We start from the raw sequence: 56,578 nt of genomic DNA, 5'->3' as shown, positions 1-56,578 counted from the left end.
CCCAGGGCTCGCCCTCAGGCTGGCCCTGTTGATCAAGAGGTTCGCGTCAAATTCCGCCCGATCGGTGACGCGAACCTCTTGATCACCGGGCTGGTCGGGGACCGGCGGGGGCTGGTCGGGGTGGGGGTGGGGGTGGGGTTAGGGGGTGGGGGTGGGGTTAGGGGGTGGGGGTGGGGGTGGGGGGTGGGCAGCGGTCGGGGAGGGTCACCTCGCCCGGGTGGTGGTCGAAGGTGTCGAGCGTGAACCACTCGTCCAGCTCGGGGTCGAAGAGGTTCTGCAGGCCGAACTGGAGCACCTGCCACCACCGGCTCGGGTCGCGCTGGTCGACGTAGATGTCGCCGAGCGCCAGCGGGAACCGGAAGAACTCCCCCGGCACGGTCGAGCCGCCGACCACTCCCACCCGCCAGTGGTCCACGTGCCGGTCGTCCGCACCCTGCAGGATCTCCGGCCCGACATAGCGGGACGTCTTCAGCTTGTCGTTGAAGATCTGCCGGTTGAAGAACCCGGGCACCTTGCTACACGGGCGCGGCGGAAACAGCGGGATGTTGGGCCACTTGTAGGTGAGCGTGTAGAGCGTGTTCTCGTATATCAGGTTCGTGAACCAGATCGGGTGCTCCGGGCCGCCGGCGATCATCTGGCTGTTGCCGTCGCGGCCCTGCCAGCTGAACGGCACGTCGATGCCGAGGTCCCGCACGACGTACCGGCCGGTGCCCCGGAAGTCGGCCGGGAGCAGCGGTGGGCGCGGCTCGCGCGGCACGGGGACCACGTCACCGTCCGCCCGGGCCGCGCGCGGCGGCGCGGCGGCCGGGCCGGGCGCGACCACGCCGAGGGCCAACAGCGCGCCGGCCACCGCCGCAACCACAACCCGAGGTGTACGCCTCGACGCCATCAGCCCTCCGTCAGTGTCGACAGTGGCCGACGCCCCGCCCGCGCCCGCCTCGGGCGAAGCGTAGGGGCAGGGCAAACGTGAGAACGGGCGGAACGGATGGCCTCCACCGGACGGGTGACGCACCCTGCGGCCCTGATCGGGACGCTGGCGAACCAGCTCCGCCGGCTCCGACCCGACGTCAGCGAGAACTGCTCCTCCCGGTGAGCGAGGCGCCCCGGGCCTTGGTCAACTCGTGTTGCAGGAAGGCGGGGTGTCGGGGCGCTCGGGACACCCCGGCTTCCAGGAAGCTGAGTCGATCACCGCACAGCGCACCGGCCCGGGACCAGCAATCGGTCCCGGGCCGGCGTTCACGCGAACCCTGCCTACTTGATCAGCTTCCAGGGGCCGTTCGGGTCGCCCGGCTCCTGGCCGCGCGTCCACCACTTCGCCTCGTAGACGTGGCCCTTGAAGGACACCCGGTCGCCGGCGTTGTACACCTTGGTCAGCGTCCAGGCGGCCGGGCTGTTGTCCGGCGGGGTCGGGGCGATCTCCTCCCAGGACCCGTTGCGGTCACCCGGCTTCTGGTTGCGGGTGTACCACTGGGCCCGCCACTTCCTACCGTCGTACATGGCGAACTCGCCCGAGTTGAAGATCCGAGACGCGGTCCAGATCGCGGTGCCGTCCTCGGTCATGGCGATTTCCTGCCACGCGCCGTTGGCGTCGGCGCCCGGCTTCTGGTTCTTCGTGTACCAGGAGGCCCGGAAGACCCGACCCTGGTAGGTCACCCGGTCGCCGTCGTTGTAGACCGTCGACGAACTCCACTGCGCCGGCAGGTTCACCGTCAGGGTGGCGGTGGCCTCGACCGCGGTCAGGTGGTCGTCACCCGGGTACGACGCGGTCAGCGCGTGCTGGCCGCCGGCCAGGCCCACCGGCAGGGTGAACGTCGCCGTGCCGTTGGTCAGCGTGGCCGAGCCGCGCACGGTCGTACCCTCGCGCAACTCCACCGCGCCGGTGACCGGCGTGCTGCCGGCCGCGACCTTGACGGTCACCGTCGCCGCCGTGCCCCAGGCGGTCGGGGTGGCGGTGACGGTCATCGTCGGGACCCGCTTGGCGGTCGTGAACACCGCCGGCTGGGCCACCGCCTCGCCGCCGTCGGCGCTCTTCGCCGACACGATCCAGCCGTACGAGGTTCCCGGCAGGAGCCTGTCCCACGTCGTCGTGGCCACGTCGTTCGAGGTCACCTCGTCGGTGCCGATCGTGCCGGCCGGCACGTACGCGGCGAGCGAGTCGGTGGTGAACGACGTCTTGCGGGTGGTGAGGTCCACCGGCAGGGTCAGGTTGTCCTCCGCGCCGTTGTAGCGCGGCTTGGGCTGGCTGCCGTCCTGGCGGATGTCGTACTCGGTCGCCCCGAAGTTCTTCAGGAACGGCGAGTACGTGTCGATGTGCATCTCGGCCCGGTCCACGTCGAACTGGAGCAGCCGCAGGAAGCTCGCCCCGAACTGCAACCGGTCGGTGGCCTTGTGGTCCGGCTTGCCGTCGCCGTTGACATCGATCGTGCCGTCGGCGGCGACCTGGTTCGGCCACAGCTCGGCGGCGGCGACCGTGTAGAACTGGTAGTCGGCCAGCAGCTCGACGACGTCGTGGCTGACCGTCACCCCGATCTTCGACTTCAGGTTGGTGCCGACGCCGTGCTCATGCCCGGCGAGCACCAGGAACACGTTCGGGTTGGCCTCGACGACCTGCTTGAACAGCGGCGAGCCGTCCGGGGCGGAGAAGTCCGCGCCGCGACCGTCGGGGTTGGCCGACGGCTTCAGGTAGTCGTGCGAGAGCAGGATCCCGTTGCGGTCCTTGTACCGCTTGAAGATCGAGTCAGCCCACTTGGCCTCGGCCGGCGTGACGCCGTACGACAGGCCGACCACCACGAAGTCCAGGCCACCGGCGGAGAACAGCAGGTAGTTGTTCTGGTTGTCCTTACCCGGCGTGACCGAGCCGTCGGCGTTCGTCCGCTCGTCCCAGGCGTGGTACTCGGTGCCCTTCGGCCAGGCCTTCGCCGTCCCGTAGTACCGGTCGGCGCTGAAGGTGCGGCTGAACCGGGAGTCGGGGCCGGTCTCGGCGCCCAACTGGTCGTCGTGGTTGCCCGCGATGACCTGGTTGACGACGCCGTTGTCGTCGAGGATCTTCTGGAAACCCGAGGCGGTCGCGAGTTCCTTCTGCACCTGCTCGTGCAGACCGGGCCGCTTCAGCGAGCCGTCCGGGTTCTTCGCCAGCGGGTCGTAGTAGTCGTTCTCGATGACGTCACCGGTGTGCGCCGCGTACGCGATCTTGCGGCTGTCCGCGTTGTCGGCGATCCACTGCATCTGGTCGCGGTACGCGGCCGACCAGATCGCCTGCTCCTCGGCGGTCTCGACGTCCGAGGGCTCGGCGTTGCCGTCGAAGTCGTCGTACGTGCCGCCGGCCGCGCCCTCGGTGACGTACTGGGTATCGGTGAAGTGCGCCAACGAGAAGTCGTACGACGCGGGGTCTTCGAAGCGGTCCTTGTCGTTCTGCGCCGTCGCGTCGCGCGGCGACAGGTCGTCGGCGAACGGGTCCTCGCCGGTGACCAGCACGTGCACGACACCGCCGTCGCGGTAGCCCGCCTCGACCGGCGCGGTCAGGACGGTGTCCTGCCCGGCCTTCCCCCGCGAACTGGTGAGCACGACCCACTTTCCGGTGGCCGGGTTCCAGGCCCGCAGCGCCACGATCCGCGCCGGGTCGATGCTGCCCGACCAGCGCAGCGTCGGCTCCTGCTTGGTGGCGCCCAGCGGCAGGTCGTACCGCTGGAAGACCACCCCACGGCTGGACGGGCTGTCGATGGTCGAACCGTCGAGCGGACGCAGCGAGGCGACGTCCACGCTCCGGTCATGCTGGACGTCGAGCGTGGTCGGCACGTCGGCCGCCTCGCCCTGGTAACCCTTGGTCGGCAGGACGACGTCGGCCTTGGTGAAGGTCGCGGTCAGCCCGACACCCTCGGTGCCGGGAATCCGGGCGGACAGCTCCGCCGAGAGCGGGTCGGTGTTCTTGATCGTGGCGTTCAGCTCGGTCGGGACGTCCGGGATGCTCGCGCTGCTGAAGCGCACCTCGCGGGTCGCGGTGTTGCCGAGCGCGTCGGTCGCCGTCATCGCGATGGTGTGTTCGCCGGCCGGCAGGCCGTGACCGATCTGGTCGCCCTGCTTGACGGCCGCGCCGTCGAGCGTGATGGCGGGCGTGCCGACCACGCCGCTGGCGTCCTTCACCGTGAGGTCGAGCGCCACCGTCGACGTCAGCCGCTGGCCGGCCGCCGGGACGCTGCTGGCGATCTCCGGAGCGGTGTTGTCGGTGGTGAACCGCCGCGTGGAGGTCTTGTCGCCGACGACCGCCTTGATGGTGTGGGCGCCGTCCGCGATCGTCGTAGTGTCCACGTCGGCGCGCTTGCCCAGCGCCGGCAGCGCCGAGCCGTCCTGGGCGGTGACGTCGAACAGGACCATCGTGGTGAGGACGCCGTTGAAGCTGCTGCCGCAGGTGCCATCACCGAGGTACGTGGTCACGGGCGAGCCGGCCGGGTAGGTGGCCGAGCCGATGGTGACCGTGGTCTGCGCGACCGAGCGGGTCAGCTGAGTGGCCTTCGCGCCGCTGGGCAGGAGTTCGAAGTCCCGCAGGGTGAAGTCGTCGTAGTTGTCGCAGCCGGCCGGCTTGGCGCTGCCGTGGTCGCTGCCCGCCACGAACTCCAGGGCGTTGACGCCCGGCACCAGCCACTCGTTCGGGAAGGCGAGGTCGGCGACCTCCTTCTCCCACATCCCGATCTCCAGCGGGATGCCGTTGACCAGCACCTTGTTGTCGTACCCGTTGTCGCTGCCGTTGCCACCGACGAACATCTTCAGGTGCGCGTCGCCGGCGGCGGCGAGGGTGTCGACGGTGCGCGTGGTCGGCGCGCCCGCGACGGTGAAGTGGAACTCGGCGTCCTTGTTCGCGCCGCAGGTGCCGTCGCCGAGCGCCAGGGACGCGGCGGTCGTCTCCGCCTTCGTCACGGTCGTGCCGCTGGTGGTGACCAGGTACGTGGTGCCGGCAGTCACCGTGCCCGCCGTGCTCAGCGTGAGACTGGTGGCCTCCCGGGTGAGCTTGAAGTCGTCGTGGTTGGCGCAGGTAGCACCGTTGAGCGTGCCGTTGTAGTCGCCGGTGCGCACCTGTACGACGTTGTCGCCGAGGTGCAGGAACCGGTTCGGGAACGCCAGCTTCACGGCCTCTGCGCCGAGCGCGCCGTAGTCGCCGCCGAGGTCGACGCGGTGGCCGTTGACCAGCGCGTAGTTCTGGTAGCGGGCCTCGATCGAGTTGCCGGCCTCGACCGAGAGGCCGAGGGTGGCGGTGCCGGCGGCCAGCATCTCCGCGTTCTCGGCCGGCTTGTCGTCGATCGCGAGCGACTCGACGCTGTCCTTGCCGGCGGACGCGAGCGCGGCGATGACCGGCTGGGTTCCGCGTACGCGGGCACCGTCACCGGGGGTGACCACCGCCGCGCCGGCCGGGGCGTTGTTGACGTCGACCGTGACGCTCGTCTTCGCGCCCGACAGGCTTGTCGCGCTGACGGTGTGCGTACCGTTGGTCAGCTTCGTGGTGTCCAGGTCGGTACGCAGGCCGGACGTGCTGCCCGGTTCTCCGGAGATGACGAAGGTGAGGTCCTGGTTGAGCAGCTTCGCCGAGCTGCCGCAGGTGCCGTCGCCGAAGTTGTAGCTGAACAGGTTCTGCTCGCCGTCGGCGACCACGCCGAGCAGGCTGAGGCTGATGCTGCTCAGCGCGTAGTCGTCGTAGTTGGGGCAGCGGCCACCCTCACCGTTCGGCAGCTCCTGGTAGCCGACGGCGGTCTTCGTGGTGGTGTCGACCCAGTTCGCTCCGGCGTGGACCGAAACGGTGTTAGCGCCCGGCTTGAGCCAGTCGCCCGGGAAGTCGAGGGTGCCGACCCTCCCGCCCGGGACGTCCGGGAAGTAGACCCGGTCGGCCTCGGCCGTGTGTCCGTTGACGGTCAGGTAGTTGCGGTAGCGGGCCTCGGTGCCGTTGCCGCCCATCTCGAACGCGAAGTGGGCGGTGCCCGCGGTCTTCTCGGCGCTGATCTTGTCGCCGTCGACGGCGAGCATGGTCACCGAGTCGTTCTCGGTGACCGGCTCGACGACGACGGGCACCTTGCCCTCGACGTTCTGCCCGTCGCTCAGGTTGATCAGCGGCGTGGTGGCGCTGGCCGGCACGGCCTCCGCTCCGGCCAACGCCGGATGCAGGGTCGTCGCCGGTCCGGCGATGAGGACGAGCGCCATCGCGGACAGCAGTCCGCGTGTTCGCTTCCGGCGCGCACGTTGTTCGTGCGTCATGGCGGTGTTTCTCCTTTGTTGGGTGCGAAGAACCGCCGACGCCGTGGGTGCCGACTGCGGCGGGCAGAGGGGCCGCCCTGGTGGCGGCCGGTCTCAGGACGACGGTCGGACGCGGGTGGCCCGTCGACGACGTACCTGGCGTCGCAGCAACGACCCGACGGCCCCGAGCAGCAACAGCGGACCGACGCTCATGACGAGCCGCCGGGTGGTGCTCTGGGCGTGGCCCGTCCCGCCGGTGGCAGCCGCTGGCGGGGGCACGTCGCCGAGCAGCCAGTCGTGGGAGTACTCGTCGGTGCCGTACACCTGGCGTTTGCCCTTGGGGCCGGTCGCGACCGTGCGGTACGCGGGGTCGAGGTCGCTCAGCATCCGGATCTCGATGCGGGCGACGCCGAGCGGGCCGGGGCAGGTGTAGTTGACGTCCACACCAGAGTCGCTCGCCTTTCCGACGGCTCCGGCGCACACATGCCCGTCGCTACTGACGGTCATCTGCTTGAGCAGGTAGTTCGCGAACAGCGGTGAGGAGGCGAGGATTGTCGCGTCCGTGTCCCGGGTGTCGACCGCGCCGTCGAGCAGGACGCGGTCCTGCGGCAACAGGCCGAGGTGGACGCCGAGCACTGTCAGCTCGTCGACGCCGCCGGGCTTCCACGTCAGGTGCACCACGTCGGGGCGGGCCGCGTCCGCCGCAACGGTGACGGTCTGCGGATAGCCGTACGGGTGGGCATCAGCGGGGACCGCCAGGGCGAGCAGGGTGAGGGTGAACGCCGCCGAGATCACGACACGGCGGGGCCACCGAGCGGTTGCGGGCATGCCAGCGCTCCGGTCTACAGGTGCTGTGGCACGCCGGTGGGCGCGGCCGTTCAGTGACCCTGCCGGCCGTTGGCGAACTCACCAGGCGAGCTTGATGAGAAACGGGCGCAGCGGGGGTGAACAGTTAGTTGATCAACTGCGCTCTGCTCAGGCGGCGCTGAGCTTCCGCAGGACGTACTGGTTGAGGCTCATGCCGTCCTCGGCGGCGTGGATGGCCAGCTCGGGGTGCAGGCTCTCGCCGACGCGCAGGTTGAACTTGCCCGAGTAGCTGCGCTCGGCGAACGGCTGCGGCACCGGCTCGCCCTGCTCCTCCATGTCCACGATCACCTCACGCAGCAGGTCCTGGAGCCCCTGTAGAGCCTCGATCTGGGAACGTGCCAGCCAGGAGAGGGACGGGAACTCAGCGCACGTGGCGACGAATTGCCGCCCGCCTGCCTCATCGCCAGGCTCGGCTACGAGGACGGCCGGGCGGTCCGACGAGGCGAGGGCAGCCTGTGCGGTTGCTGTCGGCCTTGGTGTCAACAGCGTTCTGCCAACACTCCCTACGAGTTGACCCTCATCCGGGGACGCGGACGCGCCAGGCACCGAAGTCAGCAAGTTCCCAAGAGGTTGATCTACCCGCCAACATGTGCTGCTGTTAACCTGCACTACTTGCACCACCGGCAGCAGAGGGTTGCTTCGCTCGATCGTCGTGGCTGTCTCCTCGACAAGGGTGGTCGTACGCAGACTTTGGCCAACACATGGCGGGGAGACCGGGTGACGGGTACCAGAGCCGGTCAGCTCACACACCAGCCGGCCCTGCCAAACCTGAAGATCCCTTCGGCATCCGGACCGAAGGGATCTCCGAAGCGGCCACGCGAGGAGACCGCTGGCTTGGCGGATGTTTTCCCCTACTATGCGGGGTTCTCGTTCGAATGGGCCCGGGATCAACTGAGCGTCATCGCGCCTAACGACGACGACGTGGTCCTTGATCCCTGGAACGGCAGTGGCACAACTACGCTGGCAGCGACTTCAAATGCACTTCGATCCGTAGGCATAGACCTCAACCCGATCGCCAACTTAGTGGCAAGCCTGCGTGGAGGTGTCCACGCCGTTACCGAAGCATCGGACCCACCCCCTAACCCAGCGGGGTCATTTTCGACGGCAACGGATCCGCTCCTCTCCTGGTTGTCCCCCCAGACCGTGTTTCGCGTTCGCCAGTGGACGAATCATCTGCAATCCCAAGCAAAGCCCGTATCGGCGCTGGGTCACGTCTCACTGTTCCGGGTCGTGCGCAGCCTGACAGAACGCTTCGAGGGCAGCAACCCAACATGGGTTAAGCGGGCAGCGTCGCCCGAACAATTGGTGCATGTAGAAAGCGATCAACTAGATGTGCTGTTAGTTGCGGATCAGCAGTACATCCTCGATCGCCTTCGCAGCAGTGATGAACTCAGCGGAGTACAAGCCACCTTAATTACAGCTTCGGCGAACAGCTTACCACTGGCAAATCGCTCAGTTGACGTCGTACTTACATCTCCTCCCTACCTAACTCGAATCGATTACGCGGTCGCGTATGCTCGGGAGCTTGCGGTTGTGGGAGTCGACATCGCCAAGGATCGCTCGCTTAGATCGAGCCTGATGGGAACAACCCTAATCAGGCCTGGGCAGACAACGAATGCTCCCAGGTACCGGACACTTGCTAGCAGCCTCGTCAATGACGTCTCTAAGCATAAGAGCAAGGCGTCGGCAGGCTACTATCTGAAGCAGGTTCGGCAGTATCTCGACGACTTATCCTCAAGCTTTGACGAGATTACGCGCGTGACCAAAGATGAGGCAACCTTAACCCTAGTCGTTCAGGATTCTTATTATAAAGACATCCATATCAGACTAGCGGAGATCTGCATCGAAGAAGCAGAGGCGCGTGGGTGGAAGCTCCATACGGCGAACCCAAAGGAGGTCACCCGCCTTCTTACTGCTGTGAATACAGCCGCTCGCAAGTACCCCAAGGGCAAAGTCAACGAAACGGTAGTCACTCTGAAGAAGGGCTGATTATGGCGAGGCGCAAGGCTAATCAAACCATGCTTCTGGACCCAGACCAGCTAATCACTTCGGTTGACTCAAAAGTCAACGCCGTTCGTACGCAAAGCATCGACTTTTCTTTTAACGAACTCGCGGACATGTACAACGACCAGGAACTGATTATTGATCCTGAATTTCAGCGCATGTTTCGGTGGCCAGAGGGTTCACAGGCAAGATTCATCGAATCCCTCCTACTGGAACTGCCTGTGCCTCCAATCTTCCTCATTGAGCGCGAAGACCGGGTCTATGAACTAATCGACGGACTCCAACGGATATCGTCGTACCTCAACTTCCGCGGACAACTGAAGATCGATGGCAAGTTGCAGCCTCCCCTCGTACTTGCCGACTGTGACATCGTCAAAGAGTTGAACGGCTTAACGTATCAAGACTTGCCACGAGCCATGGAAATCAAGCTGAAGCGCAGCTACATCCGGGCAGAGATTCTCCGGAAAGAAAGCGATCCTCGCTTACGCTACTACATGTTCAAGAGACTTAATACCGGCGGCGAGACTTTGGAAGCACAAGAGGTGAGAAATGCAACGATTCGCCTCCTGTCCAATGACTTCAACAGTTTCATTTCGCAACTAAGCAAGGAAAGCAACTTTGCTCACTGCATTGACATTATTTCGTACAACCAGAAGAAGCAGAAGTTCGATCAAGAACTCGTTCTGAGGTTTTTCTCATACAAGAATGATGGCGCTCGTTATCGCCACGACGTCGCGAACTTCCTTACCGACTACATGGAAGCGGTCTCGGATCCGGTCGACCCGACTGAATTTGCCTACAATCAAGAGCGAGCAGTATTCGAGAAGACCTTTCGGATCCTCCGGGTTGTATCCGATCATCTCGGCATCGACTCGAAGATTTTCGGCACAGTGGACCAACGTTATCCTGAACCCAGAAGTCAATTCTCGGTCTACCACTACGAGGGCATCGTACTCGGCCTGCAGCAAGTTCTTGACAAGGCCGATCCTGAGGACGCGGCCCAAGTCGAACGCCTTGGCCAAGCCGTGATGCGGGGGAAGTTTGACCGGAAGTTTCTCGATCACTGTGGAGGAGGAAAGAATTCGCGAAACGAGTTGAATGCCAGGGTCAAATACTTTTCCGACGCCTTCAGGGCGGCGATCAGTTGAAACTCTCGGATCTCAGACTAGAACTGGAAGAGGACCTGTCTTGGCGACTCGACGAGCTGCGACACCTCCGGAATGAACTCTTGGCGGAAGCGGACCCCGAATCATGGCCCGTTTCCGCCCTAAGAGCCATTCTCGTGATGCAATACGCACATCTAGAAGGGTTCGCCAGGCACGCCTTCAGCTTGTACATCGACGCTATAAATGCGAAAGGCCTGAAGGCCATTGAGCTTAAACCTCATCTCTTTGCGGCTGCGTGTATCGCCGAATTCGAGGCGTTACGAACAGGCGCCGGCCAAAGCGACGATGGATCTGCGGAAGATGGCATCTTGACGCGGCGTGCTGTACGACAGGTCAATTTTGTTCAGCGCGTGAGAGAGCTCAACGAAGCAACGATTACCATCGATCCACAGGTGGCGGCCTCCATGGAGATGAACTTCGGAACCGACGTCTTACGTCGAACGCTGTACCGATTGGGAATCCCAGAGTCGGAAGTCAGCCGTAGCTACTTCCACTCGCTGGAATTCGTAAGACGCACCCGGAACGACATCGCGCACGGCAGTCGCAAGTCACGCATCGATGTTCGGCTTTTCAGCGTTCATAGACGAAAGTGCGAGCAGTTCATGAACGACTTAGCGAGACTAATCACCTCGGCCGTCAGCCGTGAATGGTATCGCCCTTTTCCCATGCCGGGGATTCCGGAGCCTAGAACTCCGGTGGAGGCCTGAACGAGCGTTAAACCCTGCTGCTCAGAGGGGTCAAGCCCCGTCGATAGTGTTTCTTACCTCGAGGGGAGAGTCAGCCGCAACTGACATGACGATTGGGGACGCATAGGCTGCTGGAGGGCCGAGGCTGCATCAGCAGCGCCTACAGGCGGTCACGGGCAAGCCCACCTTCGGCAACGCCGGCCCGCGGGATCGCAAAGGCTCCGGGGTCAAGGGCGGCCCGTAGGAACGTCCCGCAGCGACCCGAAGCACCCTTTAGAGCGGAGGGCGACCCCGCATCCTCTGCGCCGCGTCGTGGCCGGCTGCCGGCTCACGAACTTCAACCACACTTGGCGCTGCCGTCTGCGGCGGCCGGCTTCCCCCTATCTGCGCCAGCCGGTGGCGTGGGCGTGCTCCGCAGCTTTGGGCTGTCCGCTGCGCAGCGCGACGCCCAATCTACGGCTCGTGCGCCTCTCAGGGCCGCCTTGAGACATGCACAGAAGCCTTGGGCCATCGCCGGCGCGCTTCCCCACTGAACAACCACGACTGTTCAGCTCCGAGCGGACTCGGCAACGAAGACGCCGCGACCCGGACGGCCAACCAACACGCCCTGCCCACGCAAGACCGCCACCGCCCGGTGGATCGTCGACACCGACACGTCGTAGTGATCGGACAGCTGTTGAGTAGACGGAATCTTTGACCCGGGCTGGAACTCACCCACCTCAATCCGCCTCAGCAGATCGTTGATCAACTCGTCCATGGTCGGCGGAATCGGCACGTGAAGGCCCCTTGCAGTCGGTTGGCCCTCCCAGTATCGAGCAACAGGTGAAAGAGCGGCAATAACTGACGCAGGAGAAGCAGGTGAGCAGTGGCAGCTAGATTCGACAGGTAAGAGAGCGTTGACAGAGGTGACAGGTATCGGTAGCGTCACCCTCGGTGATGCGGTGCTGCTGCGGTCGGTTGGCGCCTCTCGTACCGGTCTCGCATCGCCGCCGAGACCCCACCCTCCGCGCTCCCCCGGCGCGGCCCTGCTGCCGTACCGCCGATCGAGGCTGCGGTCGCAGGGTGGGGCGGTCTCCGCCGCCCGCAACCGGCGGAGGCCGCCCCCTCCACTTCGACGCGACCCGACGAAGGGCGGTCCCCCGTGCGCGACCTGATCCGCCGGCTGCTGAACCGACGCGAAGAAAGACCACCGACGGCAGCAAGCCAAGACCGATGACCGAGCGCTGGGTGATCCACCTGCCGGTGACCGCGCCCGACCTGTTCCGGGCCCGGATTTTCGCCCGTACCGCCGCCCGCGTGCTGGCCCGGCTCAGCGCCCACGTCGAGCCGGGCGGGGTGACCGTGTCGGCCGAGGACCAGCAGTGCGTACGCCACTGGGTCTTCTGCGACCAGCGACTACCCGCCGGCGGCCGTTGCACCCTGCCGCCCGACCACACCGCGCCCTGCTCCCGGCGAGTCCTCTCCCGGAGATGACCAAGAGGTTTGCGTCACCGATCAGCTTTCCGGTGACGCAAACCTCTTGATCAACACGCTCAACTTGATCAACCCGCTCAAGCTGACCGGCAGCCCCGACAGGTCAGCCGGCGCGGAAGGCTAGCCAGGCGTCGCTCATTCGGTCGGCCTGGCCGGGGGTGAACATGTCCATGCAGGAGTCCTGCGTGTAGTCCATGAAGTTGTGGATCGGGTCCAGGCCGGGCGCGGTGCAGGAGTCCGCGCCGACCGGGCAGTCGAACTGCGGGGCGGCCTCGCGGGGGGTGTCCGCGACGAAGTCGCCGGACGCCGAGCAGCCGTGCGCGAAGGTGTGCTCCAGCATCAGCCAGTGCCCGACCTCGTGGGTCAGCGTGTCACCGAGGGCGTACTTGCCGGCCGTGCCGCCCGGCATCGACTCGTCGAGCATCACCACGCCGTCGATGTAGTCGCGGCCGTTGTTGTAGCCCTTCGGGAAGTACGCCCAGCCGAGGAGCCCGCCACCGATGTTGGCCGCGTACACGTTGAGGGTCTCCGAGTCGCCGGTGTAGAGCGCCTTCTTCATGTCGCGCTCGTTCTTGCCCGGCTCGACCGTGTACCAGGCGCTGTTCACCGTCCACGTCGTGTCGACGAGCGAGAACCGGAACGGCGTGTCCGAGGCGTCCGCCGACGTGCGCCCGGCGTACGAGTCGTTGAGGACCGTCATCTGCGCCGCGATGAGGGTCTTCCAGCGGGCCGTCTCGGCGGCGGTGAAGGGGTGGTCGGAGACCATGTGGAAGACCGTCGGCACGGTGACGCTGCCGTTGGGCAGACGCGGCGCATCCTTGATCACGCCGTAGGCGTTGGCCTCGTTCTTCGAGTACAGCTCCGGCTCTTTGGCCGTTGCGCCCTCGGTGACCCGGGCGGCGCTCTGCTCGCCGGCGCAGGCCGCGACGCCCGGGGACGCGGTCGCGGGAGCGGCGGTGGCCAGCGCCCCGGACGCGCCGCCGGACGCCAAAAACGTGGCGGCGCTGGCGGCGAGAACCGCCAGTCGGAAGGGGGATCTGCTCTGCATCGGTGCACCTTTCGGTGAGGGAGCGGTGCGGGTTCGACGATGCCGTCGCATCGGTATGAGAACACGTCGACGACATCGACAAAAGCCCCTCTGAGCAGGGAATATGCCGATGTAACGGAACCTGATCCGCCAGCGCTGATTGGGTCGCTCCGCGCGACTGCGGGCATGCCCGCGCCACCCGTCGCTGACCATCCACACAGTGCGGGCCTCGACCACTAGGCTGCTGATCCGGCACGCAGTGGCGATGCCAGGACGGGGGCGGCGAATGAACGCCGAAGATCGCATCGAACGGGCCCAAAAGCTCTACGAACAGGCCGTGTACAGCGGCGATGCCCGCGTACTGGCCGACGCCGAACGCGACCTGGACGCGGTGGAGGCCGACGCCGCGCTGGCCCGTGGGCGGATCCTGCACGCCCGGTATCTCGACGAACGCGCCCGGGGCGACACGTCGCCCGTCGAGGACCCGGCGGAACTGCCGTTGTTCGAGCGTGCGAACGAGCTGTACCAGGCCCTCGCCGACACCCGCGGCCAGGCCGAGGCGCTGTTCTGGATCGGCTGCCTGCACCAGGTCATCCGGCGCGACAACGAGACCGCCGTCCCGCACCTGGAAAGGTCCCGCCAACTGGCGGCGCAGGCCGGCGACAGGTCGACCGAAGCCGAGGCACTGCGCCACCTGGGCATCGCGGCACACGTGGCCGGGCGTCTCGATGAGGCGCGCGAGCGGCTGGAGGAGTCGTCTCGGCTGCGCCAAGAGATCGGAGCGCTGCCGGGTGTGGCCGCCAACATGGTCGGGCTGGCCTACGTCGCCGCCGCCCAGGACCGCCACGCGGACGCGCTCGCGACCCTCGACGAGGCGGACGCCATCGCGCAGGCGCACGGCGCCCATGCCGTCGTGCGCCAGATCGAAGAAGCGAGAACGCAGATCTAGATCAGAGGATTCGGGTGACGTGCTCGGCGGCGACGACCGCGTCCCGTCGGGCCGGGTCGAGGTTGGCGCTGATGACCACTGACGCGCCGGCCGAGAGCGGCGCGAGCAGCCACTTCAGCGGCTGCTCGTGCTCGGCGGCATCCACCAGCAGCCGGTCGCCGGCGCGCAGGTCGAGCATGCCGGCGACCTCCCGGGCGAGCGCGCCCCACTGCCCGTAGGTCGTGCCGTCCGCGCTCGCCGGGTCCGTCGGGTGGATGGCGGTGTGGTCGGGCGTGACGTCCGGGTGGCGAAGCACCTCGGCGGACCAGTCCAACCAGCCCAGCGGCACGTCGGCGAGCCGGCCCGGCCCGGTGCCGACCAGGTAGCGGTGCGGCGCGTCCGGCACGTCCTCCAACCAGTCGTCCTGGCGTTCCGGCGTCACGAAGACCGCGTCGAACGGCCGGTCGCCGCCGGGCTCCAGCACCGGCAGGCCCGCCGTGGCACGCGGCCGGAACGACACCGCCAGGCCGCACGCCCACGCCCCCAACAACACCGCGGCGGTACGCCAGTGCGGCGGCAGTAACACCGCTACGCGGCTGCCGGGGCCGAGCCCGCAGCCGTCCCGCAGCAGGCTCGCGCTGCGCGCGGACCAGGCGCCGACCTGCTGGGCGGTGAGGTCGACGCGCTCGCCGGTCGCCTCGTCCCGGTAGCTGAGCAGCGGGCTCTCGATGGCGGTGGGCGGGACCGTCAGGTCGGCCGTGGCGTGTGGCTGCATCCGCGTGCTCCCGGTGGTGACGACGTCCGCACCACCCTACGCAACGACTTTGGTCGCCGTGGCCATCGGCCGATGGCCGTAGCGGCTAGCCGGCTGGCTCGCGCACGGTGACCGGCGACCCCCGACCGAGCCGCCGAGGAGCATCCGTGCCGACCGAACCCGACCGTGCCGACCGTCCGCCGCTGCGCCGCCGGCTCGTGCCGGTGGTGGCGTTGCTGCTGCTCGCGCCCTGGGCGGCCGAGTGCTCGTGGGGCGGCTTCGCCATCGACGACTTCCTCCCGGTGATCATCGCCCTGGGCCCGATGTACGGCGGGGCGGCGATCCTGATCCGGGAGGCCGCCCGACGCCTAGGCGCGGGATGGCCGGCGATCGTGCTGCTCGCCGCCGCGTTCGGCGTCCTGCAGGCCGGTCTGGTGGACCAGTCGCTGTTCAACCCCGGCTACCTCGACGACACCCAGTACGCCGACACCCGCGCCGCCGCCGAGGCGTCGCTGGTGCCGGGGCTCGGGTTCAGCCTCCGGCAGGCGTACGACTACGTCGGCAACCACATCCTGCTGACCATCTGCGCGCCGATCGTGTTCGTCGAGTCGTTCCTCGGCGCGAAGCGGCGGCATCGGCCGTGGCTCGGGCGACCCGGGCTCGCGGTGGTCGGCGTGCTCTACCTGCTCGGCAGCCTGCTGGTCTTCACCTCGCCCGAGGGCCGCAAGAACTTCCTGGCCAGCCCGCTGCAACTGAGCTTCGCCACGGCGGTCGTCCTCGCCCTGGTCGCGGTGGCCCTGCTGCCCCGCTGGCGTCGTACCCGTCCGCGTCGCGCCCGGCGGGTGCCGCACCCGCTCTGGGTCGGCCTACTGGTCGTCGTCGCCCACCTCTTCACCGACCCGACGCCCGGCTGGCCGGGGGTGGCCGTCGCGCTGGCGCTCACCGCCGCGCTGGGAGCAGTCGTCGTGTACTGGTCGGGGAGCGAACGCTGGGATCAGCGGCACGTGCTCGCCGCCGCCTCAGCGAACGTGGTCAGCGCCGCCGCGTTCGCGTACCTGGTGCCGCCGTACTCCCCGGCGAGCCCGGCAGCGGCCCTGGCCGGCGACGTCGCGGTGAGTGTCGTGACCCTGGCCCTGGTCGTGGGCGCGTGGTGGCGACTGCGCCCTGCCCCGTCCGGCCCGGCGTCCACCAGTGTGGACGCCGGGCCACCCGCTGCTACCTGGAGACCATGACGACGTCGGTCGGGCGTTCGACCTTCACCTCGACGCCGTAGTCGAACAGCGCGAGGGTCGAGGTGACCGTCCCCCGGTCCAGCCGGCCCTTCGCCGTCGACTCCCAGGTGACGGTGAGCGCCACCGTCGCGATCCGGCCGTCGCCGTCCAGCGTGACGTCACCGGCCGTGCTGCTCGACCAGTCCCGGGCCGCCGTCGTGTACGTGAAGTGCAGGGTGCCGTCCGGGTTCTCGGTGACCGTCGCGTTCGCGCTGCTCAACGCGGCGAACAGGGCGGCCGGGTCGGGTTGGGCAGCACCCAACACGGCGTTCCCGTCGCCCTGCAAGGAGAGGCGGTCGTACCTACCGGGGTACTGCCCATAGCGGCCGTACGTCTCGCCCGGTCCCTTGTCGGGCGGCAGCTCGCCCTGCGGCCGTTCCGCGCCCTCGTACCGGGTGCCGTCAATCAGCAGTTCGGTCTGGATCGAGTCGTCGTGCGGCACGCGCACGTACCCCGTGGCGGTCCTCGGGTCGAACGCGCCCTCGTACGTCAGCCCGTGCGGACCCGAGTTGGTGAGTCGCATCCGGTAGCTGATGTTCTCGCTGGCGGTGGCCGCCGAGACCAGGCGCAGCGCCGGCGAGACCTGCTCCGGACGCGCGGCCCGGGCGGTGACGCCGGGACGCTCGGGTGGGGCGTTCGTCGTCACCGTGACGGCGGTGCCGACGCCCAACGCCAGCAGGGCGCAGGTCGTACCGGCCAGGGCGGTGGCCCGGCGGCGGCGACCCCGCCGACCGCGTTCGATCAGCGCCGGCACGTCCGGGGCGGAATCCGGTTCGCCGTCCACGAGGTCGTGTAGTCCGCGTACGAGACGGTCGTCGATGTCGTTCATGACTGTCACCTGCTCACCGAGTCGAAGGATCTGTTCAGGAGGTGTCGCAACGCGCCCAACGCCCGGGCGTTCTGGCTCTTGACGGTGCCCAGCGAGCAACCCAGGATCTGAGCGACCTCGCGCTCGCTCAGGTCCTCGTAGTGGCGCAGCACTACGACCGCGCGTTGCTTCGCCGGCAGCGCCAGCAGCGCCCGGCGCAGGACGTCGGCGTCGGGGTCGCTGCCGCCACCCGGGGCGGCCCGGTCGGGAACGTCCGCGACGAGGCTCTCGCGGCGGCGGCGCCGCCAGATCGAGGTGTGGTTGTTGACCAGCGCCCGGCGAAGGTAGGCGTGCGGGTCGTCGAGTCGGGACAGCCGCCGCCACCGCTCGTAGACCCGGACCAGGCTGTCCTGGAGCAACTCCTCGGCCCGCCAGCGGTCGCCGCAGAGCAGCATGGCCAGCCGGATATGTCGCTCCCACGCCACCTCGACGAACGCGACGTAGGACCGGTCCGTCGCGGACAGAGGATTCTGTTGGTCGGTCACGCCCCTACCACGCAGCGGGCCCGCAGAAGGTTGTCGCGGCGGCCACCCTTCGCAGGCCGGACGGTGCTCAGAACTGGTCGCGGGCCCGGGCGCCGGCCTGGATGAGCCGGTCCAGAACCGCGCGAGCACCGGCGAGCTGGTCGATGGACGTGGTGATCCGATCGCGCTCCACCGCGAGAGCGTCGAGGAGCTCGGGGCAGGTGGGAGCCAGCACGGTGGCGTCATCCGGGATGCAGGGAAGGATCTCGGCGATCGCTGCGGTGTTCAAGCCGGCGGACAACAACAGTTGGATGTGCCGCACCGCCCGCAGCGCCTGGGAGTCGTAGTGGCGGTAACCGCTGGCGAGACGGGCCGGCTGCAGGAGGCCCTGCTCCTCGTAGTACCGCAGGGCGCGGGGGGTGGTGCCCGCCTCCCGCGCCAGTTCGCTGATCCGCACCCCGACAGCAGATCAGGGCTTGACCTTCACGTCAACGTCAAGGTTTAGCGTCGTCGCCGTGACACACCGCAACCTGGACAATCAATCCGGCACCGTCGCCGTGCTGGGGCTCGGCCCGATGGGCCGGGCGCTGGCCGCCGCGTCGCTCGCCGCCGGCCACCCCACCGTGCTCTGGAACCGCTCACCCGCCAAGGCGAGCGCGCTGGTGGCCCAGGGTGCGGTGCTCGCTCCGACGGTGGCCGACGCGGCACAACGGGCATCGGTCGTCATCGCCTGCGTCATGAACTACCGAGCGGTCCGCGCCATCCTGTCGGGGCTCGAACGCCCGCCGAGCGGACCATTCGTCAACCTCAGCAGCGGGCACGCCGCCGAGGCACGGGACATGGCGGACTGGGCCGCGCAGCGGGGCGTCAGCTACCTCGACGGCGCCATCCTGACGCCCGCGCCGACCATCGGCACACCGGCCGCGACGATTCTCTACAGCGGTCCGCGAACCCTCTTCGACGAGAGCCTTCCCCGGTTGGAGAGCTTCGGTGGATCCAGCGCCTACCTCGGGGCGGACGTCGGCACGGCGGCGGCGTACGAGATGGCGCTGCTCGACCTGTTCGCCATGTCCGTCGGCGGGCTCGCGCACGCCTTCGCCCTGGCCAGCACCGAAGGTATCGCCCCGACCGCGTTCGCTCGCTTCGCCAGAGGAATCGGTGGCCTGTTGCCCGACATGGCCGACCGGTTCGCCGACCAACTCACGTCCGGGGCCTTCGCCGCCGACATCTCCACCATCGCGTCGGCCGGCTCGGCGATCGGCCACGTCCGGGACGCCGCGGCCGCACGCGGTGTCGACCCCACGCCGCTACAGGCCGTGCAATCGATCATCGAACAGGCCATCGCGGCGGGCCACGGAGGCGACAGCTACGCCCGGCTGGCCCAGTCGCTCGTACCAGCCGATCCGGCGGAGGCGGCACGATGATCACGGTCAGCGGCGACTAAACGCCGTCGCAGCGGCTGACGTCGCTTCAGCGCTTCGCCCGCTGTTCACGTCGCGGCAAGCTGACGCTCCCCGGCGAGTGCCAGCCTCCGAGCGGGTACGAACCGACGGAGGAAGTCCTTGACACTCAGAAGAACACTCACCGCGCTGACCGCGGCCGGTGTGGCTGCCGCCAGCCTGACCGGGGCCACCCCCGCCACGGCCGGCGTACACCACCACCCGGGACCGGCACTCGCCTTTGACCGGGTCGCCACGTACCCGGTCTTCCAGAACCGCCCGGCCGGCGAGGACCCCGCGACCGCGACGGTCGCCGAGATCTCGACGGTCAGCGAGGACGGCCGCACCCTGATCTACACCGATGCGCTGGCCCGGCGCATCGGCTTCCTGGACATCTCCCGGTCGGACCGGCCACAGGGCCTCGGCACGCTCTCGCTGGCGCAGCTCGGCGACGCCGAGGACGAGCCCACCTCGGTGACCGTGGTCGGCCGGTACGTGCTGGTGGTGGTGAACACCAGCAGCAGCTACACCGAGCCGTCCGGCCGACTCGACGTGATCGAGCTGGCAACTCGCCAGCGGGTGACGAGCTTCGACCTCGGCGGTCAGCCCGACTCGATCGCGGTCAGCAAGGACAAGCGGTACGCCGCGATCGCCATCGAGAACGAGCGCGACGAGGAGGCCACCCCGCCGGGCGGCGAGGAGGGCGACCTTCCCCAGGCGCCCGCCGGCTTCGTGCAGGTCGTCGACCTGACCGGGAAGTCCCCGGCCGGGTGGCGGCTGCGACCGGTCGCGCTCACCGGCGCCGACGGCAGCGCGCTGCCCGCGCTTGTCCACGCCGGGCTGGCCGCGCCGACCGACCCGGAGCCGGAGTACGTCTCGATCAACGGCCGGAACGAGCTGGCCGTGACGCTTCAGGAGAACAACGGCGTCGCCCTGATCGACCTGCCCACCGGCCGGATCACCAAGGTGTTCAGCGCGGGCACCGCCACGATCAGCGGGGTCGACACCACTAAGGACGGTGTCATCGACCTGACCGGCAGCATCACCGACGTCCCGCGCGAGCCGGACGCGGTGGCCTGGGTCGACGACCGCTACCTGGCCACGGCCAACGAGGGTGACTGGCACGGCGGCACGCGTGGCTGGTCGGTCTTCGACAGCCGGACCGGGCGGGTCGCCTGGGACGCCGGCAACACCTTCGAGCGGCTCGCCGTCACGTACGGGCTGCACAACGAGGACCGGGCCGGCAAGAAGGGCACCGAGCCGGAGGGCGTGGCCGTCGCCGAGTACGACGGCGTGCGGTACGCCTTCGTCGGCTCGGAGCGCAGCAACTTCGTCGCCGTGTACGAACTGGGCGACCCCACCCGGCCGGTGTTCCGGCAGATCCTGCCGACCACGAACGGACCGGAGGGCCTGCTGCCCATCCCGTCGCGCGGCCTGCTCGCCGTCTCCAGCGAGACGGACGACGCGTCGGTCAACGTCCGGGCATCGGTGTCTCTCTTCCGGATCGGCAGGGGCACCACGGCCTTCCCGAGCATCGTCTCCGCGTCGGAGGAGTCAGGCGCTCCGATCGGGTGGGGCGCACTCGGCGCGTTGAGCGCGGTGCCGGGTAAGCGGGACGAGCTCTACAGCGTCACCGACGCTGCGTACAGCCAGACCCGGATCCTCACCATCGACGCGAAGCGCACGCCCGCCGTGATCACCGGCGCGCTGCCGGTGCGGGACGCGGCCGGCACGCCGGTCGGGTACGACGCGGAGGGCATCTTCGCCCGCCCGCAGGGCGGCTTCTGGCTCGCCGTCGAGGGTGCCAAGGGCACGGAGAACAGGCTGGTCCGGCTCGACGCTGCCGGGGTGACCCGGCAGAGCGTCGCGCTGCCCGCCGAGGTCGCTGCCGGCCTGGGCAAGCAGGGCCTGGAGGGCGTCACGGCGACGACCGACCGGCAGGGCCGGGAGATCGTCTGGGTGGCCGTGCAGCGGGAGCTGAGCACCGACCCGGCCGGCATCGTGCGTCTCGGCCGGTACGACGTCACGGCGGGCACCTGGAGCTGGTTCGGCTACCAGTTGGAGAGCACCACCGTGCCGGGCGACTGGATGGGGCTCTCCGAGATCACCGTGGTCGGCGACCGGTTGGCGGTCATCGAGCGGGACAAGCTCAACGGCCCGGCCGCCACGGTGAAGCGGATCTACACCGTGCCGCTGCCGGTCGCGGCGGCGACCGGCCCGTTGACCGTGCTCCCGAAGAAACTCGCCGTCGACGTGCTGCCCGCGCTCCGGGCCACCAACGGTTGGACCCAGGAGAAGCTGGAGGGTCTGACCGTGTCCGGCAACGGCGAGGTGTACGCGATCACCGACAACGACGGGGTCAAGGACGCCACCGGCGAGACGGTGCTCCTGCGCCTCGGCGCGAGCCGGAAGGTCTTCGGCCAAAAGTGACCGCCGACCGCCCGGCGCCCCTCGATCAGGCGGGCGCCGGGCGGCGCGGTGTTGTCACGAGCACGCGGCGAACGGCCGGTCGAAGCCCTCGTTATCGTTGACCACATCCCGACGGCCATGTTCATCCGCACTCTCTTCGGGATGGGCCCGTGGCAGAAGCGAGATGCTCCATGATCCGTCCCGACGTGTCGAAACTCCGCGCAGATTCGCGGCGGCGAGCCGCAAACCGTCCCCCAGGTCCCGCGTTGACCAAGGTCGAAGATCTCCGTGGACCGAACGGGATCGTTCTGCGCCACTACCGGCCCTCCGAGCGGGCGCGGCCGCTGGTTGTCTTTGCCCACGGTGGCGCCTTCGTCCTGGGTGACCTGGACACCCATGACCGAACCTGTCGCCGCATCGCGGACGCGTGCGACGTCGAGGTGTTGGCCGTCGACTACCGGCGTGCGCCGGAGCATCCCTACCCTGCGGCCATCGAGGACGTGGTGTCGGTGCTCCGTTGGGCGCGCCCGGCAGCGGTTGCCGGGGACAGTGCCGGCGGCTACCTGGCGACCATGGCCTGCCTGCGGCTGCGCGACGCGGGCAATCCCCTGCCCGCCCTTCAGGTCCTGATCTGCCCGAACACCGACCTGACGCTTTCACAGGCCAGCATCGTGGAAATGGGCAACGGTCACGCGCTTGATGCCGACTTCCTCGCCTGGGCCATTACGCAGTGGACGCCCGACCCTGTCGATCGCGCGCCCGCCAGCCCCTTGCTGGCAGCAGACCTGCACGGCATGCCCGATGCGCTCATCGTGACCGCCGAGCACGACGCGCTGCGTGATGAAGGCGATGCCTACGCCCACCGGTTGGCGCAGGCCGGGGCACGGGTGGTGCACTGGCAGGAGGCCGGCCTGGAGCACGGCTTCATCCAGAACACGGACCCGGCATTGGCAGAGGCGGCCGCCCAGGCACGGTTGTTCGACGAACTCGCCGCGCTGATCCGCGGAGAGCCCGACCCGCCGCACGGGAACTGAACTGCCGATGTTGACCTGCCACAAGCGGACGTCCTGAAGGGCTGGTCTCAGTCGGGCAGTTCCGGGCCGCCGTCGAGCAGCGCGGCCAGCAGGTCGCCGTACTCCTCGACCCGGTCCAGGACCTCGGCGGCGGTGAACTGGCGGACGGCCGGCTTCCGGCCGCGCGCGCCGGCCTCGACCTCGTCCCAGGTCAGCGGCGTCGATACCGACGGCACCGACTGCGCCCGCAGGGAGTACGGCGCGACGGTGGTCTTCGCCGCGTTGTTCTGGCTCCAGTCGATGAACACCTTGCCCGGACGCAGGTTCTTCGCCATCTTCGAGACGATCAGCTTCGGGTGCGCCTTCTCCAACTCCTGCGCGATCCGACGCGCGTAGGCGGAGACGTCGTCGGCGGACTGGGTGCCGGCGATCGGGCAGCAGAGCTGCATGCCCTTCTTGCCGGACGTCTTCGGGTACGAGTCGATGCCGTCGTCGGCGAGCCGGTCGCGCATCAGCACCGCCACCGGGCAGCACTCGGCGAGGCCGGCCGGCGGTCCCGGGTCCAGGTCGACCACCATCATGTCCGGGTGCTCGCCGACCTTCCACTGCGGCGTGTGCAGTTCCAGCGCGGCGAGGTTGGCCAGCCAGACCAGGGTGGGCAGGTCGTCGGCGACGACGTAGTCGATGGTCTCCCGACCCTTCGTCGACCCGGGCGCGGGCAGCGTCTCGACGCGTACCCAGTCGGGGGTCGCGGCCGGTTTGTTCTTCTCGAAGAAGGACTTGTCGTCCACCCCGTTCGGAAAGCGGATGCGGGTGACCGGCCGGTCGGCCAGGTGCGGCAGCAGCACCGGCGAGATCCGGGTGTAGTAGTCGATCACCTCGCCCTTGGTGAAGCCGACCGCCGGATAGAGGACCTTGTCCAGGTTGGACAGCTCCAACGCGCGGCCCTCGACGTCCACCCGCAGCTTCTCAGCCGGCATCGTCGACCTCCTCCGGCGGCTTGTCCGGGCGCAACCGCAGCACCCGGGGGAAGCGCAGCCGGCCGTCGGGGGTGCGCTGGCCGTACTTCACCTCCACCACCACCCGGGGTGCTACCCAGATGGCCCCCCGGGCATCCTCGCGCGGCACGCCCGCCGCGAACGGTGACGCGCCGGTACGCAGCGGCTCCAGCTCGGCGAGCAGCTGCCGTTCGATGGCCGCGCCGATCCCGCCGCCGACCCGACCACGGTAGGTCAGCCGGCCGTCCGGGCCGGGCACCCCGACCAGCAGCCCGCCGATGCGACGCGCGCCCGGCCGCCAGCCCCCGACGACGAAGTCGCCGGTCACCTCCAGTTTGACCTTCACCCAGTCCGGCGAGCGAACCCCGGGGCGGTAGACGGCGCCGACCCGCTTGGCCATCACGCCCTCCAGACCGTGCTCCCCGGCGGCCTCGTAGGTGGCCGGGCCGTCGGCGAACACCGGCGGCACCGCCCACCGCGCGCCGCCGAGCGCGAGCGCGTCCAGGGCCTCCCGGCGACGCTCGTACGACCAGCCGGTCAGATCGTCGCCTTTCAGGCGCAGCAGATCGAAGATCATGTACGTCACCGGCATCACCGCCGCCAGCCGGGCGGCCTTGGCGTGGTCCCGGACGTGCATCCGCTCGGCCAACGCGGTGAACGACGGCTGCCCACCCTCGCCCAGCAGCACCACCTCGCCGTCGAGCAGCGCGTCGTCGACCTGCGAGGACAGGGTGGCCAGTTCGGGGTACGCGGCGGTGATCTCCACGCCGGAGCGGGCATACAGGTGTTGGGCACCGCCGGAGATGTTGGCGAGCGCCCGGACCCCGTCCCACTTGAACTCGTACGCCCAGCCGTCACCCGCCGGGAGCGGCCCGGTCATCGCGAGCATCGGCTTGAGCGGCGCGCCGGGCACGACCCGACTGTAGTAGCAGGCCGAACACCTCGCGTGGAGTTCCTGCGGATGCGAGCATGGTCGATATCGGGGAAGGGAGCGCAGGATGCGTGCCATCTGGAAGGGAGCCGTGTCGTTCGGGCTCGTCTCGATCGGGGTGAAGCTCTACTCGGCGACCGAGGAGAAGGACATTCGGTTCCACCAGGTGCACCGCGAGGACGGCGGTCGCATCCGCTACAAGCGCACCTGCTCGGTCTGCGGCGAGGAGGTCACCTACGACGACATCGCCAAGGGCTACGACATCGGCGGCGGCGAGATGGTGATCCTCACCGACGAGGACTTCGCCGACCTGCCGCTGACCAGCTCCCGGGCGATCGACGTGCTGGAGTTCGTCCCCGCCGAGCAGGTCGACCCGATCCTCTACAACAAGGCCTACTACCTGGAGCCGGAGGGCACGGCCACCAAGCCGTACGTGCTGCTGCGGGACGCGCTTCTCGACTCGGAGCGGGTGGCCATCGTCAAGGTCGCGCTGCGCCAGCGGGAGCAGTTGGCGACCCTGCGGGTCCGCGAAGGTGTGCTGCTGCTCAACACGATGCTCTGGCCGGACGAGATCCGTACCCCCGAGTTCGGATTCCTCGACGAGGACCTCAAGGTGCGTCCGCCGGAGCTGGCGATGGCCAGCTCCCTGATCGACTCGATGACCGGGGAGTTCGAGCCGGACGTCTTCACCGACGACTACCGGGCCGCGTTGCAGGAGGTCATCGACGCCAAGGTGGAGGGTCGGGAGGTCGTCCAGCCGGAGGAGGTCGAGGAGGCGCCGGCCGCGGCGGTGGACCTGATGGCCGCGCTGAAGGCCTCGGTGGACCGGGCCCGGGCGGCGCGCGGCGAGCAGCCCGCGCGGGGTGGCGGCGGCGAGCCGACGCCCATCTCGTCGGCCCGGTCGGCGCAGAAGGCGGCCGAGAAGAAGGCCGCCCAGGCGCCCGCGAAGAAGACCGCGACGAAGAAGACCGCCGAGAAGAAGGCGGCCGAGCCGGCGAAGAAGACCGCCGCCAAGAAGACCACAGCGAAGAAGGCCGAGCCCGCGAAGAAGACCGCCGCGCGCAAGACCGCACCCCGCAAGAGCGCCTGAGGTACGCGGCACCGACGGTGTCCGCCGGACCGGGTACGCTCCGCCGGCCGTCGGCCACCGGAGGAGCCCCCATGCCGCACACCCCTGACCTGGACCGGTTGTTGACGCCCGGGGCGCGTTTCACCGACGAACACGGCGCGTACCTCGTCGAGGCCCATCCGCTGGGCGACGTCGTACTGCCGACCGGCCGGGTCGTCGGGTGCGATCCGCTGGTCGTACCGGAGGCCGAGCCGTACACGGTGACCGTCGCGCCGGGGCGGTATCCCGGCCGCGCCTGGGTGGCCGTGGTTTTGCGGGAGGACGCCGAGGTGGACCGGCGGGTGGCCGCGCTGGAACTGGTGATCCGCGCCGAGCCGACGACCCGCTGGGAGCAGGCCGTGGTGGGCGACCAGGACGTCGCCGCGCTCGGCGCCGACGACTACTTCGGGTACGGCGTGGACGCCGGTGCCGGCACGCTCGCCGACCCGACCGCGCTCGCCGCCCTGGAGAGCTGGGACGAGGAGCGGATCGAGGATGTCTTCATCCCCGCCGGGCTGCCCTCGTCGCCGGTTCCGGGGCTGATCACGGCGGTGCTGGACGAGGCCACCGGCGCGAACATCGTCACGGTCGCCACGGGCTGGGGCGACGGCTGCTACGGCACCTGGATCGGGCGGACCGCCGACGGGAGGGTCACCTCGTTCGTGACCGACTTCATGGTGGTCCCGGAGTAACGTCCCGCAGACGGCGTTTCTGGGCAATCCGAGTCGTCCGGGGCGGGCACAGCGGGCCGCCGGGCGGGTACCGTGTGCGTCGGCTTTCCCCCCGGCACCGGGTGCCGGCCACACCTTCGCAGCAGGGAGTCGACGACGTGAGCGAGCGCACGCAGGAGAACCGGTCGGAGGGCCAGAGCCCGGCGACGAAGGCGGGGCGGCGGCTGGCCGCCCAGTTGGCGGCGCAGAAGGCGGCCGAGGCGAAGCGCCGCCGCCAGGCCTGGGCCGGCGGGATCGTCGGTGTCGCCGTGATGGCGCTGCTCATCGGCGGTTTCGTCTGGATCGACAAGAACCGGGACGACAAGCCCAGCAACGCCTCCGGCGCCAACCCGTCCGCCTCCGCCGCGGCGCCGGACGCCCCCACCGCGCCGCCCGCGCCGCCCGCGCCGCAGCTTCCCGAGGGCGCGGACCCGGCGTTGGGCAGCAAGCCGACGGTGAAGGCGGGCACGGGCGAGCTGAAGAAGCTCACGGTCACCCCGATGATCAAGGGCACCGGCCCGGCGGTCAAGAAGGGGCAGAACATCACCACCAACTACGTGGGCGTCTTCTACAAGGACGGCAAGGAGTTCGACTCGTCCTGGAACGCCGGCCAGCCGGCCACCTTCCCGATCGGCGTGGGCCAGGTCATCCCCGGCTGGGACCAGGGTCTGGTCGGTGTGACCGTGGGCAGCCGGGTGCAGCTCGACATCCCGGGCGAGCTGGCGTACGGCAACGACGAGGCCAAAGCAGGCGGTCGGCCGACCGGTCCGCTGCGCTTCGTGGTGGACGTGCTCGCCGCCCAGTGACCCGTCCGGATCGCCCCGGTTGTCACCCCGGCGCGATGGCTTTGTTCACATGGGGCTTCCTGCCCGTCACCCTCCGGCAGTAGGTTCGGCGTCACCCCGGGCGGCCGCAGTCCGGGGTGACGACGCGGACGCGGGACGGTGGAGGTACCTGTGACGGCGCTGGAGGATCTCGGGCGTACCACCCGGGTGATGTGGACGTACTTCGAGCCGGTGCATGCGGTCACCTACTTCCACCCTCGGGCCCGCGCCGCGTACGAGGCGGTCGGGCTGCGCGGCTACTGGCGGGGCTACTTCGCCGGCCGGGCCGCGCCGCTGGGCGCCGCCGAGGCCCCTCCGGTCGTCGCCGCCTTCTTCAGCTTCGCACCGCCGATGGTGAGCCGGGCCCTGCCGGCGGTGTGGCGGCTGGCCACCCCGCCGGAGGCGCTGCGCGCCCGGCTGACCGGCGCGGTGCAGGCCCTCGCGGAGCTGACCTACGAGCTGCCCGAGGGGCACCTGGCCGAGGCCGCCGACCTGCTGGAGCGGGCCGCCTCGGCGGCGCAGACCGCCGGTCGGGTGCTCGGGGCGGCCAACGCGGCGCTGCCGGTCGGGGAGTACCCCCTGGCCCGGCTCTGGCAGGCCGCCACCACGCTGCGGGAGCTGCGCGGCGACGGACACACCGCCGCCCTGGTGGCTGCCGGCCTGGACCCGGTGGAGGTGCTGGCCTGGCGCGTCGCGGTGGACATGTCGGCCCAGAGCCTGCTCGGCCGGGGCTGGTCCGAGGAGCAGTGGCGGGCCGCCCGCGAGCGGCTGACGCGGCGCGGCTGGCTGGCCGGGGACGGCACCCCCACCGACGCCGGCCATGCCGAATTCCAGGCGATCGAGGACGCCACCGACCGGTCCGCCGGGCATCCGTGGCAGACGCTCGGCGCGGGCGACACCGACCGCCTTCGGGAGCTGCTGGAACCCTTGGCCCGGTCCTGCCACACGGTGATCCCGCCCGACAGCCCGATCGGGCTGCCCGCGCTGGCCGGCTGACCGTGGGTCCCGCCGTCGGGCAGGATGGGTCCGTGGTGGATGCGGTGGTCTTCGACCTGGACGGCGTGATCGTGGATTCCGAACCGGTGTGGGAGGAGGTCCGGCGGGCGTACGTGGCGGCACACGGTGGCGCCTGGCAGCCCGACACCCAGCGCCGGCTGATGGGCATGAGCACCGGCGAGTGGGCCCACTACCTCAGCGGTGAGCTGGGGGTGCGGCGCACCGCCGCGCAGGTGGCCGACGAGGTGGTGCGGGAGATGGCGCAGCGCTACCGCGAGCACGTGCCGTTGATCGACGGCGCGGTCGACGTGGTACGCCGGTTGGCCGCGCGGTGGCCGCTCGGGTTGGCCAGCTCGTCGCCGACCCGGCTGATCGCCGCGGCACTGGAGGCCACCGGCCTGACCGACGCGTTCGGCGCGACCCTGTCCACCGAGGAGACCGAGCGGGGCAAACCGGCGCCGGACGTGTACCTGAGCGTCGCGCAGCGCCTGGGCGTCGACCCGGCCCGCTGCGCGGCCGTGGAGGACTCGTCCAACGGCGTACGGTCGGCCGCGGCGGCGGGGATGCGGGTGGTGGCGGTGCCCCACGCGTCGTACCCCCTCGATCCGGACGCCGCCGCGCTCGCGGCCGTGACGCTCGGGTCGGTCGGTGAGTTGACCCCGCAGCTGATCGACGGTTTGGCATGACGGGGTCGGTGCGGGGTACCGCAGCAGACGGCACGCCGGCGGCGTGCCACGCCGGCCAGCGAGGGGATCACTGATGAAGGCCATCGTTTACGAGCGCACCGGCGACCCGTCGGTGCTGGAACTGGTGGACCGGCCGGTGCCCGAGCCGGGGCCGGGCGAGGTGCTGGTCCGGATGGCGGTCTCGGGGGTGAACCCGACGGACTGGAAGTCGCGCCGGGCGTTCGCGCCGGACGGGTGGCAGATTCCGGGGCAGGACGGCGCGGGTGTCGTCGAGGCGGTCGGCGAAGGAGTCGGCGGCGAGCTGATCGGCGAGCGGGTCTGGATCTGGGAGGCGGCCTGGCAGCGGCCGTGGGGCACCAGCGCGGAGTACACGCTGGTGCCGGTGCGGCAGGCGGTGCCGCTGGGCGACGCCTCGTTCGAGCTGGGGGCGAGCCTGGGCATTCCGTTCCTCACCGCGCACCGCTGTCTGACGGCCGGCGAGTTCATGCCGGACGCGCTGCGCGCCGGCGCGCTGGCCGACCACATCGTGCTGGTGCAGGGCGGGGCGGGCGCGGTGGGCAACGCGGCGATCCAGCTCGCGCGCTGGGCCGACGCCACGGTGATCGCCACGGTGAGCAGTGCCGAGAAGGCGCAGCTCGCGGCGTCGGCCGGCGCGTCGTACGTGATCAACTATCGCGAGCAGGACGTGGTCGAGGAGGTCGGCAAGATCGCCCCCGACGGGGTCCACACGATCGTGGAGGTCGCGCCCGCCCAGAACGCGGCGATGGACGCGCAACTGATCCGCAACGGCGGGGCGGTCTGCGTGTACGCCGACAACGGCGGCACCGAGATGACGCTCCCGATCCGCCCGCTGTACGTGGTGAACGCCCGGTGGCAGTTCGTGCTGGTCTACACGGAGCCGAAGGCGGCCAAGGCGCAGGGAGTCGTCGACGTGGCGGCGGCCGCCAACCAGGGCGGCATCCGGGTGGGCGCGGACGCCGGTCTGCCGCTGCACCGCTATCCGCTCGCCGACACGGCCGCGGCACACCAGGCGGTCGAGGACTCGGCGGTCGGCAAGGTGCTGATCACCACCAGCGACGCCTGAACGGGTCGTCGGGGACCGGATTTCCCCGTCATCGGGACAGAGGCGAACAATTTTCGCAACAATGACGGTGCGGGGTCACCCGCGTGGAGCGGGCGGCCCCGGCGCGGTGCGAACGCCGGGGCCGCCCTCTGGGGAGGAATGTCAGGAGTACTCCTCTGCCCATAGGCGACGGTGCCCGGTCAAACGTTACGGTGCTGTCAGCTCCCGGACAGTCAGGTCACCTTCGGCGTACCGCGAACGGACGACTTTCTTGTCGAACTTGCCCACGCTGGTCTTCGGCACCGTGTCGATGAACGCCCACCGCTCGGGCAGCTGCCAGCGGGCCACCGAGCCGGCCAGGAAGTCCCGCAGCTCCTCGGCGGTCACCGAGGCGCCCGCACGGACCACCACGGTCGCCAGCGGCCGCTCGTCCCACCGCTCGTCCGGGACACCCACCACGCACGCCTCCAGCACGGCAGGATGGGCCATCAGCGCGTTCTCCAGCTCGACCGACGAAATCCACTCGCCGCCGGACTTGATCACGTCCTTCGCGCGGTCGGTCAGCGTGATGTACCCGTCCGGGGAGAGCGTGCCGACGTCGCCGGTCCGTAGCCAACCGTCGCGGAACTTCTCCGGATCAGGGGCGTCGTCACCGACGTACCGTGCGGTCACCCACGGCCCACGGACCTCCAGCTCGCCCACGGCCGTGCCGTCGGCGGGCAGCGGCTCGCCCGACGGGCCGACGATCCGCGCCTGCACGCCCGCGGGCACGCGACCCTGCGTGTAGCGGTAGCGCCACGCCTCGTCCCCGGCCACCCCGGCGGGCGGACGCGAGACCGACCCCAGCGGCGACATCTCGGTCATCCCCCAGGCGTGGATGACGTCGATCCCGTGCCGCTCGTCGAACGCGTGCATCAGCGCCGGTGGGCAGGCCGAACCGCCGACGATCACCTCGGTGAGCGACGAGCTGTCCACGTCGTGGTCGTCCAGGTAGGCCAGCAGGTCGGTCCAGATGGTCGGCACCGCGCCGGCCAGGGTGGGCCGTTCAGCGGCGATCATCTCGGCGATCGGCGCGGCCTGGAGGAACCGGTCCGGCATGATCAGTGACGCGCCGGAGAGGAACGCCGCGTACGGCAGACCCCACGACATGGCGTGGAACATCGGGACGATGGCCAGCTCCCGGTCGGTCGGTCCGAGACCGAAGCCCTCCGGCATGCAGACCTGCAACGAGTGCAGGTAGATGGACCGGTGCGAGTAGGCGACGCCCTTCGGGTTGCCGGTGGTGCCGGACGTGTAGCAGAGCGCCGCGGCGTCGCGTTCGTCCACCTCCGGCCAGTCGTACACGTCCGGACGGTCGGCGAGCAGCGCGTCCCAGTGGTGCACGGTGATCCGGTTGCCGGCCGCCGCCACCAGCGGGGCCGGGTCGCCGCCGCCGACCACCACGACGTGCCGCACCGTGGTCAGCTCGCCGATCACCCGGGCGAGCAGCGGAATGAGCGTGCTGTCGACCAGCACCACCCGGTCCTGCGCGTGGTTGGCGATGTAGACGACCTGGTCGGGAAAGAGCCGGATGTTGAGCGTGTGCAGCACCGCGCCCATGCTGGGCACCGCGAAGTAGGCCACCAGGTGCTCGTTGTTGTTCCACATGAAGGTGGCGACCCGCTCGTCGCCGGTCACCCCGCACTCGTCGCGCAACGCGTGGGCCAGGCGGGCCGCCGTGCGGCCCACCTCGGCGTACGTCATCCGACGGGGTTCGGCGCCCGTCCAGGTGACCACCTCGGCCGTGCCGTGCACCCCCGCGCCGTGGTCGAGGATGCGGGAGACCTGCAGGGGAGCGTCCATCATCGTGCTACGCATGGGTAACAAGCTAGTGTCGGCGGTCACACGTTGGGAACCCCCGTAAATTGTCGCGGGTGAGCATCTCTTGGGCCGACTCGTACGTGGGGCAGTTACGCGCGCTCGCCGGGGACCGGACGCTGATGTTCGTCGGCGCCCGCGCCGTCGTCAGCGACAACGCGGGCCGCATCCTGCTGATCCAACGCTCCGACAACGGCCAGTGGGCCATGCCCGCCGGGGCCATGGAGCTGGGCGAATCCATCGCCGACTGCGCGGTACGCGAGGTCCGCGAGGAGACCGGCCTGCGGGCGCTACGGGTCTGCGCGTTCGCGCTCTACACCGGCCCGGACCGGACCAGCACCAACATGTACGGGCACACCTACCAGGTCTTCACCACGGCGTTCAAGGTGGAGGAGTGGGACGGGCAACTGACCCGGGTCACCGACGAGACCACCGACGCGGGCTTCTTCGCCCGTGACCGCTTCCCGTCCCCACTCTCCGCGTCGGTCCTGGAGACCCTGGCCGACCTGGACGTCTTCGAGCAGACGAACCGACTGATCCTCAAGTAGGTCCTACTGCGGGTGGCGCATCCCGGCGAAGAACCCCTCCTGGATCCAGTTCGGGTACGAGACCGGCAGCTTGGTGGCCTCGTCCAGCTCGGCGAGATCCTGCTCGCTCAGCGTGAGGTCGGTGGCGGCGATGTTGTCCACCAACTGCTCGTGCTTGCGGGCACCGACGATCACGCTGGTGACCGCCGGCCGGGACAGCAGCCAGGCGATGGCCACCCGGGCCGGGCTGACGTCGTGCCGCTGGGCGACGGCCTTGAGCACGTCGACAACCGCGAAGCCGTGCTCGGAGTCGAACGGCGTGAAACTGGTGTAGCCGGGCTGGGCGCTGCGCGCGCCGCTGTCGGCGACGGCACCATCCCGGCCCACCTTGCCGGAGAGGAAACCACCGGCGAGCGGGCTCCACACGGTCAGCCCGACATTCGCGTCGAGCGCCATCGGCACCACGTCCCGCTCCACGTCCCGACCCAGCAGCGAGTAGTACTCCTGCACCGAGACGAAGCCGGCCAGCTTCTCCCGCGCGGAGATACCCAACGCCTTCGAGATCTGCCAGGCGGCGAAGTTGGCGCAGCCGATGTAGCGGACCTTGCCCTGCCGGACCGCGTCGTCGAGCGCGCGCAGCATCTCCTCCATTGGAGTGACCTGGTCGAAGTTGTGGATCTGGTACAGGTCGATGTGATCGGTGCCCAGCCGGCGCAGGCTGTCCTCCAGGTTCTGCATGATGTGCAGCCGGGAGGTGCCGACGTCGTTCGGACCGGGCCCGGTACGCGAGTGCACCTTGGTGGCCAGCACCACGTCCCGGCGCCGCTTGCCGAGCGCCTGGCCGAGCAGTTCCTCGCTCTCACCGTCGCTGTAGCCGTCGGCCGTGTCGACGAAGTTGACGCCCGCGTCCAGAGCCGTGTCGACCATTCGCTGCGCCTCGGGCAGCGCCAGCGCGCCGAGGGTTCCCCACAGCGGGTGCCCGCTTCCACCGAAGGTCATCGCGCCGAGCGAGATCTCCGAGACGTACACCCCGGTGGTGCCCAGCAGTCGGTACTTCACCTGTGTTGCTCCTCGTGGTGGGTGCGGAGGCCGAGGTCAGGCGCTCCGTGGTCACTATGTCGGACAGTGTGTCCGGCAGCGAGCGTACGTCGCCGGGCCGGCCCTCGGCCACCTAGGATTTCGGCATGCCGTCGATCACCCGCCGCCGCCCGCGCAACCCCGATGGGCGGGCCGCCGTCGAGGCGCGGGTGCTGGCAGCCACCGAGCGGCTCCTGAGGGAGGGGGTGCGCTTCACCGACCTCGGTGTGCAGCGGATCGCCGCCGAGGCGGGAGTGGCCCGGTCGACCTTCTACATCCACTTCCGCGACAAGACCGAGCTACTCATGCGCCTCGCCGGCACGATGCGGGACACTTCCTTCGACCGGACCGGCCAGTGGGACCCGGCCGGTAGCGATGATCCGTTGAAGAGCCTGACCGAGGTCTTCACCGACGTAATCCGAATCTACCGGACATATGCCCCGGTGCTAGCGGCGGTCAGCGAGGTGGCCGCCTACGACGAGGTGGTGCGGGAGTACTGGTCGGGCGGACTGGAGCAGTTCGTCGCGCGCACCGCGAACGCCCTGCGGGCCGAGCAGCAGGCCGGACGTACCCCCGCCGACCTGGACGTGTCCGCGGCCAGCCGGCTGATCGTGATCGGCGGCGACCGCTTCCTCGCCGACCACGTCAGCACGACCACCGCGGACCCCGAGACGGACGCGGCGGCCGCGCGGGAACTGGCGGCGACCTGGTGGTACGGCGCCTACCGCCGCCCCGCCTGACCCTTCGGTGATGTTCCAGAAGTAGCTCTGACCCGAATGCGTCGGGGCGCGGACCTGCCAATGAGCGTGATGCCTGTGAGTCATCTTGATGACTCACAGGCATCACGCTCATTGGCAATTGCCGGCCGCCGCGGAGAGCTCCGGACCTCTCCGCCCCGAACCACCCGGCCGGCCGCCGGGGAGCGGTCCGGGCGACCGCGCGGTCAGATCATCGTCTGGGACTTGGCCTCCATGTCGGCGGCGGCCTCTTCCTTGGACTCGCGGGTCAGCGGCTTACCGCCCGGTGCCGGCGCCTCGCCGCCGAGCGGGTCGGCCCCGCCCTTGGCACCCTGCGGGCCGGCACCCCGCAACTCGCTGTTGGGCATCGCCAGGGTCACCAGCACCGCCACGATGGCGACGAGTCCGGCGGTCAGGAAGACCAGGTGCAGCGACTCCACGAACGACGCCTGGATAGCGGCCCGCACGGCACCGGGCAGCGCCATGATCGTCGCGGGGTCGTTGATCGAGATGTTCGTGCCGCCGCTCGCCGCCACCGCGGCCCGCTGTTCCGGTGGGAGCTGGGCGATCGCAGCGGGCAGCCGGTCGGCAAGCTGCGAGTTGAGCCGCGACGAGAGCACCGTGCCGAGGATCGCCACCCCGAACGAACCACCCAGCGACCGGAAGAACGTCGCCGACGAGGTACCGGCGCCCAGGTCGCGGACGGAGACCGCGTTCTGCACCGCGAGGACGAGCGACTGCATGCACAGACCGAGGCCGACGCCGATCACCACCATGAAACCGAACGCCACCCAGAGCGACGTACCCACCTGCAACCGGGTGAACAGCAGCATGCCGACCAGCAGGGTCGCCGCCCCGGCCACCGGGAACCACTTGTAGCGGCCGATCCGGCTCATCGCCCGACCGGTGACGATCGAGGTGACGATGATGCCCGCCATCATCGGCAGCATCAGCAGACCGCTGCGGGTCGGCGAGGCGCCCTTGACGATCTGGAGGTACAGCGGGATGAAGATGATCGACCCGAACATCACCAGACCGAGCACGAAGCCGGCCGAGTTGGCCAGCGCGAACGTGGCGCTGCGGAACAGCCGCAGCGGCAGGATCGGCTCGGCGACCCGCGCCTCCTGAAGCACGAAGAGCGCGGCCAGCACCGCACCGGCGACGAAGAGACCGATGATCAGCCCGGAACCCCAGGGGTACTCGTTGCCACCCCAACTCAGCGCGAGCAGGAGGCTGCTCACCCCGGCCACCAGCAGGCCGGCACCGAGCCAGTCGATCGCGTGGTCCCGCCGCTCGAACGGGATCAGCCGCATCACGTGGTAGCAGACCACGATGGCCAGGATCGCGAGCGGCACGTTGATGTAGAAGATCCACCGCCAGTCGGTCTCGGCGAAATACCCACCGACCAACGGTCCCGCCACCGACGCGATGCCGAACACCGCGCCGAAGAGCCCCTGGTATCGGCCCCTCTCCCGAGGTGAGACCACGTCCGAGATGATCGTGAACGCCAGCGTCAGCAGACCGCCGGCGCCGAGCCCCTGGATGCCGCGCGTGATGATCAGCTGGGTCATGTTCTGCGACAGCCCGGCCAGCAGCGACCCGAGCAGGAACGTGCCGATCGAGAAGAGGAAGACCGGGCGACGCCCGTACAGGTCGGCCATCTTGCCGTACAGGGGCGTCGACGCGGTCGAGGCGAGCAGGTACGCCGTGACCACCCACGAGTAGTGGTTGATCCCGCCCAGCTCACCGACGATCGTCGGTAGGGCCGTACCGACAATCGTCTGGTCGAGGGCGGCCAGCAACATGCCGGTCATCAGACCCAGCATGAGCAGCCGGATCTGCTGGCGATTCAGCACCGGGGCAGCGGAGGCGTCGGCAGTCATACGCCCCTCTTTCCCGCACACCCCAGAACATGCGCGCAACCGCCGACCTATGCCGCGGTGATCAAGAGGTTTGCGTCACGACACGCCGGTCGGGATGACGCAAACCTCTTGATCACCGGGGAAATGGGGGTCAGGCGGCGGCGAAGGATTTGGTGATTTGGGTGCAGAAGGCGGGGAGGTCGTCGGGGTTTCTGCTGCTCACCAGGTTGCCGTCTGCTACGCACTCCTCGTCCACCCAGGTTGCGCCGGCGTTGGTCAGGTCGGTGCGCAGGCTGGGCCACGAGGTGATCTTCCGGCCGCGCACCACGTCCGCCTCGATCAGCGTCCACGGGCCGTGGCAGATCACCCCGACCGGCTTGCCGGCCTCGAAGAACGCCTTCACGAACCGCACCGCGTCCGGATCCGACCGCAGGAAGTCCGGGTTCGCCACCCCTCCGGGCAGCACGAGCGCGTCGTACCCGGCGGCGTCCGCCTGGTCCGCGGTGACGTCGACGTCGTACGTCTTGGACTGGTCGAGGTGGTTGAAGGACTGGATGGAACCGGGCTTGAGCGAGACCAGCTCCACGGTCGCGCCGGCGTTCTCGACCGCCTCGCGCGGCTGGACGTACTCGACCTCCTCGACACCGTCGGCGGCCAGGAAGGCGATCCTCTTACCCTGCAATGTCGCTGCCATCTCGGTACATCTCCTCTCCGGGGTTCCTCAGTTCCCTTCCCGCGCCCTACCGCCCGAAACACCCCACGAGGGGCGTCACATCGGCCCAGGTTTGGCCCGGGGGCCGCTGGGGACCCGGGGAGGCATGGCAGGAGCAGCAGCGGAACAGCGCAGGCTCGCCACCGTCGTGGAGAGCTGGCTCGGGCGTCCGGTCCTGATCGTCGGTGACGCCATGCTGGACGAGTGGCGGTTCGCCGAGTCCGACCGGCTCTGCCGGGAGGCGCCCGCCCCGGTCCTGACCCTGCGTCGACGGATCTCCGCTGCCGGTGGGGCGGCGAACACCGCCGTCAACGTCGCCACCCTCGGCGGTCGGGCCGTGCTGGTGGCACCGGTCGGCGCGGACGTCGCCGGGGACGAACTGCACGACTGTCTGGACCGGGCCGGCGTCTGGGACCGTACCGTCAACCAACCTGGCCGACCCACCCCCGTGAAGCGGCGGATGCTGGCCGGCAACCAGATCCTGCTCCGGGAGGATTCGGGTGACCCCGACGACGCGCTCGACCCGGACGGCGTGACCCGGCTGCTCACGGCGCTGGACTGCGCCACCGAGGAGCTGCGCGCCGCCGCCGACGGCGAGGCGCCGACCCTGGTGGTCTGCGACTACGGCCTGGGGGCGCTGCCCGCGCCGGTCCGCGCGTGGCTGGTCGAGAACCGCGAGCGGTACGCCACGGTCGCGCTGGACGCCCACGACCTCGCCGACTGGCGGGGGCTCGCGCCGACCGTGGTCACCCCGAGCTTCGCCGAGGCGACCCGGTTGCTGGCCCGCGCCGGTGGCGCGACCCGTACGACGGCCGGCACCGACCTGCACCTGGAGCACCCCGACATCGATCCGGCCGACGGGCCGTCCGAGTTGAGCGTGGGGGCCGCCCCGGGCGGGGCCCGCGCCGACGACCGTCCCGGCCCGGTCGGCGAACCCACGCCGGGCGAGAGTCGGGTGGCCCTCACCGGCGACGGTCTGAGCGTCACCGGGACGGGCGTCACCGTGAACACCGAGGCCGGAGCGGGTGTGGACCGGGCCGTGCTGGCCGAGTCGCGCCTGGCGGAGTTGCACGCCCACACGGGGGCGGACGTGGTCGCGGTGACCCTGGACACCGACGGCGCGGTGGTCGGCGGCGCGGACGGCGAGCGGCGGCGCAGCCACAGCACCCCGGTCCCGGCGAGCCACGCCGTGGGAGCAGGAGACGCCTACCTGGCGGCGATGACCCTGGCCCTGGCCGCCGCCGCGCCGCTGCCCACCGCCGCGCAACTCGCCCAGCTCGCGGCCACGATCACGGTCTCCGACACCGGCACCTGTGTGTGCCTGCGCGACGACCTGCTCGCCGCGCTCGACATGCCGCCGGAGGCCAGCGGGCACCCGGCGGTGGTCGGCACCGACGAGTTGGACGCGATCGTCGCCGAACACCGCGAGGCGGGACGGTCGGTGGTGTTCACCAACGGCTGCTTCGACGTGCTGCACCCCGGGCACGTGCGCTACCTGGAGCAGGCCCGCGCCCTGGGCGACCTGCTCATCGTGGCGGTCAACTCGGACGGCAGCGTACGCCGGCTCAAGGGTCCGGACCGGCCGGTCAACCCGGTCGAGGACCGTGGCGCCCTGCTGGCCGCGCTGTCCTGCGTGGACCACGTGGTGGTGTTCGAGGAGGACTCGCCCGCCGCGCTGATCGAGGCGGTCCGGCCGGACGTCTACGTCAAGGGCGGGGACTACCCGCCCGAGCTGGTGCCGGAAGCGCCGCTGGTACGGCGGCTCGGCGGTCAGGTGCGAACCCTCGGATACGTGGCGGACCGGTCCACCTCGGCGATCATCGAACGGATCCGGTCCCACGGTCAGGACCCGTCGTCGTACGCCTCCGATCCGTCGTTGAGCACCCGTACCCAGTCGTCGTGAACCGGCCCCTCGCCCTCGGCACGCCGGCGGAGTTCCGCGTCGACCGGCTCGTCGACGTGCTGATCCCGACCCGTAACCGGCCCACCGAGCTGGCCGTCACCCTGGCCGGGCTCGCCGCGCAGGAGGGGGTGCCCGGCTTCGGCGTGGTGGTCAGCGACCAGTCCGACGGCGACCCGGCGTACACCCACCCGGCGGCGGCCACCATGGTTCGGGCGCTGCGGCACGCCGGCCACCCGGTGCTGCTGACCCGCCGGCTGCCGCGCCGGGGACTGGCCGAGCACCGCGCGTACCTGCTCGATGCGTCGGCCGCCCGGTACGTGCTCAACCTCGACGACGACGTCTGGCTGGAGCCGGGGGCGCTGCGCCGGCTGGTCACCGCGATCGAGGAGCTGGGCTGCGGGTTCGTGGGCAACGGCGTGCACGGTCTGTCGTACGTCGACGACGTCCGTCCGGACACGCACGGGCACTACGAGGAGTGGGCCGGACCGCCCGCGCCGGAGCGGATCCGCCCGGGCACCGTCGAGTGGGAACGCGCCCGGATCCACTCGGCGGCCAATCTGCTGCACGTCACCGCCACGGTGGGGCTGCCGCCGGGCGCGTGGCGGGCGTACAAGGTGTCCTGGATCGGCGGCTGCGTGCTCTACGACCGGGCCAAGCTCCTCGACTCCGGCGGGTTCGACTTCTGGCGTCGGGTGCAGGAGCGGCACCAGGGTGAGGACGTGGCCGCCCAGCTCGCGGTGCTGACCCGGCACGGCGGGGCGGGCATCCTGCCCAGCGGCGCCTACCACCTGGAGACCCCCACCACGGTCACCGAGCGGGACGTGGAGGCGTGGGAGGTCGTCCTCGCCGACGAGGGCTTAACTATGGGTTGAGCAGTTCGCGGGCCGCCTCGCGCACTTCGGCCACGGGGACGTCGGTGACGAACGAGTCGCGGTGCGGGCACTCCCCGTCGCCCGGTCGGTGCGGATAGATGCCGGGCGTGCAGTCCACCCCGCAGACCGGGCAGTGCACCATCCACGAGGTGATCGGCCGGTGCCGGCCGCGCAGCGGCGTCGCCGTGTTGATCAGGTTGCCGACCCAGAAGATGCCCACCGTGGGCGTACCCACCGCGCCGGCCAGGTGCAGCGGGCCGGTGTCGTTCGAGACGACCAGCGCGCAATCGGCGTAGCAGCCGGCCAGCCCGCCGAGGCTGAGCGTGCCCACCTGCGGCCGGACCGGCGCACCGGCCGCCGCGACCACCCGGTCCACGACGTCCCGCTCCGCCGGCGTACCGGTCACCAGCACCTCGTAGCCGTCGTCGTGCAGCGCGTCCGCCACCTCGGCGAACCGCTCGGCCGGCCAGCGCCGTCGCGTGTCGCTGGCACCGGGATGCAACGCCACCCGGGGTCGCTCCGGCGGGCCGAGCACCCGCTCCGCCTCCGCCCGGTCGGCGTCGGTGACCGCCAGCGTCGGCACGATCGTGGTGGCCGGAGCGCCCACCAGCGCCACCGTCTCCAGGTAGCGGATCACCTCGTGCTGGTAGTACACGTAGCGGAGCCACCGGTTCAGCGGGGGCGCGTCCTCGGCGCGCAGCCCGACGGTCACCCGGGCGCCGAGCCGACTGATCAACGGGTTGGAGTTCGCGCCGCCACCGTGGAGCTGCACCGCCAGGTCGAAGCTCTCGTCCCGGGCCGCCGCCACGAAGTCGTCCACCGTCGAGGTCGACTCGTCGGCCACCGGCTCGCGGATGCCCGGCCCCGGCGGCACCACCAGCACCCGGTCCACCGGGCCGGGCCGGTCGCGCCAGAGCTTCGCGTGCCACGGCGCTCCGAGCAACACGATCTCCGCCGAGGGGTACGCGGCACGCAGCGCCTCCAACGCCGGCAGGACGAAGATGAAGTCGCCGAGGGCGTTGGCGCGCAGCACCGCGATCCGCCGCACGTCGTCGACTCGCCCGGCCGTCGGGCCGAGCAGGGACGGGGTGACCACCTGGCCCGCTACGGCCGGTCGATCTCGCCGACCGCGTCCGGGTGGTGCAGCTCCCGGTCCGCGGCGGGGTCGGCCGGAACCGGCGTACCCCCGGACAGGCCGCCGGAGCGCGGCCCGGTGCGGCCGACGGTGATGGTGCGCGGCGCGGGCCGCGCCGCCCGGGGCAGGCGGACCCGCAGCAGCCCGTGGTCCATCACCGCGTCGATGCCCTCCGGGTCGACCCGCGACGGCAGGTCGACGCGGTACTCAAAACCCCGGGTCTCGAAGCCGCCGGGGATGCCCTGGTCGGCGTTGACCTCCGCCTCGGAGCGGCCCCGCACGCACAACTCGCGGTCGTCCAGCTCGACGGCGACCTCCTCCGGCGCGACGCCGGGCAACCGCACGACGACCTGCCAACCGTCGGCGGTCTCGGTCAGCTCGACGTCGGACGCCCCGGCCCGGCCGCCGACCAACCGGCTCAGCTCGGCGCGCAGCGACTGCAACTCGCCCATCGGGTCCCAGCCCTGCTGCCGGCTGCGCCACCCCCGACCGAAACCACCGGCCTGCTGCTCGGTCATCGCGCGTCTCCGATCCGCTGGGTGGTGGGTCGCAGTGAGCTGGGCGCGTTCAGATCGGCGTCGGGGTCGACGCCCACACCGAGCCGGTCGACAAGTTCGCCACCGAGCCAGGCGCTGATGCCGAGGATCGCCACCGCGACCACCTCGATGGCGATCAGCGCGCCGCCGGCGGCCCGCGAGTCCGCGTTGAGCCGGACCGCCCAGACGGCGGCGAAGAGCAGGATCACCGCGACGTTCGCGCCCGCGTGCAGCAGACCGACCCGCTTCGCGCGGGTGCCCGTCGGGATCGCCAGCAGGTCGAACGAACCGGCCGCCGCGGCCAGCAGGCCGCCGATCAGACCGACGGTGATGTTCCAGTACGCGACCTCGCCGAGGAAATCGGGGCCGCCAACGGTGTCGATGATGTCGAAGAGCACCGCCGTGACCAGCAACGCGACCGGGAACATGACAAGCATTGGATGGACTGGGTGACCCAGCACCTTGAGTCGACTCTCCATGTCCCGGCCTCCACTGGTCGGCGCTCCTGCGGACGGTACGTGCGGCGGGCGTGTCGAGTGAGGCCGTACCCCCGGCTACCAGGGGCAAACCTCGATGGCCACGCGGGCCTAGGCTGGCGACGGTGGCGCGCCCGCCACCCTGGTCAACGGCTCAGGGAGGATCACGTGACGGTGGAGATCACCACGCACGAGGAACTACGCGAGCTGCTCGGGACGCCGCACCCCCGGGCCGCCAACAAGGACCGCCCCCGCCTGCACGAGCGCGACCGGCAGTGGCTCGCCGCCGCGCCGTTCTGCCTGGTGGCGACGGCCGGCGCGGACGGCACCTGTGACGTCTCCCCGAAGGGCGACCCGGCCGGGTTCGCGCTGGTGCTCGACGACACGACCATCGCGCTGCCGGAGCGGCCGGGCAACAAGCGGGCGGACGGCTACCGCAACATCCTGGACAACCCGCACGTCGGGCTGCTGTTCCTGATCCCGGGCCGCACCGACACGCTGCGCATCAACGGGCGGGCCCGCCTGGTGCGCGACGCTCCCTGGTTCGACGACATGGTCGTCAAGGGACACCGGCCGGTGCTCGCCGTGGTGGTGGAGATCGAGCAGATCTTCTACCACTGCGCGAAGGCGTTCCTGCGGTCCGCGCTGTGGCAGCCGGAGACCTGGCAGCCCGACGTGCTGCCGTCCCGCGCCCGCCTGATCAAGGAGGTCGAGGCGCCCGTCGAGAGCCTGGAGGAGTTGGAGAGGCACTACGGCCCGGAGTACGCCAAGAAGATCTACGTCTGAATCGGCGGCGACGAGCGGACACGCGTCACGAGTTGAGGTTCATCGTCCTGCAGGGGGTCCAGTCACCGACCGGATGGTCCGGCCGACGGCCGACCAGCCCACACGGCAGTGGCGCGAGCGGTACACCCAGCCGTGGGGCGATGGTGTTGTAAGCCAGCCTGCCCATCACGTCGTAGCCACCCGGTGTGGGGTGCACCCCACACTCGTCCAGATAGCCTTCGGGGATGGGCTGGTAGTCGATCCACGTCGGTACGCGGTCGCCGAACTCGTCGATGACCTTGATGCTGCGGTAGATCGCGTCGTTGACGACGGCCTCGCTCGCGGGGAGCCAGGCCGGGCTCGGGCCCGGTGGGGTCGTGCAGCCGGTCGTGCCGTGGCCGGCGCTGTACTGCACCCACGCCGGGTACATGACGACGTCCGGGTCCAGGTCCAGTGCGATGTCGAAGAGTGTCCGGTAGGTGCGCTCGAAAGCGGTGATCTGTGTCGCGGTGGCGGTCGACAGATTGTTGTTGGTCCCGCAGTTCAGCAGGATCAGGTCGGGCTGGTGCGTGCTGACGAGGTCCGCCATCCGTGTCGTCCAGTAGCCGCAGGTCGTACCCCCCACCGCCGCGACGGCGAAGGTGTGCGGGACGCAGTTCTCGGTGAGCAGTCGCCCCAACTCCGCACGGTAGGCAGCGCTCACCGAGCCGGCCATCGTCGCGCCCTCGGTGATCGAGTCGCCAACGGTCAGGATCTTCATCGTCGGCCGCGCTGGCGTGGGACAGGCGACCGCTGCGGCGTGAGCGGTCACGGGTGCTCCACCGGGCGCGGACAGAAGGGCCGCCACGAGGGCGAGTGCGATGGCGCCCAACAGCACCGGGCTGCGGTTCATCGACGCTCACCCGACGCCGAACCCACCGCGCGTTGCACCCCGTTCGCCGGGCAGGCGGGCAGGTCCGAGGTTCGGCGAAGAAGAGGTCTGGCGGCGCGACTGTCGTTCATGGCGCTGACCGTACGCTCAGCAACCCCCGACAGAGGTGGAGCCCCCAGGGGGCCGGCACAGGTGACCGTCGGCCGATAATCTTCCATGATGGACGCGGACGACTGGCTGGCCGACACGCGCACCTCGTACGACACGGTAGCGGTCAGCTACGCCGACCTCGTCCGCGACTTTCTGGCCAGCGCACCCTACGAGCGGGCCGCGCTGGCGCTGTTCGCCGAACTCGTCCGCGCCGCGGGCGGCGGTCCGGTCGCGGACGTGGGGTGCGGCACCGGTCGCATCACCGCCCACCTGCACGAGCTGGGTCTCGACGTGTTCGGCATCGACCTGTCCCCCGGCATGCTGGCGGTGGCCCGCCGCGACAACCCCGACCTGCGGTTCGAGATGGGCTCGATGACCGACCTCGACCTGGCCGACGGCTCGGTGGCCGGTCTGCTCGCCTGGTACTCGCTCATCCACGTTCCGGACGAACGGCTCGGTCAGGTCCTCGCGCACTTTCGCCGGGTGGTTCGGCCGGGCGGCCCACTGCTGGTCGGCTTCCACGTGGGTGACGAGACGACGCTCAAGACCGAGGGGTACGGCGGCCACCCGATGCGGGTCCACGTGCACCGTCGCCGGCCGGCCCGGATGACGGCCTGGCTGCGCGACAACGGCTTCGCGGTCGAGGCGGAGATGACGGTCACCTCGCCGGAGAGCAAGCTCGGCGGGATCATCTTCGGCCGACGGAAGCCCTGAGCCAGCAGTTGTCAGCCCTCCAGGTCCCCTGCTAGCGTCAAACTGCGAACAGCGTTAGCGGTAACATGGCGGGAGGATGGCGATGACGGACGACACGCGGCCGGTCTGGGTGCTCGGTGGCGGTGGAGTCGCCGGCATCGCCTGGGAGGTGGGCGTCCTCGCCGGCCTCGCCGACGAGGGACTGACCGTGGGCCCGGACGCGGTGCTTCTCGGCACCAGCGCCGGCGCGGTGGTGGGCGCCCAGATCGCCAGCGGCACACCCCTGCCCGAGCTGTACGAGCGCCAGCGTCAGGGCGTACCCCACGAGACCGGGCCCGCGCTGGGCCTGCTCAGCCTCCTGCGGCTCGCCCGGGCACAGCTGTTCGCCCGCAGCCCCGAGCAGGCCGCCCGTCGCCTCGGCAAGCTCGCGCTCGCGGCACCCATCGACGACCCGTCGCGGCAGCGCCGGATCGCCGAGGCCCGCCTCCCCGACCACAACTGGAAGGACGCCGACCTGCGCGTCACCGCCGTCGACGTCGAGTCCGGCGTCCTGCGCCTCTTCACGCGGCACGACGGCGTACCCCTCGTGGACGCGGTCGCCGCGAGCTGCGCCATGCCGCAGTCCGCCGCTCCGGTCGCCATCGACGGTCACCGGTACATGGACGGCGGCATGCGATCCAGCCTCAACCTGGACCTCGCACCCGGGAACGGCCCGGTGATCGCCCTCGCGCCCAGCACCGCCGCCATCGGGCCGTGGGCCCGGATCGAGAAGCAGCGCGCCGCCCTGGGTAAGGGCCGCCCGGTCGAGCTGCTGCTGCGCGACACGGCCTCCAAGCGGGCGCAGGGCGCGAGCGTGACGGACCGGTCCGTGGTACCCGGGCTCGTGGCCGCCGGACGGGACCAGGGCCGGCACGAGGCAGCCCGAGTGGCCGCCGCACTCGGAGCCACCGGCCCTTCATAGGTTGATCATCGTCGACGCGTTGGCGTGGCAGGCTCACCGGCAGCGCGTGATCGTCGCCCCCAATCGAATTAGCGGCCGTGGATAGAATCGAGCCGTGGCCCGGGAATTCGACACCCAGCTCATCGAGTCGGTCGCGGTTCGCCGTGCCCGCATGCGGGAGCTGCTGCTGTGGGGCAGGCAGCGCCGCGTCCGCGCCACGGGTGACGGCTTCCGTTGGCTGCGGGCCGGTCTCGTGCTCGCGGCGGTGGCCTGCGCCGTGTGTGTGGGCTGGTCCTTCCTGCAGAACGTCGTCGCCGAGCAACAGCGGGCACGCAACCCGGCAGCGGTTCAGCCGACAGGCCAGCGATGACCGGTCCGCAGACCCTCGCGTCCGCCGGCCACCTCAGTCGGGTGACCCTGGCCGGGCCACACCGCCGCATCGACCTCGTGTTGCCCGCCGACGAACCACTCGGCCTGCTGCTGCCCGAGGTCGTCGCCCTCGTGGGCCACCCACCGACGGACGATTCGCGCGGCTACCAGATCAGCACCCTCGACGGTACGGTGCTCGATCCCGCCGGCAGTCTGCGGCAGGCCGCCGTTCCCGACGGCGCCCTGCTCCGGGTCGATCCCATCTCGGAGGCACCACCGGCGGCGATCGTCCACGACGTCTCCGACGAGGTCGGCGACGATCTCACGCGTCGACGCGGCCGCTGGGGTGACGTCCCTCGGACGTGGACCGCCACCACCGCCTGCCTGGTGGCCGCCACCACGGCCGCCCTGTTCTCCGGCCCACGACTCGGTCCCGCCCTGGTCAGCGTCGTCGGTGGCGCGGTCGCCCTGGCCGGCCTCCTCCTCGGAGTGGCGGGCCGACGGGCCGTCGGGGTGGCGGTGCTGCTGAGCGGCGCCGCGATCGTGACGACCACCGTGCCCGGTTGGACCGACACCGGCGCCGGACAGCTGGCGCTGTGGGCCGTGGTGATCGGCTGCACCGTCCTGACCGTGGGCGCGGCGACGGGCAACGGCCGCGCCGGCCTCCTCGGTGGCGGGACAGCACTCCTCCTGGTCGCGGGCTGGGGCACCCCGCTGCTGTTCGGCGTCTCCGACGAGCGGACCGCGGCGGTGATGGCGATCGCGTCGGTGGGCGTGCTGGGATTGCTACCCCGGTTCGCGCTGATCACCTCGGGCCTCACCCGCCTCGACGACCGACGCAGCAACGACGAGCCGGTGAACCGCGTATCCGTACAGGCCGCCGTCGACTCCGCGCACAGAGGACTGGCTGTCGCGGCGATCGCGGCGGCGACCTCGGCGACGCTCGCCGGGCTCGTCCTGGCGGCCACGCCGGGTCCGTGGCCACTGACGCTGGCAGTCCTCGTGGCCGCCGCCCTGCTGCTGCGGATGCGCGCCTTCCCGCTGGCGGCCGAAGTGGTGGCGCTGGTGACCGGCACGCTGACCGTCGTGGGTGGCCTGCTGCTGAGCTGGATACACCAGCGACCCGAGACGTGGTGGGCCACCGCCGTGGCGGCCCTCGGTGTCTGCGCGGTGTCCCTGGCGATCCTGGCGTACCGGCCGCCGCCACACATCCTGGCGCGGGGCCGACAGGTCGCTGACCGCGTCGAAGCCCTCACCGTGATGGCGCTGGTGCCCGTCGCCGTAGGGGTGTTCGGGCTCTACTCACGCCTACTCGACACCTTCTGAGAGAGGGGGTGGCATGAGCGCTCCTCCGGTGCCGCGAACCGCACCGCCGGCCGGTCCCTCGGTGGCCGAACCGAACAATCCGCCGATCGCACGCCGTCCCCCCTCCGGCGACTCCGCGCTACGGCGTACCTGGCGCAGCGCCAGCCAGATGTTCGCCAGCGGCCGGCAGAACCGGGAACTCACCGACCTGGCGGCCGAGGTGCAGTCGCCCGTACACACCGGCCGGCGCATCGCGGTGGCCTCCGTGCAGGGTGGCGCCGGGAAGTCCACGGTCGCCGCGCTGCTGGCGTCGGTGTTCGCGGCCCGTCGTGCCGATCCGGTCCTCGCCGCGGACGCCGACCCGTACGAGGGCTCACTGACCTGGCGGCTCGGCGTGCCGAGCGAGCCGTCGCTGCACCAGCTGGCACCCGGCCTGCTCGCGGCACGAGGCGGCGACCTACGCGAGCTGGCACCACTCCTACCCCGCACCGGGACGGGCCTCTGGGTGCTGCCGGGCGGCACCACCAACGCGAACCTGTGCACCGCGGTCACCCGCGCGCTGTCGCGCCTCTTCGCCGTCACCGTCACCGACTGCCCACCCGGCCTGGAGGCCCGTACCCCGGCGGGGGTGATGGCCGACGCGCACGCCGTGGTGCTCGTCGCGGCGGCCACACCCGACGGGGTACGGGGCACCTACCAGGCCCTCCGTCGGATCGTCGACGACGGGTACGGGGCGTGGCTGGACCGGGTCGTCGTCGTGCTGAGCGCGGGCAACCCGCACGGCCGCTCGACGCTGGACCAGCGCGCGGCACGGGAGCTGATCGGGCAGACCGGCGTACCGGTGGTGGCGCTGCCCTACGACCGTCACCTGGCCGCCGGCGCGCTCATCACGCCGTCACGGATCGGCGAGGCGACACTCGTGGAGGTGACCCGCGCGGCCGCGTTGGCCCTGACCCGCGCCCGGCAGACCTGACCGGAGGACCGCATGTCGACGCGCATGGTGCACCGCCCGGCCCGGATGGCCCGCCCGATGTCCACGATGGACCCGCTGGTGCTGGACCCGCCACCGCAACTGCCCGACGGCCGGTCCGCGATGGGGCTACAGGCGCTGCTGCCGATGGCCGGCGCGGGCGTGGCCATGAGCATGATGATGTTCCTGCGTGGCTCGGGGTTCGCGGCCCTCGGCGCGGTGGTGATGGTGGCGGCGCTGGGCGCCGCCGGTGCGATGTACCTCACCCAACTGGGCAAGGCCGGCCGACAGCGCCGCGCGCAGCGCGAGCGCTACCAGGACTATCTGGAGGAGCTGCGGGACCAGCTGCGCGAGAGCGAGCAGCGGATGCGTACGGAAGCCAGCCTCCTCGACCCGCCCGTGAACCGGCTGCTCGACGTGATCCGCAGCCCCGCCCGGCTCTGGGAGCGCCGACGCGCCGACATCGACTTCCTGCACGTACGACTGGGTGTGGGCGCGCTGCCGGTGCGACCCATCGAGCTGCGCGAGCAGAGCACGCCCACCAACCCGCTCGATCCGTTCATGCGTCACGAGGCGCGTTCACTGATCCGCCGCTTCGCGCTGACACCCGGGCTGCCCCTGCGGGCGAACCTCGACTGCGCCGGGGACGTCAGCGTGATAGCGCCGAACCACGCGGAGGCGGTGGCCGTCGCCAGGGCGATCCTCGTGCAGGTCGCCACGTTCCACGCACCGGACGACGTGACGCTCGCGATCATCACCACTCCCGAACGGGCCCGGGACTGGCGGTGGGCGCGGTGGCTGCCCCACCTGCTCGACCGGACCTCGATCGGCCCGTCCGGCCCGACCCCGCTGCTGGTCACGACGGCGCAGACGCTCGTGGAACTGCTCCGCGACGACCTGGAGGAGCGGGCCACCAGCGCGCTCAAGGCCTTCCGCCACGGTGGCGGGCGAGCCGAGGCGAAGGCCCGGCCGCGCCTGCTGGTCATCGACGACGCGCACGGTGAGCTGGCTCGCGTGCTGGCCAGCCCCGACCCGACGGTCGGACTGGACAGCCTCGGCGTCACGGTGGTCCACCTGCTCGCCGACCGGCTGCACGAGCCCGGCGACGTCTCCCGCCGGATCACCATCGACGGCGACTCGGTCACCCTGGAGGACCTCACCGCGTCCCCCGCCATGACCGTACGAGGCACCCTCGACGCGGCGCCGGGTCCGCTCGTGGAGGGACTGGCCCGCAGCGTCGCACCGCTGCGACTGTCCGCCGACTCCTACGACGACGGCACCGGCACCCCACCGGCCGACTTCCAGGATCTGTTGGGCCTGTCCGACCTCACCGACCTCGACCTGACCAGCCTCTGGCGGCCACGTGGAGAGCGAGACTTTCTCCGTGTCCCGATCGGGGTCGATCCCGCCGGGCGTCCGGTGCTGCTCGACCTGAAGGAGCCCGCGCAGCTCGGCATGGGGCCGCACGGGCTGTGCGTCGGGGCGACCGGCTCGGGCAAGAGCGAGCTGCTCCGTACGCTCGTGCTCGCCCTGGCGGCGAGTCATCCGCCGGAGCGGATGGCGATGGTCCTCGTGGACTACAAGGGCGGGGCCACCTTCGCGCCGTTCAGCGACCTACCGCACCTGGCCGGGCTGATCACCAACCTGGCGGCCGACGCGGCGCTGGTGGAGCGGATGTACACGAGCCTCGACGGCGAGGTGCAGCGCCGCCAACAGGTGCTCGCCGACGCCGGCAAGGTCACCGACATCACCGAGTACCAGATGCTCCGCGCCCAGGGTGAGCGCAGCGACCTACCCCCACTGCCCCACCTCCTCGTGCTCATCGACGAGTTCGGTGAACTGCTCGCCGCCAAGGCGGAGTTCATCGACCTGTTCCTGCGCATCGGTCGGATCGGGCGGTCCATCGGCGTGCACCTGCTGCTGTCCAGCCAGCGCGTCGAGCAGGGCAAGATGCGCGGCCTGGAGAACTATCTCGCCTACCGGATCGGCCTGCGTACGCTCACCGAGATCGAGTCGCGCACCGTCCTCGACACGGTCGACGCGTTCCACCTGCCGCCGCTGCCCGGGAACGGGTACCTGAAGGTCGACGTGTCGATCTACCAGCGGTTCAAGGCCGCCTACGTGTCCGGCCCGCTCGACGAGGGTGCGGACGCCGAGCTCGCCCCGATCGTCGGACCGCTGGCGAAACCGATGCCGATGTTCGGCACCGCCCGCGCCGACGTCGACGAGAGCGCGCCGACCGAGCCGACGGCCACCCGGCGCACCACCGGACCGACCCTGCTGTCCACGGTGGTACGGCAGATGGCGGCGAGCGGGCAGCGCGTCCCGGCGATCTGGCTACCGCCCCTGCCGTCGCTGCTCACCCTCGACGAGATGGCCGGCGGGGTGAGCACCACACCCGATGGTGTACGCCTGGGGATGAGCCCGCCGCGCGGCGGTGGATTGCCGGTTCCGCTGGGCCGACTCGACGATCCGGCCCGCCAGTGGCAGGGCCCCTGGGTGCTGAACCTCGCGGGGAGCGGCGGCAACCTGCTCATCCTGGGCGGGCCCGGCAGCGGCAAGACAACGGCGCTGCGCACCCTCGCGCTCAGCCTGTCCACCACCCGCCGTCCCACCGACGTCGGGATCTACGGCATCGACCTGCTGGGAAACGGCCTGTCGGGGCTCGCCGAGCTGCCCCACGTCGGCGGCGTCGCGGGACGCGAGGACCGTGAGCGTGTTCGCCGTGTCGTCGACGAGGTGCACGCGATGCTCACCCGGCGGCAGCGCATCTTCACCCGCCACCAGTTCGACACGGTCGAGGACCTGCGGAACGCCGACGAAGCCGTACGCACCGAGGTCGGCTGCGTCGACGTGGTGTTGCTGATCGACGGGTACGGACAGCTCAACGCCGAGTTCGAAGGTCTCGAAGGCAAGGTGCACGGCCTGCTCGCCCGGGGCGGTCGCTACGGCATCCACGTGGTCGGCACGGCCCGGCGATGGAACGAGGTCCGCGCCGCCCAGCAGGTCGCCTTCGCCAACCGCGTCGAGCTGCGGCTCACCGAGCCCGCCGAATCCAGCATCGACGGCAGGCAGGCCCGAGCCGTACCACCGGACCAGCCTGGTCGGGCGCTGACCAGCGAGAAGTTGTTCGCCCAGGTGGCGCTTCCCCGCCTGGACGGGGTCGCCGACCCGGCGGTCGCCGGTCTGGTCGCGGCGGCCCGATCGGTACGGGCGGCCTGGACGGGCGCGCTGCCGCCGCCGGTGCGGGTCCTGCCCGCCGTGCTTCCCGTGGCCGACCTGGCCGGCGCGCCCTCCGGTCACGGGGTGGTTCCCTTCGGCCGCTACGAGCACGACTTCTCCACCGCCGCCCTCGACCTCTTCGGCCGCGACCAGCACCTCCTCGTGCTCGGGGACCCCCGGACGGGCAAGACGAACCTGCTGCGGCTGGTCGCCGAGGAGTTGATGGGGCAGTACGACTCCGAGGAACTCGTCTTCGCCGTGTTCGACCCGCGTCGTGCCCTCGCCGACGTGGTGCCCGACTCCTACTGCGGCGGGTACGCCCCGAACCCGGCGCTCGCCCAGCAACTCTCCAGGGCGGTCTCCGACGAGCTGGCGAAACGGCAGTCGCCGGAGGCGGCGCGTACCCGGATCGTGCTGCTCATCGACGACTACGACATCCTGGCCGCGTCGGCCACCCAGCCGCTCGGCGCGCTGGTGCCGCACGTGGCGGCCGGCCGCGACACCGGGCTGCACGTCGTGATGGCCCGCCGGGTGGCCGGTGCCTCACGCGGCCTGTTCGAGCCGTTCCCGCTGGCCGTACGGGAGGCCGGCTGCCTCAGCCTGCTCATGTCGGGCGACCGGACGGAGGGCCAACTGTTCTCCGGCGTGCGGCCCATGGTCCTGCCGACCGGCCGCGCGCAACTGATCCGCCCCGGCGATGGTCCCCGCATGGTGCAGACCGCGTTCACCGGTGAGACGAAGGAGCACTGATGACGTTCGACACGGTGGCGCTGTGCCGCGCCGAGCCCGATGCGGCCGCGATGCTCGGGGCCCTGCTCGCGGCCGGCTCCGAGCTGAAGATGGACACCGTCGAGGCGGTCGGGCTGGTGCAACTGTTCGACCCCATCGACGGGCGGCTCCTGCTGAGCGTCGAGGCCGCGCGCCTCGTGCGCGTACCCGGGGAGGCGCGGCGGCTCCTCGGCCTCGCCCCCGCCGACGACGTACCCGAGCCGGTCTGGTGGGTGGAGAGCCGGGCGCCGGGCGCGGACCCGCAGGCCGCGGACGTCGCCCGTCGCTTCACCGCCGCGCTGGTTGAGATCACCGGAGGGCTGACATGGGAGAGCCGATGAACGGCGCAACCGACACGATCACCGACCGGGCCGTCGTCCTGCACCAGGACCGGGCGGTGGTCGGCCTGGCACCGTGGCTCGCGCAGGCGGCCGTCGACGCGGTACGCGACGGTCTGCTGCTCCAGGTCGTCACGCCGGTGGACGGCGTCATCACGTACCCGTTCGAGACGATGCTCGCCCAGGCGCAGGGCCAGTGGGTGGTGCGGGCGGGCGAGGAGTACCGGGACGGCCTCACCGGTCTGCCGCTGCGCTGGGACGGTCACCGCTTCGCCAGACCCGACGCCGCGCAGACCGCTGGAACACTGCCCACGAACACACCGTGGACGGGCGGCCTGGAGATCCAGATCGTCACCATGCACCCCGCCACCGAGGCCCTGCGGCTGGGCGCCAGCACCGAGGCCGCCGTCCGCGCCCTCACCGGCGCCGAGCCGACCGGTTGGGGCGTCGCGGAACCGGTCACCGAACCGTGGTCACGCCACGAACTCACCGCATTCTGTCGAACGCGCGCGCCGGCACCCACCAGCCTGACCATCGTCGGCGGCGGCGACGAGACGACGACGCTCGGGGTCCTGACGGTCGAACGGGTCGACGTCGGCGTCCGCGAACAACTCCGGCTGGCCGGCCCGCCCCTGTCGGTCGTCGACGCGGCGACGCTCGAAGGACTCGCCGAGAAGTTGGCGGGTAGCGCCCGCAGCCTGATCGTGTCCGTGCATCCGGGCCGGTCCGGCGGGCTGCGGTCGAGCCGACCGAGCATGCCGGCGCTGCCGTGGGGCATCCTCGTCGGCCACCACGAAAACCCCGTCGAGTCCGAGCACGAGGTTGTCGTGGGTCGGCCCTTCGGGCGGGGTGCCCGACGGGCGTGGTGGTACCGACTGGACGGCGGTCCGGGCGCGCCGTACGAGACGCTCGGCGCGGTGCTGCGTCGCTACGGCCTGAACGGCGGTTCGGGCGGCTGACCCGCCGATCGCCTGACCACACCGGTCAGCGGCGCACCCGGTAGCGCAGGTGGAGCACCCGGTTGCCCTGAATCACCACGTCCGGATCCTCCAGCAGGTGCTGCGCGTCGACCGACCCGAAGTAACGTTTCCCGGAGCCGAGCACCACGGGTACGACGTCCATGCGTACCTCGTCGATCAGGCCTGCGGCAAGCACCTGGCCACCGACGTCGCCAGCGGCGACCTCGACCACGCGGTCACCCGCAAGCTCCCGCGCTCGGGCCACGGCCGCCTCGACGCCGCCAACGAAGTGGAACGGCGTCGCGGGGTCCCAGCTCTCGGGCGGCGGCCGGTGCGTCACGACGACCACGTGGTCGATCCCGCTCGGCGGCTTCCCGTCCCAGCCGTCCGTCAGATCGAAGACGTGGCGGCCGACGACCGTCACCCCGATCTGGTCCCAGTACGGCCGGGTGTAGTCGTAGGACGTCTGCGAGACCTTCACCATGCCGCTCTCGTCCAGCGGGACGTCACCGTTCGCCAGCCAGTCGAAGAGCGGTCCCGGCTGGTCGCTGTCGTCCGCGACGAAGCCGTCCACCGACACCGAGCCGTACATGACCACCTTGCCCACGGGCTCTCCTCTGCTCTGAGACGCCCCAAGGTAGCGTGCCGTGAGCTGCCGCTCTTGTAGAAAATCAATCGACCGGCAGCGGCCAACCGTCCAACACCTGGCCGGGGTGCTCGCGCAGAAACCGCCGCCGGACTTCGACGTACCGGGTCGGTGTGAGCCCGGTGAACGCTCGGAACTCGTGGCCGAAGTGGGCCTGGTCGAAGTAGCCCGCGCCGCTGGCGAGCTCGGCCCAGTCAACCGGCCCGGCAGGGTCGATCGTGAGCACGGTGGCGGCGAAGCGGTAGGTGCGGGCCAGCCGCTTCGGGGTAATGCCGACGTGATCCTTGAACCGCTGAACCAGGTGCGTGCTGCTGACGCCGGCCGAGACCCGCAGGTCGTCGATGGCCACTGCCCCGCTGGTCGCGGCGATGACGCTGCTCGTATGACGAACCAGCCCCAGGCCGCTGGTCTCGCGCAGCCGTCGCATGAGCTCGTCCTCGAGCAGCGTCAGCATCTGGTGCGGCCCGTCCGCCGTAGCCAGCCGGTCGCGCAGCTCGGCAATGGCGGGCCGGCCCCACACCTGTTCCAACGTCACCGGCCGGTCACACAGCTCGACCGCGGGCATCGGTAGGAACGGCGCCAGTCCCCACGGCTTGACGTGCACGCCGACGGACCGGGTCCGAAGTGGGTACCCGAACTCCACGACGCGGGTGGGAGTGGTGACGACACAGCCGTCTGCGTACTCGACCGTCTCGATGTCGGCGCCGGCACGAATGCGAAACGGCGCCCCGAGGTTGACGATGAGCAGCGCCGCCGGCATCGGCGGCAACATCAGCCGGGCGTACGGCGACGAACCCTCCAGGTAATAGAGGTCGTCGATCAGCGCGTCCAGCGGCGGTCGCGGCGCCCTGGACACGTACTCCACCTCGACAGTATCGCCGACGCCCCGCCGACATATCGCGTCAACACGTCGGTTCAGGGCGAGGCAACCCTAGACGCCTGTGCGCACGTAGTCCTCGATCGTGATGTCGCCGTGCTCATCCCCGCCGAGCTCGCGATAGCCCGCGATCTCCTCGAAGTCCTCGTCGTCGCTGAATTTAACGACAAGTCCGGCACCGGCGGTGTCGGCGAGAAACTTCCAGAGCGCCTGCGTGAGCTGGGGATCTTCGGAGGTCAAGTGGTTACCGATGGAGTATCCGATGACCGTCCCACTCGGCTCTCTCAGCCGCTTACCAAGCCCGATCATCAACTGGCGCGACGGACACACCAGGTAGCTTGAAACACTCACGCCCTTTCCCCCATGACAACTAGATCGGCTCGTGTTGGCGGTCGATGAACGCGCTCACACTCTCCGCCTCGGCGCGGGTCTTCTCGTGGAGGCCCGGATCGTTCGCCAGACGATCGAAGTAGCCCTTCTCCGCCGAGCCGTCGAGATCGAGAATCGCCGGAATGGTGACGATCGTCAGACGCCACTGCAGTCGAGGTGTGGCTTCCTTGAGGAGACTGACCACCCGGGCTCGTTCCGAATCGTCCAACTGGTCGGGCCCCACGTTGCGGAACCAGCGGACCAGGCTCTCTGTCGCTCCCTGCAGGATGAAGAAGGCCCATGATCGACCAATGCTGTCGATGACCTCGTCCGGTGGCGTCGTCCACGTGACGCCGAAGACGTCCTCCGAGTCCAGGTACGCGTCAGCCCAGGCGCGCACCTTCTCGGGCGTGACGTCGGCGAGAGTCGGCATCGATTGCTTCAGCCGGGTGTACAGAATGAACCAGTAGTCGTCGAAGAACGCCTTGGGAAGTCCCCAATCGGTGTCGTCGCCGTAACGGTCCCGGACGTCCACCAGATAGGCGAGGCACGTCTCCAACGCCCGCAGGGCTTCGGCCCGCTGTGGTGGGCTGGGCGGCAGCTCGCGCGTCGCCTTTCCACGCTCGACGGGATCCGCCAGTCGCCATGGGACTGGCACGGCGGCCAGCATTTCGGGGGTAACCCAGGGATCGGTCACAGGAAATCAACTCCGTAGGGCCTGAGGAAGTCACGTGCCGCTTCGAGATTCGGCAGGTGCTCGCCGAACCAGGCGCCCGGCTTGCGCATCGGATGCGCCGGGTCGGCTGCGGCCCGCTCCACCGCCTCCTGCAGCGCGGTCAACTGCTGCGGGGTCAAGGTACGCCCGCCGATGCTGATCGGTACGTTCTGATCGGCGAGCCGTTCAATCGCCATCTGTGGAGGATCGTTGCCAGCGCGGCTGAAAAGTCCCGTCCAGCCCTCATCGGTGCCGACCCGAACGCTCACCTCACGTCCCGGGGCACCGTTACGCCAGTCGAGCATGCGATCCAACTGAGCAGGATCGGATCGGAACTTGTTGGCCACGGTTTGTGCGGTGGCCTTGACCTCCGTCACGTGAACGTTGCCGTCGGCGGTCTGGTAGACGAGATCGCTTTCGGGGATGCGCCCGGTGTCGACGACCGTGCCGTTGCCCAGGTTGACCCGTTCACCGGCGACGACGTTCAGACCGATCTTGCTGCCGGGCGCCAGATCGCCGCTCTGCAGCACCTCGTTTGCGGCACGCAGCTCCGTCGCGGCCCCCTCGAAGGCAGACCGGTCCCCGCTGAGGTTGTTCAGCACGTCGCGGAAGATGTCTCCCTGTCGGTCGACGCCTCCCGCCAGCCGCCCGGAGTCCTGGAGGTCCATGAAGTCCCGCGCCGCCTGGTTGGCCATGCCGTCCGGAAGATCGGTACGGGAGAGCAGGTCCTGGACCTGAGCCCGCGCTGCGGGATCGAGCCGGCCAGCCTGGTCGAGGAACCGCTGCTGCTCATCCGGCGTCAGATCCCGCCCGCGATCGGCGTTTCCTCCGCCCGGCGGGTTCCCGTCGGGGGTGTTGCCACCAGGCCCGTTACCGTCCGGAAGGTTGCCACCAGGCCCGTTGCCGTCCGGCAGGTTGCCGCCAGGCCCGTTGCCGTCCGGGAGGTTGCCGCCAGGCCCGTTACCGTCCGGGATGTTGCCGCCCGGAGTATTGCCCTCGGGGAGGTTCCCGCCCGGCGTATTGCCG

53 protein-coding genes (1 of these 53 running past the window's edge) are annotated in these 56,578 nt (G+C 70.3%); 28 read left to right on the top strand and 25 right to left on the bottom strand.

All coding sequences use genetic code 11. The features are described 5' to 3' along the window. Positions 1-157: 157 nt before the first annotated feature. From AB0I89_RS11375 to AB0I89_RS11360, 4 genes are all read right to left on the bottom strand, one after another. Complete coding sequence (locus tag AB0I89_RS11375) at positions 158-862, bottom strand: hypothetical protein (protein WP_357123865.1); 705 nt, start codon at positions 860-862, stop codon at positions 158-160. 389 nt (positions 863-1,251) lie between these two features. Continuing rightward, positions 1,252-6,237 (bottom strand): carbohydrate-binding protein, encoded by a 4,986-nt coding sequence (locus AB0I89_RS11370; protein ID WP_357123862.1) that lies wholly within the window; start codon positions 6,235-6,237, stop codon positions 1,252-1,254. Between the two features lie 93 nt (positions 6,238-6,330). Next, positions 6,331-7,044, bottom strand: coding sequence for a hypothetical protein (locus AB0I89_RS11365; RefSeq protein ID WP_357123859.1), 714 nt, complete (start codon positions 7,042-7,044; stop codon positions 6,331-6,333). 147 nt (positions 7,045-7,191) lie between these two features. Next, the gene (locus AB0I89_RS11360; RefSeq protein WP_357123856.1) at positions 7,192-7,359 is read right to left on the bottom strand and encodes a toxin-antitoxin system HicB family antitoxin; all 168 of its coding nucleotides are present in this window, start codon (positions 7,357-7,359) and stop codon (positions 7,192-7,194) included. 441 nt (positions 7,360-7,800) lie between these two features. On the opposite strand from AB0I89_RS11360, the gene AB0I89_RS11355 reads away from it, so the two are divergent. Genes AB0I89_RS11355 through AB0I89_RS11345 form a run of 3 tightly spaced genes read left to right on the top strand, consistent with a single transcriptional unit; the run spans position 7,801 to position 10,960 of the window. Then, positions 7,801-9,072, top strand: coding sequence for a DNA methyltransferase (locus AB0I89_RS11355; RefSeq protein ID WP_357123854.1), 1,272 nt, complete (start codon positions 7,801-7,803; stop codon positions 9,070-9,072). Positions 9,073-9,074: 2 nt separating this feature from the next. After that, positions 9,075-10,235: a DUF262 domain-containing protein gene (locus AB0I89_RS11350; protein ID WP_357123851.1), complete on the top strand. Its 1,161-nt coding sequence runs from the start codon at positions 9,075-9,077 to the stop codon at positions 10,233-10,235. Continuing rightward, the gene (locus AB0I89_RS11345) at positions 10,232-10,960 is read left to right on the top strand and encodes an MAE_28990/MAE_18760 family HEPN-like nuclease (protein WP_357123848.1); all 729 of its coding nucleotides are present in this window, start codon (positions 10,232-10,234) and stop codon (positions 10,958-10,960) included. The genes AB0I89_RS11350 and AB0I89_RS11345 overlap by 4 nt, the downstream gene beginning before the upstream one ends. Before the next feature lie 526 nt (positions 10,961-11,486). On the opposite strand, the gene AB0I89_RS11340 is transcribed toward AB0I89_RS11345, so the two are convergent. After that, positions 11,487-11,714: a winged helix-turn-helix domain-containing protein gene (locus tag AB0I89_RS11340; RefSeq protein ID WP_357123845.1), complete on the bottom strand. Its 228-nt coding sequence runs from the start codon at positions 11,712-11,714 to the stop codon at positions 11,487-11,489. Positions 11,715-12,151: 437 nt separating this feature from the next. On the opposite strand from AB0I89_RS11340, the gene AB0I89_RS11335 reads away from it, so the two are divergent. Further along, positions 12,152-12,412: a hypothetical protein gene (locus AB0I89_RS11335; RefSeq protein WP_357123842.1), complete on the top strand. Its 261-nt coding sequence runs from the start codon at positions 12,152-12,154 to the stop codon at positions 12,410-12,412. A 103-nt stretch (positions 12,413-12,515) separates the two neighbouring features. Here the strand turns inward: AB0I89_RS11335 and AB0I89_RS11330 are convergent, their stop codons facing one another. Continuing rightward, on the bottom strand, positions 12,516-13,460 hold the full coding sequence (locus tag AB0I89_RS11330; protein ID WP_357123839.1) for a zinc metalloprotease: 945 nt from the start codon (positions 13,458-13,460) through the stop codon (positions 12,516-12,518). 265 nt (positions 13,461-13,725) lie between these two features. On the opposite strand from AB0I89_RS11330, the gene AB0I89_RS11325 reads away from it, so the two are divergent. Next, positions 13,726-14,388 carry a tetratricopeptide repeat protein gene (locus AB0I89_RS11325; RefSeq protein ID WP_357123837.1) on the top strand — a complete coding sequence of 221 codons (663 nt, stop codon included), beginning with the start codon at positions 13,726-13,728 and terminating at the stop codon, positions 14,386-14,388. Position 14,389: 1 nt separating this feature from the next. Here AB0I89_RS11325 and AB0I89_RS11320 read toward each other — a convergent pair whose 3' ends face one another. Beyond that, positions 14,390-15,142: a TIGR03089 family protein gene (locus tag AB0I89_RS11320; protein ID WP_357123834.1), complete on the bottom strand. Its 753-nt coding sequence runs from the start codon at positions 15,140-15,142 to the stop codon at positions 14,390-14,392. 146 nt (positions 15,143-15,288) lie between these two features. Between AB0I89_RS11320 and AB0I89_RS11315 the strand changes: the two genes are divergently transcribed. Further along, on the top strand, positions 15,289-16,353 hold the full coding sequence (locus AB0I89_RS11315; RefSeq protein WP_357123831.1) for a hypothetical protein: 1,065 nt from the start codon (positions 15,289-15,291) through the stop codon (positions 16,351-16,353). Here the strand turns inward: AB0I89_RS11315 and AB0I89_RS11310 are convergent. From AB0I89_RS11310 to AB0I89_RS11300, 3 genes are all read right to left on the bottom strand, one after another. Continuing rightward, positions 16,337-17,221 (bottom strand): hypothetical protein, encoded by an 885-nt coding sequence (locus AB0I89_RS11310; protein ID WP_357123828.1) that lies wholly within the window; start codon positions 17,219-17,221, stop codon positions 16,337-16,339. The genes AB0I89_RS11315 and AB0I89_RS11310 overlap by 17 nt on opposite strands. 5 nt (positions 17,222-17,226) lie before the next feature. After that, complete coding sequence (locus AB0I89_RS11305) at positions 17,227-17,745, bottom strand: SigE family RNA polymerase sigma factor (RefSeq protein WP_357123825.1); 519 nt, start codon at positions 17,743-17,745, stop codon at positions 17,227-17,229. Positions 17,746-17,812: 67 nt separating this feature from the next. Then, positions 17,813-18,181, bottom strand: a complete 369-nt coding sequence (locus AB0I89_RS11300) for a MerR family transcriptional regulator (protein ID WP_357123822.1) — start codon at positions 18,179-18,181, stop codon at positions 17,813-17,815. Between the two features lie 58 nt (positions 18,182-18,239). Here AB0I89_RS11300 and AB0I89_RS11295 point away from each other — a divergent pair, with 58 nt between their 5' ends. From AB0I89_RS11295 to AB0I89_RS11285, 3 genes are all read left to right on the top strand, one after another. Then, positions 18,240-19,148, top strand: coding sequence for an NAD(P)-binding domain-containing protein (locus AB0I89_RS11295; protein WP_357123819.1), 909 nt, complete (start codon positions 18,240-18,242; stop codon positions 19,146-19,148). Positions 19,149-19,286: 138 nt separating this feature from the next. After that, positions 19,287-21,593, top strand: a complete 2,307-nt coding sequence (locus AB0I89_RS11290; RefSeq protein ID WP_357123816.1) for an esterase-like activity of phytase family protein — start codon at positions 19,287-19,289, stop codon at positions 21,591-21,593. A gap of 245 nt (positions 21,594-21,838) precedes the next feature. Further along, a complete protein-coding gene (locus AB0I89_RS11285; RefSeq protein WP_357123813.1) occupies positions 21,839-22,606 on the top strand; it encodes an alpha/beta hydrolase in 768 nt (255 codons plus the stop codon). Positions 22,607-22,653: 47 nt separating this feature from the next. On the opposite strand, the gene ligD (AB0I89_RS11280) is transcribed toward AB0I89_RS11285, so the two are convergent. Then, complete coding sequence (ligD, locus tag AB0I89_RS11280; RefSeq protein WP_357123810.1) at positions 22,654-23,565, bottom strand: non-homologous end-joining DNA ligase; 912 nt, start codon at positions 23,563-23,565, stop codon at positions 22,654-22,656. After that, on the bottom strand, positions 23,555-24,496 hold the full coding sequence (ligD, locus tag AB0I89_RS11275) for a non-homologous end-joining DNA ligase (protein WP_357123807.1): 942 nt from the start codon (positions 24,494-24,496) through the stop codon (positions 23,555-23,557). The genes ligD (AB0I89_RS11280) and ligD (AB0I89_RS11275) overlap by 11 nt, the downstream gene beginning before the upstream one ends. Before the next feature lie 85 nt (positions 24,497-24,581). Here ligD (AB0I89_RS11275) and AB0I89_RS11270 point away from each other — a divergent pair, with 85 nt between their 5' ends. The 6 genes from AB0I89_RS11270 to AB0I89_RS11245 all read left to right on the top strand — a co-directional run bounded on the left by AB0I89_RS11270 (position 24,582) and on the right by AB0I89_RS11245 (position 29,922). After that, a complete protein-coding gene (locus AB0I89_RS11270; RefSeq protein ID WP_357123804.1) occupies positions 24,582-25,604 on the top strand; it encodes a Ku protein in 1,023 nt (340 codons plus the stop codon). A 71-nt stretch (positions 25,605-25,675) separates the two neighbouring features. Next, complete coding sequence (locus tag AB0I89_RS11265) at positions 25,676-26,314, top strand: DUF4241 domain-containing protein (protein WP_357123801.1); 639 nt, start codon at positions 25,676-25,678, stop codon at positions 26,312-26,314. Positions 26,315-26,415: 101 nt separating this feature from the next. Beyond that, positions 26,416-27,138: an FKBP-type peptidyl-prolyl cis-trans isomerase gene (locus AB0I89_RS11260; RefSeq protein ID WP_357124659.1), complete on the top strand. Its 723-nt coding sequence runs from the start codon at positions 26,416-26,418 to the stop codon at positions 27,136-27,138. Positions 27,139-27,327: 189 nt separating this feature from the next. Beyond that, positions 27,328-28,152: a hypothetical protein gene (locus AB0I89_RS11255; RefSeq protein ID WP_357124655.1), complete on the top strand. Its 825-nt coding sequence runs from the start codon at positions 27,328-27,330 to the stop codon at positions 28,150-28,152. Positions 28,153-28,184: 32 nt separating this feature from the next. Continuing rightward, positions 28,185-28,838: an HAD family phosphatase gene (locus AB0I89_RS11250; RefSeq protein WP_357123798.1), complete on the top strand. Its 654-nt coding sequence runs from the start codon at positions 28,185-28,187 to the stop codon at positions 28,836-28,838. A 73-nt stretch (positions 28,839-28,911) separates the two neighbouring features. Continuing rightward, positions 28,912-29,922, top strand: coding sequence for an NADPH:quinone reductase (locus AB0I89_RS11245; protein WP_357123794.1), 1,011 nt, complete (start codon positions 28,912-28,914; stop codon positions 29,920-29,922). Between the two features lie 186 nt (positions 29,923-30,108). Here the strand turns inward: AB0I89_RS11245 and AB0I89_RS11240 are convergent, their stop codons facing one another. Further along, positions 30,109-31,743, bottom strand: coding sequence for a fatty acid--CoA ligase (locus tag AB0I89_RS11240; RefSeq protein ID WP_357124652.1), 1,635 nt, complete (start codon positions 31,741-31,743; stop codon positions 30,109-30,111). A gap of 71 nt (positions 31,744-31,814) precedes the next feature. On the opposite strand from AB0I89_RS11240, the gene AB0I89_RS11235 reads away from it, so the two are divergent. After that, a complete protein-coding gene (locus AB0I89_RS11235; RefSeq protein WP_357123791.1) occupies positions 31,815-32,306 on the top strand; it encodes an NUDIX domain-containing protein in 492 nt (163 codons plus the stop codon). A gap of 3 nt (positions 32,307-32,309) precedes the next feature. On the opposite strand, the gene AB0I89_RS11230 is transcribed toward AB0I89_RS11235, so the two are convergent. Further along, positions 32,310-33,344: an aldo/keto reductase gene (locus AB0I89_RS11230; protein ID WP_357123788.1), complete on the bottom strand. Its 1,035-nt coding sequence runs from the start codon at positions 33,342-33,344 to the stop codon at positions 32,310-32,312. Positions 33,345-33,469: 125 nt separating this feature from the next. Between AB0I89_RS11230 and AB0I89_RS11225 the strand changes: the two genes are divergently transcribed. Continuing rightward, positions 33,470-34,102: a TetR/AcrR family transcriptional regulator gene (locus AB0I89_RS11225; RefSeq protein ID WP_357123785.1), complete on the top strand. Its 633-nt coding sequence runs from the start codon at positions 33,470-33,472 to the stop codon at positions 34,100-34,102. A gap of 203 nt (positions 34,103-34,305) precedes the next feature. On the opposite strand, the gene AB0I89_RS11220 is transcribed toward AB0I89_RS11225, so the two are convergent. Further along, positions 34,306-35,982: an MDR family MFS transporter gene (locus AB0I89_RS11220; RefSeq protein WP_357123781.1), complete on the bottom strand. Its 1,677-nt coding sequence runs from the start codon at positions 35,980-35,982 to the stop codon at positions 34,306-34,308. A 130-nt stretch (positions 35,983-36,112) separates the two neighbouring features. Then, complete coding sequence (locus tag AB0I89_RS11215) at positions 36,113-36,655, bottom strand: type 1 glutamine amidotransferase domain-containing protein (protein ID WP_357123778.1); 543 nt, start codon at positions 36,653-36,655, stop codon at positions 36,113-36,115. 124 nt (positions 36,656-36,779) lie between these two features. On the opposite strand from AB0I89_RS11215, the gene rfaE2 reads away from it, so the two are divergent. Together rfaE2 and AB0I89_RS11205 are read left to right on the top strand one after the other, a co-directional pair. Beyond that, positions 36,780-38,576 (top strand): D-glycero-beta-D-manno-heptose 1-phosphate adenylyltransferase, encoded by a 1,797-nt coding sequence (gene rfaE2 / locus AB0I89_RS11210; protein WP_357123775.1) that lies wholly within the window; start codon positions 36,780-36,782, stop codon positions 38,574-38,576. Further along, positions 38,573-39,448 carry a glycosyltransferase gene (locus AB0I89_RS11205; protein WP_357123772.1) on the top strand — a complete coding sequence of 292 codons (876 nt, stop codon included), beginning with the start codon at positions 38,573-38,575 and terminating at the stop codon, positions 39,446-39,448. The genes rfaE2 and AB0I89_RS11205 overlap by 4 nt, the downstream gene beginning before the upstream one ends. Here AB0I89_RS11205 and AB0I89_RS11200 read toward each other — a convergent pair. Genes AB0I89_RS11200 through AB0I89_RS11190 form a run of 3 tightly spaced genes read right to left on the bottom strand, consistent with a single transcriptional unit; the run spans position 39,438 to position 41,598 of the window. After that, a complete protein-coding gene (locus AB0I89_RS11200; RefSeq protein ID WP_357123769.1) occupies positions 39,438-40,544 on the bottom strand; it encodes a glycosyltransferase family 9 protein in 1,107 nt (368 codons plus the stop codon). The two genes, AB0I89_RS11205 and AB0I89_RS11200, sit on opposite strands and share 11 nt — an antisense overlap. Positions 40,545-40,552: 8 nt before the next feature. Then, positions 40,553-41,101: an Hsp20/alpha crystallin family protein gene (locus AB0I89_RS11195; RefSeq protein WP_357123766.1), complete on the bottom strand. Its 549-nt coding sequence runs from the start codon at positions 41,099-41,101 to the stop codon at positions 40,553-40,555. Continuing rightward, a complete protein-coding gene (locus tag AB0I89_RS11190) occupies positions 41,098-41,598 on the bottom strand; it encodes a DUF2231 domain-containing protein (RefSeq protein WP_355049234.1) in 501 nt (166 codons plus the stop codon). Before AB0I89_RS11190 ends, AB0I89_RS11195 begins: the two co-directional genes overlap by 4 nt. 165 nt (positions 41,599-41,763) lie before the next feature. Between AB0I89_RS11190 and AB0I89_RS11185 the strand changes: the two genes are divergently transcribed. After that, a complete protein-coding gene (locus AB0I89_RS11185; protein ID WP_357123763.1) occupies positions 41,764-42,381 on the top strand; it encodes a pyridoxamine 5'-phosphate oxidase family protein in 618 nt (205 codons plus the stop codon). 25 nt (positions 42,382-42,406) lie between these two features. Here AB0I89_RS11185 and AB0I89_RS11180 read toward each other — a convergent pair whose 3' ends face one another. Further along, complete coding sequence (locus tag AB0I89_RS11180) at positions 42,407-43,252, bottom strand: SGNH/GDSL hydrolase family protein (RefSeq protein ID WP_357123760.1); 846 nt, start codon at positions 43,250-43,252, stop codon at positions 42,407-42,409. A 198-nt stretch (positions 43,253-43,450) separates the two neighbouring features. Between AB0I89_RS11180 and AB0I89_RS11175 the strand changes: the two genes are divergently transcribed. The 8 genes from AB0I89_RS11175 to AB0I89_RS11140 all read left to right on the top strand — a co-directional run bounded on the left by AB0I89_RS11175 (position 43,451) and on the right by AB0I89_RS11140 (position 52,945). Continuing rightward, complete coding sequence (locus tag AB0I89_RS11175; RefSeq protein WP_357123756.1) at positions 43,451-44,095, top strand: class I SAM-dependent methyltransferase; 645 nt, start codon at positions 43,451-43,453, stop codon at positions 44,093-44,095. 82 nt (positions 44,096-44,177) lie between these two features. Further along, on the top strand, positions 44,178-45,035 hold the full coding sequence (locus AB0I89_RS11170) for a patatin-like phospholipase family protein (protein ID WP_357123753.1): 858 nt from the start codon (positions 44,178-44,180) through the stop codon (positions 45,033-45,035). A 94-nt stretch (positions 45,036-45,129) separates the two neighbouring features. Continuing rightward, a complete protein-coding gene (locus AB0I89_RS11165; protein ID WP_355049238.1) occupies positions 45,130-45,384 on the top strand; it encodes a hypothetical protein in 255 nt (84 codons plus the stop codon). After that, the gene (eccD, locus tag AB0I89_RS11160) at positions 45,381-46,709 is read left to right on the top strand and encodes a type VII secretion integral membrane protein EccD (RefSeq protein ID WP_357123749.1); all 1,329 of its coding nucleotides are present in this window, start codon (positions 45,381-45,383) and stop codon (positions 46,707-46,709) included. Before AB0I89_RS11165 ends, eccD begins: the two co-directional genes overlap by 4 nt. Before the next feature lie 13 nt (positions 46,710-46,722). Continuing rightward, positions 46,723-47,661, top strand: a complete 939-nt coding sequence (locus AB0I89_RS11155; protein WP_357123745.1) for a hypothetical protein — start codon at positions 46,723-46,725, stop codon at positions 47,659-47,661. Between the two features lie 12 nt (positions 47,662-47,673). After that, a complete protein-coding gene (eccCa, locus tag AB0I89_RS11150; RefSeq protein ID WP_357123742.1) occupies positions 47,674-51,630 on the top strand; it encodes a type VII secretion protein EccCa in 3,957 nt (1,318 codons plus the stop codon). Then, positions 51,630-51,989 carry a hypothetical protein gene (locus AB0I89_RS11145; RefSeq protein ID WP_357123738.1) on the top strand — a complete coding sequence of 120 codons (360 nt, stop codon included), beginning with the start codon at positions 51,630-51,632 and terminating at the stop codon, positions 51,987-51,989. The genes eccCa and AB0I89_RS11145 overlap by 1 nt, the downstream gene beginning before the upstream one ends. Beyond that, on the top strand, positions 51,986-52,945 hold the full coding sequence (locus AB0I89_RS11140) for a DUF6177 family protein (RefSeq protein WP_357123735.1): 960 nt from the start codon (positions 51,986-51,988) through the stop codon (positions 52,943-52,945). The genes AB0I89_RS11145 and AB0I89_RS11140 overlap by 4 nt, the downstream gene beginning before the upstream one ends. 25 nt (positions 52,946-52,970) lie before the next feature. Here the strand turns inward: AB0I89_RS11140 and AB0I89_RS11135 are convergent, their stop codons facing one another. From AB0I89_RS11135 to AB0I89_RS11115, 5 genes are all read right to left on the bottom strand, one after another. Beyond that, positions 52,971-53,552, bottom strand: a complete 582-nt coding sequence (locus tag AB0I89_RS11135) for a dihydrofolate reductase family protein (protein ID WP_357123732.1) — start codon at positions 53,550-53,552, stop codon at positions 52,971-52,973. Positions 53,553-53,616: 64 nt separating this feature from the next. After that, on the bottom strand, positions 53,617-54,447 hold the full coding sequence (locus tag AB0I89_RS11130) for a helix-turn-helix domain-containing protein (protein ID WP_357123729.1): 831 nt from the start codon (positions 54,445-54,447) through the stop codon (positions 53,617-53,619). Between the two features lie 75 nt (positions 54,448-54,522). After that, positions 54,523-54,819 (bottom strand): hypothetical protein, encoded by a 297-nt coding sequence (locus AB0I89_RS11125; protein ID WP_357123726.1) that lies wholly within the window; start codon positions 54,817-54,819, stop codon positions 54,523-54,525. Between the two features lie 19 nt (positions 54,820-54,838). Further along, on the bottom strand, positions 54,839-55,534 hold the full coding sequence (locus AB0I89_RS11120) for a hypothetical protein (protein ID WP_357123723.1): 696 nt from the start codon (positions 55,532-55,534) through the stop codon (positions 54,839-54,841). Continuing rightward, on the bottom strand, positions 55,531-56,578 hold the final stretch of the coding sequence (locus tag AB0I89_RS11115; protein ID WP_357123720.1) for a hypothetical protein. The gene runs 1,364 nt beyond the window's last position; 1,048 of the gene's 2,412 nt are visible here — the last part of the coding sequence; its start codon lies off the right edge, out of view; the stop codon is at positions 55,531-55,533. The genes AB0I89_RS11120 and AB0I89_RS11115 overlap by 4 nt, the downstream gene beginning before the upstream one ends.

Origin of the sequence: Micromonospora sp. NPDC049801 (assembly GCF_040656575.1) — a bacterium.
Classification (GTDB): domain Bacteria; phylum Actinomycetota; class Actinomycetes; order Mycobacteriales; family Micromonosporaceae; genus Micromonospora.
This window is presented reverse-complemented; position numbering and strand designations above follow the sequence as displayed.

What these genes read in the sequence shown, in the direction of transcription:
- AB0I89_RS11195 (WP_357123766.1), bottom strand. Translation starts at nt 41,101, where the DNA reads ATGACCGAGCAGCAGGCCGGTGGTTTCGGTCGGGGGTGGCGCAGCCGG.
- AB0I89_RS11360 (WP_357123856.1), bottom strand. Translation starts at nt 7,359, where the DNA reads ATGGAGGAGCAGGGCGAGCCGGTGCCGCAGCCGTTCGCCGAGCGCAGC.
- ligD (WP_357123810.1), bottom strand. Translation starts at nt 23,565, where the DNA reads ATGCCGGCTGAGAAGCTGCGGGTGGACGTCGAGGGCCGCGCGTTGGAG.
- AB0I89_RS11180 (WP_357123760.1), bottom strand. Translation starts at nt 43,252, where the DNA reads ATGAACCGCAGCCCGGTGCTGTTGGGCGCCATCGCACTCGCCCTCGTG.
- rfaE2 (WP_357123775.1), top strand. Translation starts at nt 36,780, where the DNA reads ATGGCAGGAGCAGCAGCGGAACAGCGCAGGCTCGCCACCGTCGTGGAG.
- AB0I89_RS11190 (WP_355049234.1), bottom strand. Translation starts at nt 41,598, where the DNA reads ATGGAGAGTCGACTCAAGGTGCTGGGTCACCCAGTCCATCCAATGCTT.
- AB0I89_RS11330 (WP_357123839.1), bottom strand. Translation starts at nt 13,460, where the DNA reads ATGCAGAGCAGATCCCCCTTCCGACTGGCGGTTCTCGCCGCCAGCGCC.
- AB0I89_RS11365 (WP_357123859.1), bottom strand. Translation starts at nt 7,044, where the DNA reads ATGCCCGCAACCGCTCGGTGGCCCCGCCGTGTCGTGATCTCGGCGGCG.
- AB0I89_RS11325 (WP_357123837.1), top strand. Translation starts at nt 13,726, where the DNA reads ATGAACGCCGAAGATCGCATCGAACGGGCCCAAAAGCTCTACGAACAG.
- AB0I89_RS11310 (WP_357123828.1), bottom strand. Translation starts at nt 17,221, where the DNA reads ATGAACGACATCGACGACCGTCTCGTACGCGGACTACACGACCTCGTG.
- AB0I89_RS11140 (WP_357123735.1), top strand. Translation starts at nt 51,986, where the DNA reads ATGAACGGCGCAACCGACACGATCACCGACCGGGCCGTCGTCCTGCAC.
- AB0I89_RS11175 (WP_357123756.1), top strand. Translation starts at nt 43,451, where the DNA reads ATGGACGCGGACGACTGGCTGGCCGACACGCGCACCTCGTACGACACG.
- eccD (WP_357123749.1), top strand. Translation starts at nt 45,381, where the DNA reads ATGACCGGTCCGCAGACCCTCGCGTCCGCCGGCCACCTCAGTCGGGTG.
- AB0I89_RS11215 (WP_357123778.1), bottom strand. Translation starts at nt 36,655, where the DNA reads ATGGCAGCGACATTGCAGGGTAAGAGGATCGCCTTCCTGGCCGCCGAC.
- AB0I89_RS11265 (WP_357123801.1), top strand. Translation starts at nt 25,676, where the DNA reads ATGCCGCACACCCCTGACCTGGACCGGTTGTTGACGCCCGGGGCGCGT.
- AB0I89_RS11145 (WP_357123738.1), top strand. Translation starts at nt 51,630, where the DNA reads ATGACGTTCGACACGGTGGCGCTGTGCCGCGCCGAGCCCGATGCGGCC.
- AB0I89_RS11335 (WP_357123842.1), top strand. Translation starts at nt 12,152, where the DNA reads ATGACCGAGCGCTGGGTGATCCACCTGCCGGTGACCGCGCCCGACCTG.
- AB0I89_RS11270 (WP_357123804.1), top strand. Translation starts at nt 24,582, where the DNA reads ATGCGTGCCATCTGGAAGGGAGCCGTGTCGTTCGGGCTCGTCTCGATC.
- AB0I89_RS11320 (WP_357123834.1), bottom strand. Translation starts at nt 15,142, where the DNA reads ATGCAGCCACACGCCACGGCCGACCTGACGGTCCCGCCCACCGCCATC.
- AB0I89_RS11170 (WP_357123753.1), top strand. Translation starts at nt 44,178, where the DNA reads ATGACGGACGACACGCGGCCGGTCTGGGTGCTCGGTGGCGGTGGAGTC.
- AB0I89_RS11240 (WP_357124652.1), bottom strand. Translation starts at nt 31,743, where the DNA reads ATGGACGCTCCCCTGCAGGTCTCCCGCATCCTCGACCACGGCGCGGGG.
- AB0I89_RS11350 (WP_357123851.1), top strand. Translation starts at nt 9,075, where the DNA reads ATGGCGAGGCGCAAGGCTAATCAAACCATGCTTCTGGACCCAGACCAG.
- eccCa (WP_357123742.1), top strand. Translation starts at nt 47,674, where the DNA reads ATGTCGACGCGCATGGTGCACCGCCCGGCCCGGATGGCCCGCCCGATG.
- AB0I89_RS11245 (WP_357123794.1), top strand. Translation starts at nt 28,912, where the DNA reads ATGAAGGCCATCGTTTACGAGCGCACCGGCGACCCGTCGGTGCTGGAA.
- AB0I89_RS11225 (WP_357123785.1), top strand. Translation starts at nt 33,470, where the DNA reads ATGCCGTCGATCACCCGCCGCCGCCCGCGCAACCCCGATGGGCGGGCC.
- AB0I89_RS11255 (WP_357124655.1), top strand. Translation starts at nt 27,328, where the DNA reads ATGTGGACGTACTTCGAGCCGGTGCATGCGGTCACCTACTTCCACCCT.
- AB0I89_RS11155 (WP_357123745.1), top strand. Translation starts at nt 46,723, where the DNA reads ATGAGCGCTCCTCCGGTGCCGCGAACCGCACCGCCGGCCGGTCCCTCG.
- AB0I89_RS11370 (WP_357123862.1), bottom strand. Translation starts at nt 6,237, where the DNA reads ATGACGCACGAACAACGTGCGCGCCGGAAGCGAACACGCGGACTGCTG.
- AB0I89_RS11220 (WP_357123781.1), bottom strand. Translation starts at nt 35,982, where the DNA reads ATGACTGCCGACGCCTCCGCTGCCCCGGTGCTGAATCGCCAGCAGATC.